Here is a 57,671-nt window from a genome sequence, read left to right on the forward strand (position 1 = left end):
GAGATCCTCGTCGAGGGCGTCCTGGACTGGCTCGCCGAGCGCGGCTACGCCGACGTCGAGACGGTCACCGCCGCCCAGGAGAGCATCACGTTCTCCCTCCCCAAGGAACTCCGCCGCGACCTCCGCGCGGAGGCCGCCGCTGACGGACGACGGCACGGCCAGGCGGCGACTGGTCGGCGCCGAGGCCCGCCGGTACGGCGCCCGTAGTGCCGGCCCGCGAGTACGACGCCTCGGTCCCGGACCGGGCCAAGGACCTGGTGCCCGATGCGGAATCCAGTCCCGGCCCGCTGCCGGCCACGGTGGTGGCCGACGCGGGCGTCGACCTCGACGGCACGCACCACATCCGCCGCAACGCGGCCCGCTCCCTGACGTGCCACGCCCACATCGGCACCGGTGGACCACAAGCAGAGGTATGTGGAACTGCGACGTTCAGGCGAGCAGTTCGAACAGGGGGCCCAGCGCCGGGCATGGCGCCGTGTCGAGCCGGGGCGGCGGCACCGGTGTACGGTGCTCCTCCGGCAGAAGCGGCCGCATCGGATTGGTGCCGCTGGCGTACCGGGTGGTGTAGAGGGCCCAGTCCACGTTGCCACGCAGCATCCAGTCGAGTTCGTCCAGGAGAGTGCGGGTGGCTTCGCCGACCTGAGGCCTGATCTTCTCTCGCAGTCGCAGGAAGAGCTCCATGACGAGATTGACGAGTTCCACCGCCGGGGGCCCGGCCTCGCGCGGTGGAATCCCCAGATCGTGCGCGACGGCGTTGATGAGGTTGTACGCCTCGCCGGGACCGTCATTGGCCCATCCCGCGAAGTCGAGGTGGAGATGGCCCAAAGTGCCGGTGAGGCGATAGAGACCCTGCAGGAGAGGATGTTGTCGTTCGCTCTCCGGAATGGTCAGCCGATTGCAGACCTCCTCCATGGTCGCGAAGGCTCCCGTGTACTTCGCGCCGCTCAGAAGCCGTCGAATGTACTCGTCCGCCCCGCAGTGTTCCGCGCGGACCGCGTAGCCGATCTCAGTCGCCGTCTCGCGCAGCCCACGCTCGAGGCCCTTCATCACTCCACGGACGGCCGCCGGTGGCGCATGCTCCTCACCGTAGCGGCGCAGCGCCCAGATGTAAGCGGTCAGCGGGTGCAGGCGGTCAGGATCGGGGATGTCGAGAGGGGTGAGGAGAGCGTGCCGTTGCTGCGGCGCGACCTCGGCGTACCGCTGCTGCCGGTCCTGTACGGTCCCCCGGTCGTAGAGGTCGTCGGAGAGCAGGGTCCATGATGATACGGCGCTGAACCAGACGCGCAGATGCCGGGGAACGCGTGGGTTGAGGCACGTGTTCGCTGAATAGGCACATGAGTCGAGGATGTCGTGATCCCGTGCGCCGACATACCCGGTGTAGGGCCGAGCCCATTCCCGAGTGCCTTCGACGACGTCCTCGTAATCGTGGGAGTAGTCGAGTGGGGGCAGCGGGAAGTACAGGCGCAGCTCGTCGGAGGGCTGGTGGTCACGCATCCGCAGAGGTTCCGTAGCCGACATGTCGTCTTCCTTTTCGTGCGGGGTGCTGTTGCCGGCCCTTGCCGGTGGTGAGGTGTCCACGGGTCTTTCGCGCGTACACCGAGCCGGCGTGGTCGTTCGGCTCGGACGTACCGGTTTGGCCCGCGGCTCCCCTGTGTCCGCGGTCGTGTGACCCTCGACGCCCACGCCTGGACCGCCTGCACGGGCCGAACCGTGGCCGTCTTCGGTGGAGGCCGGTGCTGGTCAGGGTGTTTTCTCTGCCTAGGTGTCACTGACCGGTGGTGCTGTGGTCGGCCGTGCGGAAGCGCGGGGGCGGGCGAGGGCGCGCAGTGCGTAGATGCTCGGGAGGATGGGGAAGTCGATGAGGATGAAGCGGGGCGAGTAGGTGTCGGGGGGTGCGGTGAAACCGCCGTCGGGGTTTTGGGCGTTGAGCAGGTAGGTAACCGCACGGGCGGCTGCCGGATGGTCCGGGCGGGTCCTGGAGAGGGTGCAGAGTGCGAAGGCGGTGCTGGTGGGATCGCTGGGTTCCCCAGGCTGCCGGCCCCAGCCTCCGTCGGAGTTTTGGCGGCTACCGAGGAAATCGGTGCTGCGGCGGACGGCGTGGCGTGCCGCCTGCTCCGTAGGCGGCTGTAGACGGCCGTAGGTGATGGCGCTCTGCATGCCGAGGCACGCGCGCAGGGTGACGTTGGCGTCGCTGGCACTCCAGTTGAGGGAGAAGCCACCGTCGGCGTGCTGCTGGTCGATGATGAACCGCACAGCGCGCTCTACTTGAGCGGTGTGGATCGGCTGGGTGGACAGGATGGTGGCGGTCTCACCGGTGATGGAGGTTTCCGAAGGGTTGCCGTGCTGATAGTTGGGGACGCCGCCGTCGGAGTTCTGCATGCGGCACAGGTAGGGGTAGCCGCGCCGTAGGTGCTCGGTGTAGCGGGGGTGGGGGGCGGATTGCAGCGCCTCCATGACGAACGACGTGGTCTCGACATCCGTCTGCGTGGTGGCCGCGTTGTAGACCCAGCCTCCGGTGGCGTCCTGGCGGGCGGCCAGCCAGTCGGTCATGCGGTCGAGGAGGGCCGGGTCGGCGCCGGCCTCGGCCAGTGCCGTGGCGGCGAGGGCGGTGATGGTGACGTTCATGTCGGAGCAGAGGCTGAATCCGCCGTCGGGTCGTTGGGCGGCCAGGAGCGCGGCGAGCCCGTTCAGGGTCTGCTGTTGGTAGGCGGGGAACCTCTGGAGCGCGGTCAGGGCCATCAGGTGGACCAGTATGTTGCCTTCCCAGATCCGGTCCGGCCGCAACAGGGAGGCCAGCAGCCCCAGATCGTCGTGCCGGATCCATTCACCCTGTTTTCCAAGAGCGCGGGCGAGGATCACCTTGCACGCCGTCATCTCCACCTGTTTCCAGACCTGAAGGTCACCTGCGTCGAAGATATCCGGCGGCGTCGGAGTCACCTCGTCGATCGCTCCGACCGCGTAGAGCACCGCCTCCAGCAGTACGCGCTTGCGGCCGGCGGTGAAGTGATCGATGTCTTTGGTGATCTCCCGGGCCAGACCGGATCCGTTCGGCACGGGGAGGCCCAGCGCCGCTGTGGCCAAGACGGCGTCAAGCCGGGACGCGGCGGATGCACGTGCCTTCTCCAAGTACGCGCGCAGCGGTTGCCGGACGTCAGGCCCGATCCCGGGTGCGTCGAGGAGGGGCAGGGCGAGCGCCGATTCCAGGACCCGGCTTTCACAGGGCGAGTCGACGCCACCGTCAGGATCGACCCATCCGGTCAGATGCTCGATGAGGCGCTGCCGACAGGCGCGGAGCCGCCGGATTTCCTCCTCGGACCTCACCGCGCCCATGACCGGTCGCCCTCACAGAGAACTCGCTCCGTTCGGCGGGCCGTTCCAGGGTGCCCTGGAGCAGGTGCTCCACGGACGAAGAGATCAGGTTTCACAGAACGCTCCTCTCGTGCTGCCACGTGTGGTGCCGTACTGCTCTCGACTTCCCGGGCAACGCGAAGATTCGGTGCTCTTCGGCTGCCGTGACCGCTTGTACGTCGTCGTGGCGCGTGGTCGGCCACATCGTGGGCAATGGGCCGGAGGTGACGGGCCGATCGTGTGCCGCACACGGCAGCCCCGATACCTGTGAATTCGCTGGACCAGTAAGGTCATGTGCGATCGGCCGACACAGCGACGAGTGCCGGCTCGGTGAGGCGGGCCGCATTGGAGGAGTGCGGGCGACCGATGACAACACCTCGCTGGCCTCGCCCCCGAGTTGCCTGACGGCGATCCCTCCGCTCCAGTAGCCCGCCCGAGGCGCATACCTTCACCACACGAACAGCGGCGCATGTCCAGGCCGGTGCTGAAGGCCCCCCTCCGGCAGGACCCGCGCAGGGCCTTCGGGACCGCCTTGGGTATCAGGGGCCCCGGCGCATGCGTCGCATTGTCCGGTACGGACTCCGCATGAAGGTTCTCTCCGCCGTGATGCATATCGTTGGTCGCCAGTGGGCCCATGGGGCAGGGCGCCGTGAGGGCATGCACCCGGCCGATCCCTCACCGTTGACCAGTTCCCATGCATGCTGCCGGGTCCGCGAGTGGTCCCTACGGGGCGTGGGGGTGTCCACCGTTTCAATATGCCCTGCTCTCAGCGGACGATATGCGGGCAACCGAGCGCACTCACCACTGGTAGGGAGGCGCGGCGGTGCCTCCGTGGACGCCGTTGTGCCCCGCCCGACGACTGGCGCGGCGGCGCGCACCACCCGGACCGAAGTCGACCGTCCGCGCCGGAGCGTCGGCACGTCCGCGAGCGTGGCATCGTCAGGTGCTCGTACGCGTCGGTCAGGAGTCGGAACCCATGCCATGTGCACGGTCTCGAACCGGAAGCCGGTATCGGCACCTATGGCGTCGAAGAGCACACCCGGTACGGCAGGCACGCTCACGGCAGCGGTGAATCGGGGCGTCGCGCGCCAAGGGCGGGGGTAGGTCGCTCTCGGCCATGACGGGGCGTCAACGTGTGCGGAAATCGGCGCCAAAGGGACTCGGCGGCGACGCTCACGGACCGTCCGAGTTCCCGGTCTCGTCGTGCGCGTACGGCGAGGACAAGGGGCTTCTACCCGGCTTCGTCGTAGTGCTTGCTGTACCGGGGAAGGTTCCTCGCCCAGGGTTCGCAGTTGGCCATCCACTCCTGCAGCCGGTCGAGGAACGACTCGAGGTCAGGATGGCACCCGACTCCCAGGTGGGGCAGGCGGGCCCGCAGATCGACGAAGGCGTCGGCGTCGGCCCGGATGATCTCCGCGGCGGTATCGACGGCGTTCTGGAGGGTGCAGCCGAGTTCGGCCCGGATGACCGTGACGATGTTGGACACGGTGCCTTCGTGGAGATCCTTCGACACGGTCACGATGTCCGTGTACCTCGCAATGTAGTCCGCGGCGATTCCCTGGAGGGTCACCTCGCCCTCGGCAACGACCGCATCACCGCACACCACCTTGCAAACGAGACCGGCCGCTCCGCAGAAGACATCGTCGACGACGTCACCTCCGGGCGCCTCGTCGGCCTCATCGGCAAACACGAGACCTTCCTCCCCCTGTGGTAACTCCCCGACGGCCACGTGACAAAGCCCCCTACGACGTGATCACCGCCGTCCTCACGACCTTCCGCACCCGCCTGGGCAAAGACTTCTCACCCGAACTCGTCGTCCTCTGGGCAGCCACTCCACAACCCGAGCTCAACGGCTGGGAGCCACGAGCAGTACTGCGCGAAGGCAAAGACTGGGACGCCATCGAGTAGTCCGCACACGTCACCGCAGCGGCACTAGCACAATGACCAGCCCAACCCCCCACCCCCCCCAACCCCACGACCTCCCGCCCGAGCGTCCCCTCTTCCGCCTCTACCGCCGCACGCTGAACAACGGAAGGGCAGGAAACCCCCTGTGGTTCTGCCCCGGGGAAACCAACCCCGCCGAATCCTGCCGCTTCGACCTTCACCGCGCAGTCCCCGGCCGCGCAGACCCAGGCACCTGCTACACCGCCGAGGAAGCCACCACAGCATTCCTGGAGGCCTTCAAGAACGCCTGCGGCGTCGGCGTCCCCGACCAAGCCGAGATCGGCAAAAACGCCTCGCAAACCTCACCGTGAAGACCTCCCGGCGGCTCGTTGACCTCAACGAGCCGGCCAACAACGGCCGTATGAGCATCACCGGCGCACTGATCGAAGAAACGACCAAGGGGTACCCCCTCAGCCACGAGTTCGCCCGCCAGGCCTACACAGCACACTTCAAAGGCGTGCGCTGGAAATCCCTGCGCGACCCAGGCCAAGGACGCAACTGCGCCCTCTTCTCAGATACCAGCGGACCCGACCCCGAGCGGATCTTCAACCCGCCAAAGACCCAGGACATCCCGGACGGCCTGGTCAAAGCCGTAGAAGCCATAATCCAACGCTCCCAGCTCCGCCCGGCCAATGAGTACCCCCTCTAACCCTGGAAGGAATCTACCGCCGCACACGGGGCAGCGCACGGCAATCGCATCGGGACCATTGAAGATCACGTAGAAGCCGATGGCCACGCCATCGACGTAACGACGGCGCTCGCGCCGCGCCCGGGCTGCGCAGGCCGGACCACAGTAGACCGCGTCCGATCCGGGCGGCCGCCCGGATCGACTCCCGGCAGAATCGGCATCGCCGCACTCGTGGGACCATACCTTGAGCGTGCGCCGCTGCCGCCCGTGGGCAGGCGGCCGCGGCGCACGCTCATCCGCCGGACATCGCCGTCGGCGGCCGCCGGGCTGCACCGCGACGTCCGCCCCGCCCGGGGGAGGTCAGGCGGCGACTCTCATTGTCCGTCCGTCGGGCGCGGTGATGCTGGTGAGTCGCTGCTGCCCGTTGATGATCTTGACGGGCTCGGTTGTGCAGGAATGCCCCCTGTCTTCCTACCCTCTGCGTGGCGCACGAGGCATAGCTCGTCTTCATCTGAATTTCACATGTCCACGCAATTGCTCTGCATGGTGGTAAATGCGGATAGATATCACTTGCGCTGGGTAGCTGAATTGCAGTCAAGTGCTGTTGGAGGGGTGGGCATGAAAGCCTTGCGTATTGCCGTCCTCGCGCTCATTGTGTTTCTGGCTGGAATCAGCCTCGCTACGGCTCAGGATGGCCGAGCGCGCCCAACGTCAGGCAAGTCAGCCGCCGTCCAAGCGCCGGTGTTCCATTACGTGTTCGGCCCGAGCGTCAGGATCGGAGCAGGACAGGAAGCGGGCGAAGACGTTCCTTGCCCCGCTGGAGAGGTACCCACCGGTGGTGGCATGGGCAGCGCCGTCACAGGCAACGTCAACCCCGATTACATGTACGCCACCGGCAGGGACTGGATCGTGCGCGCGAAAAACTGGGGCAGTACGGCGGAGGACATGGCCCCCTTCGTCATCTGCACGGCGGGTACGTCCGTGGGTCCCTTTCCGACGGAAGGTCTGAAGCTGCCAAAGGCGTCCCACTAGGCGAATAGGGCGTCGGCGAAGCGCATCGCGGACACGATTTGCCGTTCAGTGGGGATACCTGCCACCGCGTGCAGGTGAATCGTCCGCTCGCTCGCCCCGGCCGCCGCGGCGGCCGGGTTGGCGGTTTTCGACTCGGCGATCAGGGCCCACTGCGCGGGCGTGAAAACCGGCTCCGGCGTTCCCAGCCCAAAACACCTCGGAGTATCTGGGACCACTTGGCGGGGTCCATGCCGCCGAGGCCGGGCACGCCGCCCGTAGGTCGGCATGCGAGATCAACACCCTGCTCAACCGCGCCACGCGGGTGCGGCACCGGGGTGAGGCGTCCATGAAGCAGCTGGCGCAGGCCCTGACACTGGCGGACCGGTGGATCGCCGATCCCTCGCAGCTCCCACAGACGGGGACCGCCCTTCGTCCTGTGCTGTCCGAGGAGGAGCTCGAGGCGCTGCACGGCAAGGAACTGAACCAGGTGTTCAGCCAGTGGGTTGGGCCGCTCGCCTCGGCCACCGGCGAACGGATCCCGCTGCTGCAGCTCTGGCTCAACGACGTGATGGGCGTGGAGACGCGCAGTGAGGCGGGCGACGAGCAGTTGCGTGAAGGGATCTTGCACGCTCAGGCGTGGGTGCAGGCCCCGGTGTCCTACCGCGAGCATCTGCGCGCCGCCCAGGCGGAGGTGGAGCCGGGAGGCATGCCCGAGCCGATGCGCATCCGGCCGGCCCGGGCGGAGTCGACCTGCAACCTGTGCACCAGGCCGGTGGGAGAAGGCGATATGGTCGGCCGGCTCCACGCGCCGGCCGGGCGCCGGTTCGCCCGGATGGGCTGGCTGTGCACGCACTGCCTGTACGACCGCCGGGCCAAGCCCCGCCGCCTGGACGTGCTCCTGCGCATCTTCCACCAGACCTTCTCCGGTGACGGAGTACGGCTGAACGCTGCCGAGGCGGAAGCATTTCTGCGCTGGCTGCTCGAGGCCCTGCCCCCGGCGGAGGCCGGTCAGGAAGCGGCACAGGAAGCGATCACGGTGCTCGGGCATGGCATCGACACCCAGGAGATCTCACTCCTGCTGCGCTATGAGCCCGTCCAGGCCGTCGTCCGCACCCTGCGCCAGGCCGCCATCCCGGAAGCTGTGGACCCACCGAACGCCGTGCTCAACGCCGTAGCCCAGCACCTGGCGGAATGGCGCGACAACCCCCAGCGCCTGGACCCCGCCCACTACCCCAGCCGCAAAGCGTGGCGGCGCGCGATCCTCGAGCAGACCACCCAGCCCACCGTGCTCTCCCAACGCGGCGGCCCCTTCCCCGTGTAGCCCGCTGCAGACGCGCGGTATCCCCGAGGCGCCCTCATCGTTGTCCCGGCCACGAGCATCCTCCCGCCGTTGACATTCGAAGACCAGCTCAGCGAGTACTCAGGCCACCTGCACGCCACCCTGCCCGCAGCAGCAGCCGCACTGATCGAGATGGAGCTGCGCCACATCCATGAGGACTGTCCTGAGCTGAGCTTCCTCGACGCCGTGGACTACGTGCAGACCGTCGTTCAGAACGCTCGCCGATAACGCGCCAGCGACGACACCATGCGCAACAATGCCTGCTCGTCGGCTTCGGCGACGGTGCAGGACGCCATACCCAGCTCCACGACTGTGAGCACCAGGCTCTGAGTTCAGCGGGGGAAGAGCTCCCTCATCAGGGGGTCCTGCATGTGCGGGATCGTCAAGTCCGACCTGACCGCTTTGCGACTCCAGGTAGGCAACCTCGACCAGAAGGTCGGCGACCTGGACGGGAAGGTCGGCGACCTGGACGGGAAGGTCGGCAAGCTCGATCAGAAGGTCGACGCTTTGTCGGAGAAGATCGACCGTAACCAGGCGAAGATCGTCGAGTTGCTGAGTGCTCTGGTCGGCAAGTCTCCGGACGCCAGCTGATCATTCTGAGATGGGCTCGGACCTCCGTGACGGGGTCCGGGCCCTTTCTCGTACCCATGTGAGATCACGGACGGATCTGGCTGGTGCGGATGCGGCGACTTGCCCGCCCCGGCCCGCACCTGCTTTGGCAGGCCTCTCAGCGAAGGAGCCTGTCGGCCAGTGCGTGAGCTGCAGCAGGAGGGCTGGAACCGCTGACCGCCTGAAGATCGCCGCGGTGTGCGGTGCGTCAGTCCGGCGGGTTGCTGCCCGGGACGGCGTCCGGCATGTTCGTGCTTCCCTCGAAGCGGTCGGCAGAGACCTGCGGGATGCCGGCGACCGGCTGGTCCGGCCGCGCCGGCGGCGCCTCGGCCGAGCTGTGACGGGCCACACGGTCTGGCCTACGGCGATGAGGCAGGCGACGAGGGGGCGCCCAGGACGGCGGTGGCGGTCGCGGCCCACCACATCGACGGATGAACGAACGGGAGAGCAACCGCCGCCCCGGAGGCAAGGAGCAGCGCGGTAAGCAGGCCGGCGGTGGTGATCCGTAGTTCTCCCGAGCGACTCGCCAGTGAGGCCTCCTTCGCGGCCTTATGCGGCACCAGCCCGGTCGAGGCGTCCTCCGGGAAGACACAGCGGCGCCGATTGAACCGCGGGGGCGATCGTCAGGCAAACGCCGCCCTCTACCGCATCGTCCTCAGCCGACTGCGCTGGGACGACCGCACCCGCGACTACCTGCAACGACGTCTGAGCGAGGGCAAGACACGCCGGGAGATCATCCGCTGCCTCAAACGCTACGTCGCACGAGAGATCTACCGACTCATCGTCCCGGCAGACCCTCCAGCTGGCCAGACCGGAGCCGCTGGATCCCTCAGTTGACATCCATAGGGGCATCAAGTTGGCCGTGCGCTTCGAGGTGACAGTGTTGGTCGCAGCCATCAACGAGTGGCTTTGACCAGCACTTTCGCGGCCGGCTCTAGAGGTGAAATGTGGTGGTTGCCTCCAGAGCCGCCCGGCCGGTCGTGACCCGGTTTACCGGCGCGTTCTCGTCGGCGTAGCCGAAAGAGACGCCCACGAGCAGCTTCCCCTCATCCACTCCGAGCTGGTCGCGGACGGTGTCGGCGTAGAAGCTGAGCAGGCCCTGCGGGCAACTGGCCAGGCCGTAGGCGCTCATGGCCAGCAGCAGCGTCTGCAGGTAGGCGCCGGCGTCGGCGGCCAGTCGCGGCCCGCCGTCGCCGGTGACGAACAGGAACGCGGCATGGGGTGCCCCGTAGAAGCCCAGGCTCTCCGTGTCGTAGGCGGCGCGGGCCGTGTGGTCCTCGGGGCCGATGCCCAACGCTCCGTACAGATCGGCACCGAAGGCGGCCCGCCTTTCCCGGTGGACGGGGGCGTACATGTCCTCGGAGTACGGGTAGTCGGCCGTGACGCGTCGCTCGGCGTGAGCCGTTCGCAGGGCGTCGGCCAGACGGCTTCGCCGTGCGCCGCCGACCACCTCGACCCGCCACGGCTGCGCGTTGGAGTTGGACGGCGCGGCGCCTGCCAGGGAGAAGACCCTGCGCAGAGTGTCCTGGGGTACCGGGTCGGGATGGAAGGCGCGGGTCGCGTGGCGCCCGCGGATCAGCTGCTCGGCGTACTCCCGCGTTTGCGTCCCGTCGGTCCGCGTTCCGCCGGTGGGCGCGTCGCTCGTGCGCGTCCGGGTGACGACCGGTCCGCTCATGGAACTCTCCTTAGGTTCAGCGAAGTAAACGGAACCGTTTACCTGGAATCGCACTATAGCCTGCCTCCCCCTCCCAAGTAAACGAGAACGTATACTTACGTCATGACCACGGTGACGACGGCGTCTCGACGGCAGGGCCGCGGAGGACGGGAGCGCATCCTGGCCGCCGCAGCCGGACTGTTCGCAGCTCAGGGGATCAACGCGACCGGCATGGAGCAGATCGCGGAGCGGGCGCCGGTGTCCAAGCGCACCCTCTACGCACACTTCAGGACCAAGGACGAGCTGGTCCTCGCCCACCTCAAGGACCTCGCCGAGACGGGGCGCACGCTGGAGGGCGCGCTAGCACGCAAGGACATCCCCCCCAGGGAGCGAATCCTCATGCTGTTCGACCCGCCCCCGGCCGGCACGGATCCGGTGCGCGGATGCCCGTTCATCGACGCCGCCGTGGAGTTCCCTGACCCGCAGAACGCGGTCCACTCCTACGCCCGCGAACGGAAACTGCTGATGGTGCGGCTGGTGGCCGACCTGGTAGCCGAACTGGGCTGCCGCGAGCCCTCCGTCCTCGCCGAGCAGCTCGTGACCCTCGCGGACGGCGCCGCCAGCCGCGCAATGGTGCTGGGCGACTCGAACTACGGCCGGCACGCGCGAACAGCGGCGGAGATCCTCCTGGACAACGGGCTGCCGACCACGATCTGACCGGCCCCTCCGGCGCTCCATCCCGGTCAGCCGGCGGCGGAAAGGCGCAGCTCGAACGGCGAGCCGCCGGAGCGGGGCGGCCAGCTGCTCGACCGCACGGCCCGGATTCCCGCGGTGACCTTGCGCGGCAGGACGAGCTCGGCTGACGCCGGGTCCGGTTCCATGACGGCCGGTCGACCGGTCTCCACGACGGAACACTGGTTCGGACTCGGAACCGTATGCCGTCGGTCAACTGCCGCCGAGGCCGGACGGGTGGCCGCCGGCCTTCGTGCCCTTCGGCAACAACGGATCCAGCACCGCTCGCTGTTCGTCCGTGAGATCTCCCCGACCCATGAACCGAGATCATTCACAGCTCAAGATCCACTTTCGGTACACGCCTAGTACCCGCACCGACTCGAACAGCGGCAGCCCCACCGTCCGGACCGTCACCGCGCCCCGGACCGGCGGCCTGTCCCCGTGCGCCGATCCTGCGTCGTCCGATCTTCCCCGCGCTCCAGTCGTCCCACACCTCATCCGGTGCGGGGCTCTGGCGCATGCCGGGCCGTCGGCGCAGAGCGGCCTTGAAACATTTGGTGATCCAGTGAGACAGAGGCTTCCCAGGCACGTCACAGGCGATGGGGTACGACAGTCCGGCCACGATCGATCCGCACCCGAGTGGCGACCGATCGCCAGGCAAGCAGCGACACTCGCTGAACGACGATAGACCTGATTGACTAGCCCCATCCCCTCCACACACCAGCAAGGCCCAGCGCTCCCCTGTGAGCGGTGCCGACGCAGGCCGCGGCACGCTCCTGCACTGGACACCCCGGCTTCCCTCACAGCACCGACACCTCTCACGTGGCCCCGAGGCTGGTGACGCGGTGACCTACGACTCGCAGCCGGAAGACGTCTGTCCCGTGCCAGCGAACCCTGAGCGTGTGCCACCGAAGGCTGATCAACGCCTGGCCAGGCGGTCCGCCCACTTCAGAAGCGGCGGACACGACCGGCGAATATCAACCAGTCGTCCGAAGTCCCATCATCGACCTCTTGCCACAGGGGGTGATCAACACGCTGGGCGTCCTCTGCCCCAACGATGTACGCGAATCGAGGAGTGGACGTGGCTGAGCGTCAGGCCGGCACTGTGAAGTGGTTCAGCGATGCGAAGGGGTTCGGCTTCATCACCCCAGAAAGCGGCGGTCCCGACCTCTTCGTGCACCTCAGGGCGATCCAGGGCGTCGGCTTCCAGAGCCTCCGGGAAGGTCAGAAGGTGGCCTTCGTCGCGGTGAATGATGCGAAGGCAGGCGGACGACGTCATCGCGGAGGGGTGAGCCCGTCGGACCGGCGCCGTCGCACGGCATGACCGCGGCCCGGAGCCCATTCGGCTCCGGGCCGCCGCGAGGGTAGGCGTATGGCAGATCCGCTCAAACTGTGCTGGCACACGCTCAAGGTCCGCTGGCACAGGACAACGTCACCGGGATTTCCAACACGCACTGAGCAGCACCAGGACCACGATGAGCGTGCAGGTCAGCGCCAGGGCGCCGCAGCGCAGGGCCAGGTGCAGTCCGTCGATGAAGGAGTCCTGTGCCCAGAGCGTCGCTTGTGACGCCTCGCCACCCGCGTGGTGCCCACCGAATTTCTGTGCCGGGCCGTCGGCGACCACGGCTCGCACCAGGCGATCCGCCGCGTCCTGGGGCAGGCCCGCGTCCGTGGCGCGGTCGAGGAGGGTGACGCGCATCCGGGCGGTCAGCACGGCGCCGAGTACGGCCACGCCGACGACACCGCCCACCTCCCGCAGGGTGTCGACGACCGCCGAGGCCGTACCGGCACGATCGGCCGGTGCGCGCTCGACCAGCGTGATGACGGCCGGGACGAACAGCAGCCCGATCCCGGTCCCCAGCACGGGCAGCAGCCACCCGTAGCTCGCGTAGGCGGCATGCCGGCCGTAGCAGCTGAGACCCAGCAGGGCGAGGGCGTCGAGCCCCAGGCCCAGCACGAGGGGGGTGCGGACACCGCGGCGGATGGTGAGCGCCGCGGCGGCCGGCGAGGTGAGCACGATGAACGCCGAGGCCGACAAGAACACCGCACCGGCACCGGCCGCCGACCAGGCGAGGACGTCCTGCAGGAAGAGGCTCAGGAAGAAGGTTCCGCCGAACAGCCCCACGCTGGAGGAGAAGCAGGACACCGCGACGGCCCGCGACGCCCCGTCGTGGAAGAGCGAGGGGTCCAGCAGGGGCCGGGACACGCGCGCCTCCACGACCGCGAACGCGCACAGCGCCACCGCCGCCACCGCGAGGGCAGCCGTCACACATGGTGCGCTCCAGCCGTCGACGGGCCCCTGTACCAGGCCGTACACGAGGCTGCCGAGCCCGGTGACGGCCAGGACCTGTCCGGCGGGGTCCCACCGCACGGGGGCGGCGGGCGGGCGCGGCAGCACTCGCAGGGCGACCAGCAGCGCCGCCGCTCCGACGGGAAGGTTGATCCACATCACGCTGCGCCAGCCCAGGGCCTCGGTCAGGGGGCCGCCGACCGCGGGGCCGAGAGCGATGCCGAGCCCGCCGGCCGCGCCGCGCACGCCCAGTGCCCGGGCCCGTGCGGTGGCGTCGGGGTGGGCGTGGCGCAGCAGGGCGGCGCCGGCCGGCAGGAGCACGGCGGCGCCCAGCCCCTGGACGGCCCGCCCGGCCACCAGCGGGGCCTGGGCGGTCGCCACGGAGCTGAGGGCGGAGCCTGCCATGAAGCCGAGGAGGCCGGCGAGGAAGGCCCGCCGCTGCCCCAGCAGGTCACCTAGGCTCCCGGCGGACAGCAGGGTCGCGGCGAGGACGAGGGTGTAGGCCGCCATCGCCCACTGCAGTCCGCTGATGCCCAGGCCCAGTTCCTCGCCGAGGGCGGGCAGCGCGTTGGTGACGGCCAGGTTGTCGAGCATGGCCATGAACACGGCGGTGGACACCACCGCCAGGACGAGCCGGGGGTGCCGTGCGGGTCCGGGGTCCGCCGTCACGAATTCCCACCGGTCGGCCGGGGCCGGTCGTCCGGGCACCGGTGGAGGTCCGCCAGGCCGAGGTAGGCCTGGGCGGCCGCGGCGACGAGGTCGAGGTCGGCGCGGGTGGCGGTGCGCACCACGACACCCGTGGGACCGGCCGCCACGGACCGGGCGGGGACGTGCCGGTTCTCCGGGATGACGGTACCGGCCGTCAGGACGCAGCCGGAGCCGATGCGGCTGCCGTTGAGCACGATGGCGCCCATGCCGATCAGGACGTCGTCCTCCACGGTGCAGCCGTGGAGGACGGCGTTGTGGCCGACGGTGACGCGCGCGCCGAGCCGTACCGGGAAACCGGGGTCGGCGTGGAGGACGGCGCCGTCCTGCACGTTGGCCTGCTCGCCGATGTCGATGCGGTCGAAGTCGGCGCGCAGGACCGCGTGGTACCAGACGCTCGCCCGGGGCCCGAGGCGGACCGCTCCGATCAGGACGGCCGCGGGTGCCACGAAAGCAGTGGAGTGGATCTCCGGGGCACTTCCGGCCAGTTCGCGGACGAGCGGTGCATGGTTCGCGGTCGTGCGCTCCTGCATACGGCCCCTCCAGGACATCCCGGCCCCGCCCCGATCGCTTCCGCGCTCCCGCCCATGAGCGGCTGCCCGCCACAGCCGGGAAAGATGCACCCTGTAGCCCGCGTGGGGGGTCGTTCGAACTCCCGCCTCCCTCTTGGGCACTGACGAGAACGCACCTATATTGAGGGGAAATCTCCAGGTGTCCGCCCGGCCTCCGCGGTCCCGCCCGTCCGTGCCGCCGCAGCAGACCGCCGAGGAGAGCTCCATGCCGACGACCTCCCCGAACCCGCCCGCCGCCACCCCTCCGGGCGACGCCATCGCCGTCGTGGGCGCGGCTTGCCGGCTGCCCGCGGGCATCGACACCCTGGACGCCCTGTGGTCGGTCCTCGCGGAGGGGCGCGACGTCACCGGACCGGTGCCGCCCGACCGCTTCGACGTGAGCAGGTGGCTCGATCCCGACCCTCGGCGGCCGGGAAAGACTTATACCGCCACAGGTGGATTCCTCACGGGCATCCAGGAATTCGACGCGGCGTACTTCGGCATGTCGCCGCGCGAGGCCGCACGGCTGGACCCCCTGCAGCGCATGCTCCTGGAGATGGCCGTGGAGACCGTCGACGACGCCGGGTGCCCGGCCGCCCGGCTCGCCGGCTCGGACACCGCCGTGTACGTCGGCGTCTCCAGCCAGGGCTTCTCGTACCTCCAGGGGCTCGACCCCGTCACGGTCGACGCCCACACCATGACCGGCGGCGCCGCCGCCAACACCGCCAACCGGGTCTCGCACGCCCTGGACCTGCGCGGGCCCAGCCTGGCCGTGGACACCGCGTGCTCCTCGGCACTGGTGGCCGTGCACCATGCCTGCGAGGCACTGCGGCAGGGCCGCTGCGGCGCGGCACTGGCGGGAGGCGCCCACCTCCTGCTCAGCCCCATGGAGTTCGTGGGGTTCGCCAAGGCGTCGATGCTCTCCCCGACCGGCCGCTGCCGCCCCTTCTCCGCCGACGCCGACGGATACGTGCGCGCGGAGGGCGGCGGTCTGGTCCTGCTCAAGCCGCTGGCCCGTGCGCTGGAGGACGGCGACCGCATCCGGGCCGTGATCCTGGGCAGTGGCGTCAACACCGACGGGCGCACCCCGGGCCTGACCCAGCCGAGTGCCGCGGCCCAGGAGGCACTGCTGCGCGAGGTGTACGCGGCTGCGGGCGTGCGCCCCGAAGAGGTCGTCTACGTGGAGATGCACGGCACGGGCACGCCCGTGGGCGACCCCGCCGAGTGCCGGGCGGTGGGCCGGGCCCTCGGCGCGGGGCGCCCGCCCGGCAGGCCCCTGCCGGTGGGCTCGGTCAAGGCCCAGCTGGGCCATCTGGAGCCGGCTTCGGGCATGGCGGGCTTGCTCAAGGCACTGATGATGCTGCGGCACCGGCAGGTGCCGGCGAGCCTGTACGCGCGTCCGCTCACCCCGGCCGTCGACTTCGAGGGTCTGCGCCTGGCCCCGGCCGTGGAGCCCGGCCCGCTGCGGGTCCCGGTCGGCGGACGGGCCGTGATCGGCGTCAACTCCTTCGGATTCGGCGGTGCCAACGCCCACGTCGTCCTCGCCGGCCCGCCGCCGCAGGACCCGGGCCCCTCGCCCGCACCGGAGAACGCCGTGCGACGGCCCGTGCTGGTGTCCGCCCGTACCCCCGAGGCGACGGCGGAGGCGGCCCGGCGCATGGCCACGCGCCTCCGGCAGTGCCCACCGGAGGAGTTCTACGACCTGGCCCACACCTCCTTCCTGCGGCGCGGGCGGCACGAGCACCGCGCTGTGGTCCTGGCCGCCGGGCCGGACGAGGCCGCTGCGCGGTTCGACGCGCTCGCCCGGGGGGAGCACGAGGCGAACGGTGCCGTCGCGGAAGGAGCCGACGGCGCGGGCGTCGCCCTGGCCTTCTCCGGGAACGGCGCGCAGTGGGCGGGCATGGGGCGGGACCTGCTGGAAGAGGAGCCGGCCTTCCGCTCAGGGGTCGCGGACGCCGACGAGGCCCTGCGGCCGCTGCTCGGCTGGTCCGTGCTGGAGGAGCTGACCGCGGCCGCCGGCGACCGCCGCCCGGACACCACCGACGCCGCGCAGCCCCTGCTCTTCGCCATGCAGGTGGGCCTGGTGGCCGTACTGCGCGCCCACGGCGTCCGGCCGGCGGGCACGGTGGGACACAGCGCGGGCGAGATGGCCGCAGCCTGGGCGGCCGGGGCCCTCGGCCTGGACGCCGCAGCCCAGGTGGTCGTCGCCCGCTCGCGGGCCCAGGCTGCCACGGCGGGCGAATGGGCCATGGCCGCCGTCGGGGCGGACGCCGAACAGGTCGAGCGGTGGCTGGCGCCGTACGGCGACCGGCTGGAGATCGCCGGCGTCAACAGCGCACGGGACGTGACCGTCAGCGGTGACCGCGCGGCCGTCGCCGACCTGGGGGACCGACTGCGCCGCGAGGACGTCTTCTTCCGCGACCTGGGCCTGGACTACGCCTTCCACAGCCGCGCCATGGACCCCCTGCGCACGGACCTGCTCGCTGCCCTGGCCGGGCTGAAGCCCCGCCGGGCGCGGCTGCGGTACGCCTCCGCCACCACCGGAACGCTGCTGACCGGTAGCGAACTGGACGCCGGATACTGGTGGCGCAACCTGCGGCAGCCGGTGCTGTTCGGTGCCGCGGCGGCCCAACTGCGGGAAGCGGGCTGCCCGGTGTTCGTGGAGGTCGGCCCGCACCCGGTGCTCTCCGGATATCTGCGCCGTGCGGGCGGGCAGGGGTCGCCCGGGGTCACCGTGGTGCCGATGATGCGCCGGGACGTCCCGGGCCCGGCGGGCGTGCGCGCCTGCCTCGCCCACCTGCTGGCCGTGGGAGCCCCCGCCGACCACGGCGCGTTCTTCCCCCGCCGCGGCCGCGTGGTGGACCTGCCCGGCTACCCGTGGCAGCGCGAACGGCACTGGAACGGCGACCCCGCGCTGTGGCAGCGGCGCTGCGGCGACGGGACGATCGACCACCCGCTGCTCGGCGAGCGGGCGGCGGTCGCCGAACCCACCTGGCACGGCCCCTTCGAGCCGGGCCGGGTGCCCTGGCTCGCCGGCCACAACGTCGGCGGCGCCGTCGTGATGCCCGCCGCAGGGCTCGTGGAAATGGCCCTCGCGGCGGGGCGGCGGGTGCACGGGGGGCCCGTGGAGATCACCGGCCTGAGCATCCCCCAGGCCCTCGTCCTGCCCTTCGACGCCGATGACGAACGCCGCCTGGAGCTACAGACGTCACTGTCGCGCGAGGACGGCATCGTGCAGATCGCCTCCCGCACCGGCAGCGACGGGGACTGGCAGCAGCACGCCCGCGGCCGCGTGAGACGGCTGTACGCGCCCTTGCCGGGGATCATCGACGTGGAGAGCGTCGCCGGCACGCTGCCCCGGCGCAAGAGCCCCGAGGAGCAGTACGCGAGCGCCGAACACCGCGGCCTGCACTACGGTCCCGCATTCCGCACGATGGACGACCTCCGCTTCGACGACGCCCGCGTGCTGATGCGCTACACCGGCCGGACCGACACCTCCGGCCACGAAGCGCACCCCACCCTGCTGGACGGCGCGTTGCAGGCGGCCACGCCCGTCGTCGAGGAGCGCGTGCCCGGTTCGGCCCGGTACCTGCCGGTGGCCGCCGAGCGGATCCGCTCCTGGCGGCGCGTTCCCTCCACCGGCCACGTCCTCGTGGAGGTACGTGCCGTCTCCGGGCACGAAGTGCTGCTCGACGCGACGGTGGTGGCCGCCGGCGGGCTGGTCTGCCTCACCGTGGAGGGATGCCGGCTGCGGAGGTTCGACGAGGGCGGCCGCGCGGCCGGCCCGTACGTCACCACGGTGATGCGGGCGGCACCCCGCGCGGGGCAGGCACCGCCGACGGGCGCAAGTATCCCGTCGCCCGGGGATATCGCGAGGCGGTGCGAGGACGAGCTGCGGCGGGCCGCCGCCGCGTGGCACAACAGCGACGGGCCGGCGGCCTGTACGGTGGCCCGCGAACTGACGGCGCACTTCACCGCGGACTCCGTCCGGGAGCTGCTGCACGGCGCCGGGCACGGCCGGCGCCCCTTCACCGTCGGCGACCTCGTCCGAGCGGGAGTGCCGGCGCAGTACACCCGCCTGTTCGGTGTCCTGCTCCCCAACGCGCACGTCCACGGCCTGGCCGAGCCGGTGCCGGACGCACCGGGCAGCGCATGGCGTCTGGTGGGCACGGCACGCCCGGAGGAGTGCTTCCGGCACCTGATCTCCGAACACCCCGGGCTGACCGTGGACCTGGCGCTCATGGGCCGGAGCGGAAAGCGGCTGACGGCCGTCCTGCGCGGCGACCGCGACCCGGTGGAACTGATCTTCTCCGAGGCCAACCGGCATCTGCTGGAGGAGCTGTACACGGACGGGGGCGGGATGACGTTCCCCAACCGCTCGGCACGGGCCGCCGTGCGCGCCCTGGTGCACGGGTGGCCCGAGGACAGGCCCCTGCGTGTCCTCGAAGTCGGTGCCGGGACCGGGGGCACGACCGCTTTCCTGCTGCCGGAACTGCCGCCCGAGCGCACGCGGTACGTGTACACCGACGTATCGGCGGCATTCTTCCCCCGCGTCCAAAAGCGTTTCAGTGCACACGACTTCATCGACCATCGCACGCTCGACCTCGACCGCGACCCGGTGGAGCAGGGATTCGAGGAAGGTGGCCACGACCTGGTGGTGGCGGGCAACGCGCTGCACACCGCCCGCGACCTCCGCACCGCGCTCGGCCACGTCCGCCGACTGCTGGCCGACGACGGCCTGCTGCTGGCCGTGGAAGCACACGGCGCGGCCGACTTGGCGCTGTTCTTCGGCCTCCTGCCCGGCTTCTGGAACCAGCGGGACACGGGGCTGCGACCGAACGGGCCGCTGCTGTCACTCGACGGCTGGCGGAGGCTGCTGGACGAGGAGGGTTTCCGGGAGACCAGCCGGCTGATCCCGCCGGACGGACCGGCCGAGGACGAGATCTCCACCTTGCTGGCCCGGCGAAGCCCTCGCTCCGCCCCCGTGAGGCCGCCCGCCCCGGCACCGGACAATCCGGAGCACGGCTGGATCGTCGTCGCGGAACCGTCGCGCGAGTCACTGGCGACCGCCCTGGCCGAGCGGCTCGCGCCGGGCGGTGGACCGCGCGTCCGTCGCGTACCGCCGACGAGCGACGAGAAGTGCTGGGAGACGTTCCTGGCCGGGCAGCCGCGCTCCACCACCGTCGTCATCCTGCTGGGGGAAGACCCGGAGCCCGGGACCGCGCACGAAGGGCTGCTGGACACGGATCGGGCCCTGGAGCACGCGGCACTCCTGCGCGCCGTGACACTGGCCGCACGGCGCCGAACGGAGCAAGCGGAAGGGACACGGGTGGGGCTTTGGCTCGTCACACCGCCGTCCGGCATCCTCCCCGCCCCCGAGCGTCCGCTGCACCCCACGGCGGCGTGCGCCTGGGGCGTGGCCCGCAGCCTCGGCAACGAGCACCCCGACCTGACGGTCCGGCGGATCTCCCTCGACGCCACCGAAGCCGAGGCCGAGGCCGAAGCCGGACGGCTGGCCGCCGAACTGACGGGCCCCGGGCCGGAGGACGAGATCCTGCTGACCCGATCAGGTCGCTTCGTGCCCCGGGTCCGGCCGGAGACGGACCTCTCCCGGCCGTTGCGGCCCGACGGCGCGACGTCCTACGCACTGCGTCTGCGCGAACCGGGACGCTCCTACCGGCTCGCCTGGTCGCCGGCGCCCGTCCCGGAGGCCGGGCCGGACGAACTGGTGATCGCCGTGCACGCCGCCGCCCTCAACTACAGGGACGTGCTCCAGGCCCTCGGTGCGGTTCCCCTCGACGAGCAGCAGCTCGACGACGGCGGCCGGGAGTTCGCCATGGGCCTGGAGTGCGCGGGCACGGTCGTCGCCACCGGTCCCCGCGTCACGGGCTTCGCGCCCGGCGACCGGGTCATGGCCTTCGGCACCGAGACGCTGCGCTCCCACGCCGCGGTCCCCGCGGCCTTGGCGGCCCGGCTCCCCGACGGCATGGACTTCTGCCGGGCGGCCACGCTCCCGGTGGTGTTCCTCACCGTCCACCACGCCCTGCACCACCTGGCCCGGCCCGTTCCCGGCGGGACCGTCCTGGTGCACGGCGCCGCGGGCGGCGTGGGGCTGGCGGCCCTGCAATACGCGGAACGTGCAGGCATCCAGGTCGTCGCCACGGCCGGCACTCCGACCAAACGCGACCTGCTGCGGCTGCTCGGCGTACGGCATGTGCTCGACTCCCGGTCACCGGCCTTCGCCGAGCGCGTCATGGAGGTGACGGGCGGCCAGGGCGTGGACGTGGTCCTCAATTCGCTGTCCGGCGAGGCGATGGCACGCGGTCTGGAGGTCCTGCGCCCGGGCGGGCGCTTCGTGGAGCTCGGCAAACGGGATCTGTACGCCGACGGAAGGCTGCCGCTGCGGCCGTTCCTGCGCAACGTCACGTTCAGCGCCGTCGATCTCGCGGCTCTGGTGCGGACCGCCCCACGGACGGTGGCGGCACGGTTCGCGGAGGTGGCCGAACGGGTGCGGGACGGCGTCTACGTGCCCCTGCCGCACCACGTGTATCCGGCCGCCCGGGTCGCCGACGCCTTCGAGGCGCTGCAGCACTCCCGGCACGTGGGCAAGGTGGTGATGTCGCTCGCGGAGCCGCCCGTGCTCCGGGACGTACCGCGGCCGTACGCACCGGACCCGCACGGCACGTACCTGATCTCCGGTGGGCTCACCGGCTTCGGCGCGGCCACCGCGCGCCGGCTCGCCGACCGCGGCGCCCGGCACCTGGCCCTGGTCGGCCGTCGCGGCGCCGGTACGCCGGAGGGCCCGGCGCTCCTGGAGGATCTGCGGGCGCGGGGGGTGTCCGTCACCGTGCACGCGGCGGACGTCGCCGACGCGGCGGCCATGGAGGCGGTGCTCGAGGCCATGGACGCGGCGGGGCATCCGCTGCGCGGGGTGCTGCACGCCGCCATGACCCTCGACGACGCGCCGCTCAGGGAGCTGACCACCGGCCGGGTGCGGCAGGTGCTGGTGCCCAAGGCCGGTGGTGCGGACGTCCTGGACCGCCTCACGCGCGGTCGTGACCTGGAATTGTTCGTCCTGTACTCGTCCGTCGCCTCCTTGCTGGGGAGCGTGCACCAGGCCAACTACAACGGCGCCAATGCGTTCCTGGAGGCCCTGGCACGCCGGCGCCGGCAGACCGGCCTGCCGGGCCTCGCGGTGGCGTGGGGGGCCGTGGCCGAGGTCGGCTACGTCGCCCGGCAGGGCATCGGCGACTTCACGCGCAGGCTGGGCCTCGACCCGATGCCGCCCGGTGACGCGCTGGACGCCCTGGAGGCGTTGTCGGCGCGCGGCGACGACGTGACCGTCGTCGCCCGGATCGACTGGGACACCACCCGGCACGCCCTCCCGACGCTCGGCGCAGCCCGCTTCGGCGCCGTGCACCGCACCGTGGAGGACTCCGGCGGGGCGGGGCGGGCCGCGCTGCTGGAGGCGCTGGCGGCGGCGTCGCCGGACGAGGCCCGGGCCCGGGTGACGGAGATCCTCACCGGCCTCCTCTGCCGGGTCCTGCAGACCACCCCCGACCGGGTGCCCGCCGACCGGCGCCTGGACCAGCTGGGACTGGACTCGCTCATGGGAGCCGAACTGCTGACGGCAGTCAACCAGCGGCTGGGCTGTTCCCTGCCGGTCGTCGAGATCCTCGACAGCAGCACGGTCGGCGACCTGGCCGTGCGCTGCCTGCGGCGGCTCCGGCAGCCGGGCCGGTGACGGGCCGGCTGCCGCCGGGCGCCCCGGGCAGCGCTGCCGGTCAGTCCTCGTCCCCGGGCCGCTCGGTCAGCACCACAGGCAGCCGTTCGACCCCCCGCATCAGCACCAGCGACCGGTGGCGGACCGGCTCGCCGGTGAGGACCGGGCGGCACTGGGCGAGGGCCGTCAGCAGGGCCTCGGCCTGGACGCGCACCAGACGGGCGCCGAGGCAGAAGTGCTCGCCCCAACCGAAGGAAAGGTGCTGCGGGGGACGGGTGACGTCGAGCCGGTGCGGGTCGGGGAACACCTCGGGGTCGCGGTTGGCCGCGCCGGGCAGGACGCCCACCACCGTGCCGGCGGGCACCCGCCGCCCCCCGATGTCCGCGTCCTGCAAGGCGATCCGGGTGATGAGATGGATGACGGGGTCGAAGCGCATGACCTCTTCGACCACCGCGGGCCCGCACGAGGGGTCCGCCCGGAGGCGCGCAAGCTCCCTGGGATGGCGCAGCAGGGCGTACAGCCCGTTCGTCACCTGGTGGACCGTGGGTTCGTAACCCGCGACGACCAGTTGGCCGAGCGCGGTCACGATCTGCCGGTCGGTCAGGACCGTGCCGTCGGGACCCGGCGACAGAAGGGCGCTCACCAGGTCGTCCCTGGGTGCCCCGCGACGTTCTGCGACCAGGGCACCCAGGTAGCGGGCGAAGTCCAGTCGCGCGGCGGTCAGTCGGGCGGTGGCCTCCTCGTCACGCAGGCCGTCCGGGACGAACCCGAGGCTCAGCGCGGGCAGGGCCCCGTACCAGCGTGGCCGGTCCTCCAACGGGACCCCGACCAGGGCGCAGATGAGTTCCAGGGCCAGCGGCACGGCGAGGTCGGCCAACACGTCCGTCTCGCCCTTTGCCGCCGCGGCGCGCACCAGGGCGGCCGTGCGGTGCCGCACGGCGGGACGCAGCCGTTCCACCGCGTGGGCGCTGAACGGGCCGGAGACACGGGTGCGGCGACGACGGTGCTCGGGCGGGTCGACCAGGAGGAACGACGCCGACTCCAGCGCGCCGCCGCCCAGCCCGAAGCGCGGGTCGCCGAGGACCGCCAGGCCCTCGTGATATCCGGTGACGACGAGGACGCCGTCGGGCAACCGCGCCACCGGTCCAGCGGCACGCAGGGTCTCGTAGAAGGGATACGGGTCGGTGCGGAACGCCTCGCCGCGCACGTCGAACGGCAGGTGCTCCCAGAAGCCGGCGGTCACGGAGATGCTGCGGGGGCGCGGTTCGCTGGTCATCATCGGGAGCATCCCCGCTGGGCCCGCCGCCAATCCGGCGCACCGCGCGCCCAGTGCGAAGCCCGGCCCCTCGATGCCGAGCACCAGGCCGGACACGAGCGCCAGGAGGCCGAGATGGCACCGGAGGCACGGGCACGGCGGAAGGGCGGCGGAAGGGCGGCGGCCGGCTCTCCCGCTTCCACACCTGACCCGGCAAGCCCCGGCCCAGTGCGGCCTCCTGGCCCGGAGTCGGAGGCGGCCGGGCCTGCAGGCCCGGCCTCCGTCTGACGGTTACGAACCGTCGTTGCTTCAGAGGCTGAGGCTGACGAGGCGCTGGAACCAGCCAGGCAGCCGCCGCTCCAGCAATTGCGTTCGGAAAAGTGCGTCAGGCACTCATGCAGCAGTTGGACGAGGCCTACGACGTGACCTTGGAGGTTTATTACATCGACGGCGCGGAGGTCGGATAGCGCCCTTACGCTGCGGCCATACGCACCAACAGCACACTCCCCACAACCGACCCCGGGCCGTCTGGCTTGGGCCTTCGCCGTGCGGCACTACATCCTGGTGTCCGGGGGGCGACCCGCCGCGGTTGGCCGCCGCCCACCGCAGGTTCCACTTCATGACAGACCCTCCGTGTCCACGCTCAGTCGTTGTGCGGCCCGAGCCGCTCTGACATCGGTTTGATGGTGGGCTCTTCAATTGGGGAGCCCACCACCAGACCCGGGTGAGTCCGGCACCGGCGCCGCGTGTGACGCCGACAGCAACCCAGGTCGGGGCTGCGGTCGGAGCCCCCTGTGCTGCGACCGCAGCCCTCACCATGACCGGTCCAGCCACCCTCAGTGACGCAAGGCGAATGTGGCTCGTTGCACCGGCCGTGATCACGCGTACAACCGCGACGACGTTGAGCGTCCTCACAGCTGCTGTCGGAACCGGCGTCGCCCTGGCCGCTCCCGCCTCCGCCGGCGGTATCGGTGATGTCCTCTCACCTGCCTTCGGGAACAGCTGTACCAACCACAGCACACGGCCCCATGCAGACGGACTCACCCAGCAGGGCACCGGCCTTCTGGGTGGCGATCTCGCCGGCATTCCCGTCGGCGCGCCCCTCAACCAGTGCGGCGGCGCCGACCTCCGCCTCATCCTCCCTGTGGCCGATCCAAAAGATCTCCTAAGGGAAAGGGATTACGCCCAGTCAACGGTACCCCTGCCTATGCCCTGAGCAGTCGGGGTACGAGTACGCGCCGCGCCGCGCCCATCCTGGCAGCCCCGGCGACTTTGTTCCCGGCCGTCCTGGGAGGGCGCTTAGGGAGTTGTGGACGGCTCGCCGGATGCGGTGCGGGCGGCGGCCAGTGCGGCGCGGGCCGTGGCGGTCTCGTACCCGAGCCGCACGGTGGCGTCGTCCGCGTTCGCGGCCGGCTCTTTCTCGAGGAGCGCGGCGCAGGCCGTGCATACTTCGGCGATGACCCACACCCTGCCGAGCAGGTCCGGGATGAGGACCAGGGCCGTCGTTGTCGAGCATGGGGTCGCCCCGCGGAGGTGGCCGGTGTGCCAGGCCTACGGGCCGGCGGCTGACCGGGGCCAGGGAGGGCCAGGCCGCGTTGCGTCCGGCGTCGCAGCCTACCCGCACGTTGCCGGCACTCCAGGCTCTCCAGAACGTCACCTGCTGTCACGCCGTGCGCGCATGACTCACCGCGGGGCCCAGTTGGAAGGGGCTGGCTCGCCTGTTGGGAAGGCTTTGAGGTAGACCCTCGCCTGTGGCTGACGACGTCTTGCCGCACCCAAGGGCTACCGGCGAGCAGATCTGCCGGATCCCGACATCTTGAACCGGCGCGTTATCGGAGGGTAGAGTGCCAGCACTGCTCAGTAAGAAAGACCTAGATGTTCACGTAGAATATGGCTCCTTTGGGATCCAGGAGTTCTACCTTGACGATATTCCCATCCCATATCCAGACGCCCGTGAGCCGGGTGTCTTCCTTCAATCCTTTCCCGGACGGCTCGACTTCGGCAGCGCTGGTCATACCCATACGGCCTCCGTCACTGTAGAGATCTGGGATTCCCGTCCCATCGGCGACCTGCATCAGGAATGGGATGAAGTAGCAGAGTCTACGTTCGAAACGCCCACTGGGGAGCTGGCTTTCTGGGACAGCGGCCCGCAGCAGGGGAACAACATTTCTCTGGGACGGCCCTGCCACTGGGCCGTCCGCGCAGCCGCTGCTGGACGAGCAGAAGCTAAGCGGCAGACCCGGCTGATGGGACCCGTCCACGGCGTAGAGCGGTGGCTCCTGCAGTTCTGGCCAGCGGACGCCTGACAGCGATCCGCTGCATGACGGGCAGGTCTCCGTCCCCCGAAGGCGGGACAAAGACCTGCCCGTCTTCCCGCCGTCGGCGGCAAGTCCCTCCGGCCCGCCCTCGACGCTGGCGCTCAGCGGCCAGGAGACCGGGGCTGCCACCGAACGGAGCGCGGCTGCTCCGCCAGCACGTGCAGGTCCTTTCCGGTGCCTGCTCACCGTTCCTGGCGCACGCCGCCCACCAGGCCCGTCCCGTCGAAAACGCGGTCGCCTGATGGCGCCTCCCTCAAAAGCCTCTACCAACCACCCGCACGCCTCCTCCGGCTCGACCGCAGCTTCGCCGCCCACCACGCCCCCGACCTCACCGGCCTCCTCGACACGCTGTTCCCGCCCACCCGGCACGTCTGGACCCGGACCTGCCTCGTCCACGGCGACCCCTCCCCGCCGAACACCCTCATCCGCCCCGACGGCGTCGCGGTCCTCATCGACTGCGAAAACGCCGCCCTCGCCCACCCCGGCCTCGACCTCGGCCGTGCCCTCTTCCACGCCCACTGGCACAGCGCCACCAGCGCCGACGCCCTCATGGCCGGGTACACCGACCTCTACCCGCTGCCCGACCAGTTCGCCGCGTGGACCGCCGCAGCGGGCATCCACATCGCCGCATGGCGCCACTCCCACCGCCGACGCCAGGCGTACTCCCCTGGAGCCCCGCCCTGGAGCAGGCACGGCACTGGGCCGGCACCTCCACGATCTGACCCATCCCGACCCGGCCCAGCCGCTACTGTCCCCTTCGTGCACGCACCGAGGGGAGAGCAAGCCCCCACCCAGCCGGCCCCCAACCGACGCCGCCCCTGGCCCTCTTCGACCTGGACAGCACCCTGATCGACCGCACCGAGGGCCTGCGGCACTGGGCGGAAGAATTCGCCCGGGACCGAGGGCTCCGCCCGGGCGCAGTCGACTGGCTCGTCGAAGCGGACGCCGACGGCCTCAAACCCAAGGACCAGTTCTTCACCGAGGTCCGCGATCACTTCGCCCTCAGTGAGAGCCCCGACGCCCTGCACGACGAGTACCAGCAGCAGTACCCGCTCTTCCTCCGCTGCCCCCAGCATGTCCTCGACCAGCTCGCGTATCTGCGTGCATCCGGCTGGCGAGTCGGCGTCGTCACCAACGGCCTGACCCGCACGCAAACAGCTGCCCTCAAACACACCGGGCTCGCGCAGCACCTCGACGGCTGGTGCGTCTCGGAAGAAGCCGGCGTCCGAAAGCCGGACCCGCGCATCTTCGCCCTGGCCGTCGACTGGGTCCCCCCGGGCACGCCCGGCTACCCGCCGGGCTTCCCCGGCGAGGTCATATACGTGTTCGACGGCGGCACGCTCACCGAGGACGATCTCGCCCAAGTACGCCTTCCCGAACGTGAGGTCACCGCCGTCCGCCGCGTCGAACCGGCGCTCCTGCCACACCAGATGGACCCCGCGAACGCCCGGCGCGCGCTGGCCGCGCTCCGCGCACGGATCAACGGCGCCGGACCCGCGATCCTCGAAGACGGCCGCCCCCTGGCCCCCACCTGCTTGGACGACCTCCAGGTGCTGCGCACTCCCCGCAAACCGCAGCTGTGGCCATGGCACACGTCGCTTCCGGCACCGGTGGAGCTTCCGGTCAAGCAGGCCTGGGGGTGGCTGTTCACCAAAGACGGGCGAGTGCTCGTCCTCATCGGCCAGGACACCGGCTCCGCCTGCCTGCCCGGCGGCACCGTCGAGCCGGCCGACCACGGCGATCCCGAACGCACGCTCCACCGGGAGGCATGGGAGGAGGCGCGGGTGCGTATCAGCGATCCGCTCCCCCTGGGCTACCTCCATGACGACGCCGACGGCCTGCCGTGCGCCCGGGCCCGGTACGCGGCCCGGATCACGGGATGGGATCCGCCATGCCGCGACGAGGCAACCCGTCAGACCTATACCCGGCTCCTGGCCACGCCCGAGCAAGCAGCACAGCTCTTCGACTGGGGAGACGAGGCGGCCGCCCAGCTCGCCGCCGTTCACACCGCCCGGGAGGAACTCCGCCTACCCACTCCCATCCGGCAACCGATCAGCGAACTCCTGCCGCCGGAGCCCACCGACACCCCCGGAACTCCATAGCGGGGCCTGGCCAGAACGCACTGACTCGGACGTCACCGAGGACACATCAGCTGTATCAAGACGCTCACGCAGAAGATGTTCCGCTGATCCACCGCTTGGCCGCGGACGCAAATGCCCTGATCAGCGCCCGAGGGCGCGCTTGCGGGCTTCCTTCTCCCGGTCGGATACACGACCGCAACAGACCAGAGCGATCAGGGTCGCAGGGATCCAGCCCCATTTGGCAACAAAGTCCGCGATGGTGCCGACCACCGAGTCGTCGTCGGTGAACCACGCCGCGGCGACCGCCGCAACTCCAGCAAACAACCAGACGCCTCAGATGTCCTTGTACGCGTCACGCGCGGCAGCCTTAACATCGTTGTACCCGTCGCTCATGGGTCCCTTTCCGCTGGATTCCCCGGATCTTAACAAGGTCTACGATCAACTGTTTCATTCTCTGGAGGTGGGCGGGCGGGGCGGCCGCGCTGGCTGGATCCTGTTAGCTTCTCGTGACGTTGAACGGCGGCGTGGCCACCGATCGCTACCCCACGCGGCATCCGCTCGGCGCCCACGCGACCGCCACCACCACGAGCACCAGGACCGTCCGTACGGTCTACCGAAGGCTTCACAAGCCCAGCTCCATGAAGGCATCACGGTCCCCAGCACTCGAACAACCCCAACGAGGCACCTGGGCCTCACAGGGATCCTTCAGAAGGAATTAGGTCAGCACGTTCCTCACGGCTCCGGGACCGGGTCGCCCGTCGGCGCAGCTCTGTAAGGCGCAGGTGACCGCCCCAGTGGCTCCGGCCTGCCTGCATGGTGGCCAGTTCGAGAGTTACCGTACTCACCAGCGCTGGGGCGGTCTGGGAGATCTCCCAGATGTGTGTGCGCGAGGCCGGCGAAGGATCACGCGGGCAGCGTGGCCGGTAGCGCAGCACGCCAAAGCGGGCAGCGGTCTGTAGGAAGGCCGATTGCGCCCAGCGGGCCACCACGGTGCGGCTTTGGCAGATGCGGGTCACGATGCCCTTCAGCTCAAGGAACACAACATCCCCAGGACCAGCGGCTTCCTGGCTCAAGAGGGTGAGGATCTGGCGCGTGAGGGCTTCGGTGAGATCACTGACGTGATCGGCACGCAGAGCAGGCTGGGCCTGGAAGTCCTCAGGCAGCAGCACACGAGGCCCGCGGCTCGGAGCAGGGCGACAACCGAGAGGGACGGGAGCGCTGTGAGTGGGATGAACACCGGACACGGCGGGAAGAGAGGCGCGGGCCTGGCGCAGCGCGTGACTGAGGATGGCCTCCCGGACAGGGTTGCTACCCAGGCGCAGGGCGGCGAGCTCGGTGGGATCCAGCACCGGCTCCAAGGTCACGCACCCGGCACAACCCACCGATCCCGTCCTCGCACGCCGTGGAGCTGCAAGGTCGACCTTCCCAGCGCTTCTTCCGACACCGATTCATCTTGTCTTTTAACCAGTTCGGCGAGGTTTCGTGCCCCACCTTGTGGCGGGCTGGCCGGCTAGTGAGCCGCTAGCGTGTCCGGATGCCGTCTGTGAGCCTGCGTCGCTCAGTCCGCGCGATCATCCTCGACGAGGAGAACTGCATCCTCCTCTGCCGGTTTGCCATTCCAAAGCCGGCAGGAACCGTGGTGTGGTCAGCTCCCGGTGGAGGAATCGAGCCGGGCGAGACGCCATTTGCCGCCCTCCGCCGTGAACTGCGTGAAGAGGTTGGTCTTGTCATCGAGGCAGATCCACCGCATGTCTGGCACCAGGAAGTCGTGGCGCCTGATCACGCCGAAGGCTACGCCGGGGTCATCAACGACTACTTCCTCGTAAGCACTTCCCATTTCAGTCCACGCGGGACTCTGACCGACGACCAGCTTGCAGCGGAGAACATCAGCGGTCTGAAGTGGTGGCACCCGAAGGAGATCGATGCTTATACCGGTCCCGACCTGTTCTCCCCACGCGACCTTGCAACTCCCTTGACGGCATTGATCACCTCTGGTGTTCCAGCCGAACCAGTACAGCTCGACCTCTGAACAGACAGCTCTGTCACGGTGCGAGCAGGACTCGCTTTCGCAGGAAGTCGAAGCCGGCGCGGCCGAACATCCGGCGCTTGAGCATCTTGATGCGGTTGACGTGACCTCGACGACGCCGCAGTTCCAGAGCGTGGAGAGGCCAGCGGTGATGGCGGCGAGGTCGCGTTCGAGGTGCTGGGCGAACCGGCTGAGGTTGGGGAGGCCGGTGGCGGCCGTGGCGGATTCGATCCACTTCTTCGGTAGCTGGTCGCTTTGCAGGTGAGTGAGCATGTGGGCGAAGGCTCGCACATGCCTGGCGAGGGTCTCGAGCTCGGGGCAGTTGGCCAGAGCCGGGGGTTGGTGAAGATCTTGGTCCAGCCTGCGCCGTGCGGCGCCCCCCCCCGGCTCTGCGCGGCCATCGTCGACCGCCTCACCTTCAACGGCACCATCATCGAGACCGGCACCGACTCCTACCGCCTTGCCAGTACCCGAGCTCGCGCCGCGGAGACGGCCAAGGCCGGCTGACCGGAGTTGCTGGTCCGCTGCCCCAAGAGCAGCGGACCAGCAAGCCTCATGACCTGGTCATTCCCCGAGTGCGAACGACGCGCGTTCCTGCCACATCGTGCCGTCGTGCACCATGAGCTCAACCGACGAGACGCGAGAAGTGAACGGGAGCCTGTCGACGAGGTCGACCTCGACCTCCTCCACGACGGCATCTTCCTGACCTTGAGCGATGGTCAGGTGCGGCACGATCTCGGCAAACCGGCCCCCCTACGGCGGAGCCTCAGGCCAACGGTCAGTGATCGCCTCCGTGAGCTGCCGCAACTGCGTGTCGGGCTCGGGGACGAGATACAGCACTTCCGGGAGCCGTCCGCATCTCTCGAACCTCAGGTCAAAGGCCTGGCGGCTGCCCAGAACCTCCGCGAGAGCGGAGTAGACGGGCACATCTATTCGGCTCTCGTCGAGAAACGGGAAGAGCACGGTGACGTGGGCTGGGACCCCGGCCTGGGCTGAGGGGTCGAGCTGTTCACGCCACCCGCGGACTGCTGGCTCCGCCTCCGGGATCCGGACGATGAGCCCCGTCTGGCCCGTCTGAAACGCACTGGTGCTGTCATCTGCCATGACATCGCATGGTGTCACCTCTGCCGCACACAGCACGGCTCCATTGCCGCTGAACGATCATGCCGATCTGCGAAGCGGGTCGACGAGCGGAACGCGCGAGACGGTCACGCTGCCGCTATTTCTCGTGAACATCCAGAGTGCCAGTGATCGCTGAACGCTGCCGGAACGCATGAACAAACACTGTCGGTTGAAGTGAACGAAGCCAACCAGCGACCACAACTCATCGTCAGTCAGCCAGGGTTGAGGGTTCCGGTTGCTCACACCCAAGCAACCGACACACCCGTCCCAAGGACACGACTACCCAAGTTACGTTAGAACTTCTTAACCACCCGCCAGCGTGGGGCACCGGGGCAGCCCCGGGGGCGAGCAGCTCGTAAGGCTCCGCATCGAGGGCTTGGGGCGACGTAGTGGGCGCGGTGGAACATGATGACGGGGCCACGATGTCCGGAGTTATGAAGCGCACGAGCGCACTGTTTCCGGTTGGCCAAGGGGAGCGCGGCCGGGACTTCCTCGGATCCCCTTCCCCGATCACGTCGCAGATCCTGCTTGCCGGACACGACCGGTGTCAGCAGCGTGCCCTGCCCGGTGTGCTCAGCTCGAGTCACGAGGTACAACGGGATGGGCAGAGCCCCACTCGTTCGGGGGCCGCACCCAGGGAGCGAAGCGCTGCTCGGGCCCTGCATCCTTGCGCCAGTACCGCAAGACGGTTTCCTGGACGATATCGAGCCGCTCGGCGGCGATGAGACACGAAACAGGTTCCTGCCCGCCCCCGTCGGCTTCGAAAGCAACCACGACAGGCGGCTTCTCGCCGAGCTGACGCGTGACTTTCAGCAGCTCATCCGGCGACGGCGCCCGAAAGACCGGATCGTGAAACGAGGACGGACAGCTGACGAAGGCCGGATCGCCAAAGACCAATTCCAGACCGTGGTGGTAAATCAGGTCGTGGCCGGCAGCAAGCTTGAGCTGTCCGCCATCCCAGGCAATGACGTCCCAGTCCCACCACGACCCTTCAGGGAGCTGGACCGCAGCATGTGCTTCCTCGACACCCACCTTCAGCCCCCTCAACCTACTCGAAACAGATCGACAGGCTACATAGCAGCTCCGAGCATGCCGTGACCGGCTGGACCTGCTCGACCGGTCGAGCAGCCGGGCCACGGCGGCCGGCCATCGACGTGACGGCGCCCGGCACAGCACGCGCGAGACATCCAGAGGGAGAGCACCGGCAGCAAACACACTCTGCTCCTGCGCCACCACCGTCATGACAGCCAACAAGCCACATGGTGGGCAATGGGCCCGGCTGGTCACCTCGCCCAGGCCCTATGTACCGCCGACGCACGAGGTGTGGCAGCCGACGCCGAGACGACCCTGGTGCGCAGAGCCCAATACGGCCGCCTCTCCCCCGCGCTCAAGGCCACCGACCACCAACCGCACGCAGCCTACGACCGCGGACTCCCTCCGGCACGCTGCGCGCGGGGAAGCCACAGCCCACAAGGCTGGGGATGCGCTGAAGCACCGGGTGGACGCGGACCACTACCGTAAGGGCCGCGTCGCCCCCCCGTCCCGCGGGGCATGACAGCACCCCGGCGGAGGACCGCGCTGCGGCGCAGGCTCCCTACGCGTTCAGCCCAGGATGCTCGCGCGCCCACGCCTTCTGCCCGGCGACGAAGGCCGACCGCGGCACAGGCTCGGTGCACTCCTCTGCAACGCCCGGTTCTGCCGGACCACAGCCGAACGTCACCGGGTGAGGACAGTGAAACCCGCTGGTCCATGACGAAGCGCCGCCGGTACGGTCAGCCCGTGTGCACCTACGCCTTCGTCCACTACAAACTGCACTACGCATGTGTGCCGTGCCGGGTCAGCTTCAAACGACATCCCAGCGACGCCGGACACACATGCCCGCGCTGCGCCGGGCCGATGCTCTGTGCCGGCCACGACTTTGCGGCACCCCGCCGCAGTAACCGGAAAGCATGGACGGTCGTTGCGGCAGTACTGGCGGCTGGCTTGCGCTACGAAGGGTTCGAGCTCTGCGGTTGCGGTCGGGATCCGAAATTCCGCCCCCGAACCCGTGCCCAACTCCGCGCCCGCCGCATAGCCGCTGCCCGGACCGGCACCCCGCTCCCGGAACTACTCGGCCGGGCCGACCCGCTGGAAGCCTGCTGATCCCGGAGGGCCGCGCCACCGGCGAGTCCGTCGAGCAGATCCCGCCAGCACTGATCGCTCCCGGCAAACGGAAGAGGCGGAACCGTTCAATCGCCATCATTTACCAGGCGCACGCCGGCGGCTGAACACCCTGGCCCTTTAGACGAATCCCACCGGCAGCCGGCGAGCCGTGGCGCCTGCGGAGGAGAGCGCCGAGCCGTGGCCCCTGACAGCACGAGTACACATCGGCCGCCACCATCACCAACCTCGCCGACACCGGATGGCCTGCCGATGGTGCGGCGAACGGTTGCCTGCATCACGCCGCCGGGGGCGCGGGCTGTCCTGTGGCACTGGTGTGGTGACGGCCCCGCATGACGTGCGAACGGGACACGGGGCCGCCGCGCCCGCGTGTCCTGTCCACCGCGAGCATCGCGACCCTAAACCGGCCAGCCATTCAGGACCTGCAGCTGTCGGCCGACTGGGGGTGTCGCAGCGGGCACCCGTGCCGGAGGCCGCCACGCTCCAGCCCCGATACCTGTTCACCGCTGGTCGTCCCGCAGTGTCAGCGGTCACGGAATTCCCCATCTTCGACCGTTTCCGCGTCACGGGATTCCCCACCCTCGTGGTCACGATTCCCCAGGGGGGTGACGATCGCAGACCGGTGTGCCATACAGGTCGTGGCGGCAGGTACGGATCACCCCGGTTGGTGCGCGGGCGGTGTTCTCACGCATGCTGTGGCGTGGCGCGCAGTCCTTCGAGGAGCGTGGCCAGGTAGCGGTGTGCGGTGTCGATCCGGTCGGCGGGTGTGCCACCGTGGACGTTAACGGCGTAGGCGATGCCGCACATGAGCGGGACGAGGTCGGCGGCGGCCAGGTCACGGCGGACCGCTCCGGCATCGCGAGCCCGGCCGAGAAGTGCGGTGCCGACCGACCGAAGCGTCTCTTTGAGTTCCGTGGTGCGCGGCAGGGTGTCGGTGGCTGCCGCGGTGACCGGGGCGAGCGACGCGTCGGTGACCTGCGCTTCGACGGTGCGGAACAGGAAACCTTCGAGCGCGCGCCAAGGGTCGGTGCCGCTCAGAGCCTGCTGCCCGTGATCGGCCAGGGCTTCCAGGCAGGGAGTGGCAACAGTCTCCAGTAGCGCCTCGGGGGTGGCGAAGTGCCGGTAGACAGTGCCGACTCCGAGTCCGGCGCGGCTGGCGACGTCGTTCAGCTGCAGGGGGGCGCCCTGGTCGACCAGGGCACGGGCGACCGCGACGATTCGGTCCCAGTTGCGGGCCGCGTCCTTGCGCAGGGGCATCGTCATGGGGACATGCTAACCGGATTCTCCATCCGGATGATGCCGCCGACAGCACCCGCGCCACCTGGCGGGGTCAGGTGAGGGTGAGAGGTGCATACCGTTCACTGAGCCGGCGCACGTTCTGGGCGATGCGGGGGTCGGTCGCTGCGCGATGCGGCGTCACGGGGTGCGCCTGGGCCCCGATGACGATGCCGGTCCGGCCCGCGAGGGCTTCGTCAGTGGCGGCGACGATCGAGGGCCGGGCAGCCACGGACGCCGGACCCGAGGTGGAGCGTTCGAACTTGCGGTGCACCAGCGGCCACAGCAGTCGCAGGGCCGGTGAGACGATCTTCGGGTCGGTCATGGTGCCGTTGGTCATGTCGGTCGCGGCGCCTCCCGGGTCGGCGGCGAAGACGGAGGCGGCCGTGCCCTTCAGCCGGTTCGCCAGGTCGAGCGTGTAGGCGAGGTTGGCGAGCTTGGCGCGGCCGTACCAGTGGAAGCCGTAGTAGCCGCCGGGCGGCTCGACGGTGTCGAAGGCCCTCTTCGCGAGCCCGGCCGCGCCCGAGGTCACGTTCACGATCCTGCTCGGCGCCCCGCCTGTCAGCGTGGGCAGCAGCAGTTCCGTCAGCAGGTACGGCGAGAGGTGGTTGACGACGAACGACGCTTCGATGCCATCCAGGGTCTGTCGCTGCGGGAACATCGCCCCGACGTTGTTGACCAGCACGGTCAGCTGGTCGCCGGAGGCGGTGTGCTCAGCGGCAATCCGGTCGGCGAGCGCGCGCACCTGGTCGAGCGAGCCGAGGTCAGCGGGCAGGAACCGCCCGGGATGCGCCGGGTTCGTTGCGTTGATTCGGTCGACCGCCCGGGCACCGCGGTCGGCGTTGCGTCCGACCACGGCGACCGAGAACCCGGCGCCGGCCAGTCCCAGGGCCGTCTCCAGTCCGATGCCGGCCGTCCCCGCTGTGACCAAAGCTGTCTTCACCATGTTCCCCTCCACCCAGATAATCGGATAGTTCATCCGCTTGCTCGGACGGTAGCACACAACCGGATGAGCTATCCGCTTAGAGGTTCGGGCGGCCAGACAGGCAATGCCGCGTGCCACGAAGCCGCGCCGATCCGAGCACGCCCGACGGTCCGAGCGCCCATCGGCCACTGCCTCCCGAACACCTGGGGAATTGCGTGACGTTTGCCCCGGGGAATTACGTGACCGTCGACAATCACACGGGCGACGAGGGCGATCAGCACGAGGATGCTGTACTTCACGGCGGTGAGCAGGCCAAGGCGGACGCCGATGACGGCGAGCACAATCTGGATGACGCCGCGCGCGTTGATGCCGGCGCCGCCCGCGAGGGCTTCCCACCGGCTGAGCCGGCCGGTGATGCTGCTGGCGAAGGCACCGGGTACTTGCCGACGACGGCGACGCCGAGCGCGACCAGGGCCCACAGCCCGGCCGTGGGGTGGGCCAGTTCCCTCAGGTCGATGCGCAGCCCGGCCAGGGCGGAGAAGAGCGGGGACAGGAAGCCGAGAACCGTGGTGCGGGCGGGTCGAGCTGGGGGCCCTGGCCTGCCGCGCAGGTTGCGATGAGGGTCCCGCACAGGAACACCCCCAGGAGCGCCTCAAGCCTGAGGGCTTGCGCGGCGGCGCCGACCAGGAGGATCAGGACGACGGCCGCCGTGACGGGGGCCGCTGCGGGAGCTGGAGCGTCCTGCCCAGCGCATGACGCGCGGCATGATCCAGCAGCCCACAGTGATCACACCGAGGAGAAGGACACCCAGGTGCCACAGAAGCGGGGCGATGTTCTCGGGCCGCGAGGCCGGTGGTGGCAACTGCCGTGACGAGGGAGACCAGGAGCCTGCCCACCGCGTCCTCGACGGCCGTCACGCACAAGATTATCTGGCCGACGTTGCCGTCGATGTCCAGGACAGCTCTTGGGGACCCACCGTGACGGCTTCCTCTGGCCCCGGCTGAGGAACGGTTTTGCAGTGGCCCCATCTTGACTGTGATGACGTCGGGGCCTCGTGGCCACCCTGTCTGACCGCGTTGATACAACCTCGTCATGACGTACCGATTCACTGCTCGCGCCGCCAGTACCGAGATCGATCCTGACGGCTACTTCACCGAGGCCGCCCTTGCGGAGGGCGAGGACGGCAGCGGCTTCATCCTGATGTTCATGGCGGGCGAGGAAGAGCCTGACCACCAGGAGGTCGCGCTGGGAATGGACACGCACTGCCTGGTCACCGCTGATCAGGGAACGGCCTACGGGTGTGTTCGCGAAGCCGTCCTGGAGGGCAACATCCTCCGCATTTCACTGGATCCCGAGGCTCTGGAAAGCCTTCGGTTGAACGAGGGCGAGATCGAGGCCGTCATCGAGGTGCCAGCCGAAGACGCCGCCCGGTTCCGCGAGGTCCTCGCTCAGGTGCTCACCTATGGGCGGGCGGACGCCGTACCCACGCGGCTAGCAGTCTGACAAGAGGGGTCGGGCCAGGCCGAACCGTTCCTCGCCCAACCAATTGAGCGATCACCTACATAGCCCAATGGCCCTCGCACGGCGTCGCGGCAGTCAACGGCGACAGCGGAGGACCTGTCTTCGTCGGGGCAAACAACTGGACCGCCGACGAGGCGCGGGGGACAACCACTGCACTCGACAAGACGATCACGTGCTCGTCCGAGCTGAACGAGAACACTGTCCTCGACGGACACCAGCGCAAGCCATAGTGCCTGGGCGGGGTGTACTACGCGCCCATCTCCCAGACTCTGGCCGTCATGAAGTGGACCCTCGCCACCGGATGACGAACCTGCGGGTCGGCGTCAGCACGACAGCACCGGCCCACTGCCCTTCCCCGGGCCGCTGAACGGTGCAAGGCTCAGGCGCGCAACGTCGTCATCATCGTCAACCATGGAGCACGAGCGTGGAGCGGCAGCAGCTCAAGCGCGTCCATACGCACCCTGTGGATCACCGGCACAGCCGCTGTGGTCATCATCGCCGCAGCGGCCTGGTGGCTGGGCGAGCAGCACCACAACACTCACCGCGACAACGCGGCGGTCCTCGGCGACGCCCTCGTAGGCCGGGGCGGCCGAACGTAGACCACCACGGCCAGATGGGCTCCCTGCCAAGCCAAACGCCCCCAGCTTCAGGCCCGCGAGTCCGAGAACACCGTGACCGTGGCGCTCAGGGAAACCACCGCAGACCTGCGACACCAGTTCGCAAGCACCCGCTGTCCCGCATCGCCACAGCCCGCCCGCGTGTGCGCAAGGCATGGGTGGACGCCGGCTACCACACCACCGCCATCGACCACGGCACCCGCCTGGGCCACCGCGGCGACTCACCTCCGCCTGCGCGGAGAGCACTCAACGCTGCCCTGCCCACAGCCGATCTGATCCGGCTCACCTCCGCCTGCGCGGAGAGCACCCGAGGATCCGGTCCCGGGTCGGCCTGATGATCGGCTCACCTCCGCCTGCGCGGAGAGCACCCTTCGCGACCTGGGCCGTTAGAAGGGCTTTGCCATTTCATGGCCTTCTTTCTCAGGTGCGAAGCCAAACGAGATGAGGGTGAGGCCGTCGAAGTCGACTGGTCGGCGTCGTTGCTGGCCCGCCAGGTAGAGGTTGAACCCCTGTTCGTTGTCTGCCGGGTGAATGAGAACTGCAACGCCGTCTCCGACACAGGCACTGACAACCTCCCAAAGCTCGTCGCGGACCTTCGCTGAGACCGTTCCTACGTACAGTTCGGGTGTGACCTCGAGAAGCCATCGGGTGAGTGCTCCTCTGAGGTGGTCCGGGACCCCTGTCATCGATAGGGCGACCATGGAGGACATGTGGGGGCCTCTCGGTTCGTCATGGAGAACCGTCTTCGGCGTAGTTGACTCCTCCAGGCAGCGGGCCGGAGACGGGGTCCCATAGGTCTACGAGTTCTTCTTCCATGTCAGCGTGGACGGTTGTCTGGTCCGGATCGAGCAGAGCTTGAACGTCGGCGATGATCCGGGGCATAAGGCGGAAGAGCCGGAGTCCGTCGCGGAAGCCTCGTCTGGCGGCTTGCTCCGGATGTGGGGAATCGTGGAGGGAGAAGGCCAGGGGAATGGTGAGCTCAGCTTTGTATAGGTCAGCGATATCGTAGACGAATGCTTGCTGGTTACCGCTGTGTACGAACCCGAGTGCTGGCGAGCATCCCATAGCCAGCAGTGCCGCATGGGTGATGCCATATAGGCAGGTGTTGGCAGCGGAGAGGGCCAGGTTGACAGGGTCTTGTTGATTCCAGCTGGCCGGGTCATACGCGCGCCTGAAGCGACCGATGCGGTATTGCCGAGCCAGGAGCTGATAGAGGCTTTTGAGTCGCTGGCCTTCCATTCCTCGTAGTTGGGCGAGTGAAGGGTTGGCTGGGGCTGTACCTGGCCCGAATCTGCGCTCATACATGCGGACGGCGACGGCGAGGCGTTCGTGGTCGTTTGCCCAGGAGCGGGTTTGGCGTTCGAGCCATTTGGTGCTCAGTGAATCGGGGGTCATGCCGGCGTAGGTGCGGACCCCTCCGGAGCCGGTGATGATCAGGGTGGTGCCGTGTCGGGCGAGTGTGGTCATGGCTCGTGCGGTGATGCTGGTCCCGGGCCCGAGCAGGATGCGGCTGAGGGCCGCGGTGGGGAGGTAGACGAGCTCGGTGCCTCGGCGTTCTGTGGTGATCACGGCGCATACGCCGGTGTCGTCTTGCTGGACTCGGACGATGTCCAGGTAGAGGAACGACAGTGAGTCACCTATGCGGGGCAGCATGGCGACGGTGGGCGCTGCGAGTTTGCGCCGGGCTGCCGGCTGGTGGGTCATGGTGTTCGCCGCGGTGCGGGAGCGAGACTGAGCAGGCCGCAGCCGTAGGCTTTGCCGCGGCCGAGGCCGTTGATGACGGTTTGGGTGAGCGTTTCAGCGTTGGTGATGCAGGCCGTGCCTTCGAAGCGTGTGCGGGCGTGCCTGATGCGGTGTTTGTCCTGGCCGCGCACGCCTCGGGCGGAGTCCAGCGGTGCCGAGTGCATGCTGATGAGTTTCAGTCCGGCCTTTTCTTCGGCTTGTCGCTGCCACCATTCCTCTGCGGCGTGTCCCTGGAGGGGGATGACTGCTTTGGCGCCGGCGGCCCGGCTGGTGGGTCCGGATTTGCGTACGGCGCTGGCGGCGATGCGGTAGCGCACTTCCAGACCGTCGACCAGGGCGTTGAGGAGCGGGGTGATGTCTTTGGCTGCTGCGCTGCCGTATCCGCGGGGGAGGCGGTCGAGAGCCGGGGGTACACGGCTTTGCAGGAGGATATGGGCCGTGCGCTGGGTCGAGCTGGGTGTGTCTTCGATTCGGTAGAGGATGCCCATCTGTGCGCGGGCCCGGTCTCCGGCGCCGTCGGGGAAGAGCATCATCAGCCGGTGGTGCATGCCGACCGCACTGGCCAGGTCGCGGCGTGCGTCACGGTGCCGCAAGTCGGGTTGGATCTTGGTGAGCCACAGTTTCATGCCCCGGTTCCTTCGGTGGTGTGGCGGGTGAGATAGCGGGCCAGTGCTTGGAGGTAGTCCGGCCCGAGACCGCCGCACTGCCCGGCCGGCAGGGCCAGGGACCGCTGGTAGAGGGGGCGGGCGCGGTAGGCGCGTCGCCGGGGTGAGAGGGAGAGCGGGTCATCGGTGACCTCACCTGAGGGGGTGGAGCCGTCCAGCGAGTCGGGGCCGGAGCTGTGCGGGAGGTGATGATTCAGGTGGCCCAGGGGGGCATCGGAGTGGAAGTCCGTCATGGTGTTGTTCTGGTTGGCCTGTCTGGCCAGGGGGAGGTTGACGAGGTGGGTGAAAGGGTCAGACAGGAGGCCGATCAGGAGGGGGCCTTCCGGCGGGCAGGACCGTCGGCCGAGGTAGGGCGGCCATTGCGGCGAGCGCAGGGACTCGGCGCACTGGGTGAGCAGGCGGTGGTCGGGGCTGGTGAGGGCGGCGGTGAAGGCTGCGTCGGCGAGGTAGTAGCGCTGGGAGAGCAAGGTGCCCTGGGAGGGTGGGCGCTTTTTGCCTTCTGCTGTGGTGACGGTGGCTTTCGGGGGCAGGCCGCCTCCGACGGTGTGCAGGTCGCGCAGCAGGACCCCGGGCCGGTCGGTGCGGGTGGTCAGGGACAGGCCAGCGAGGTCCTCGAGGGGCTCGCCGCGGCGTCGGCCTAAGCAGGCGGCGAGCATGCCGATGATGCCTGAGCGGGTGGGGAAGCGTGCGGTGTCGCGTTCGTTGAAGCGGCTGTGAGTACCCCAGGACTGCAGGGGGCCGGCGAGGTGCAGGAGGAGGCCGCGGGAGGGCGGCTCGGAGCTGCTCATGCGTGCGATTCCAGTGCGGTGGTCACGGCGGAGGTGATCAGCTCGTCGAAAGAGTCAGTGCGCTCACCGAGGCCGGTGAGGTCCTTGTCCTCCAGGCTGGCCCACCCGGACGAGAGCAGGCCGCGTCGGCCCAGCAGGGTGGTGACTGCCGTGGCGTAGTGGTCCAGTGCGTGGCGTGAAGGCTGGGCGTAGCCGCCGTTGCGGTCGGCTGCGATGGGCTTTTCGAAGGCCGCGGCGTAGGAGACGGGCCGGTCGGCGCGTACGCAGATGTGTACGAGGTCGGGGACGGTGTGAGGGGCGGTTGCGGTCTTTTTCGCCTCGGGCAGGGAGAGGATGAAAGCTTCGGCGAAGGCCTGGGCCAGGGTGTGGGCTGCGTCCTGGTCGCCACCGATGTTGCGCAGCAGGTCTGCGAGGTCGAGGGTGGCGTAGCGGTAGAAGACGCCGGCGCTGAATTCGGCGCTGCCCATGTGGGCGCTGCCGGTGGTGTCATGCCAGGCAGCGGTGATGTCGTCGACTGCGGCGAAGTAGTCGACTTCGACGTCCGTGGCGTGGGTGGTCAGTGCATGGGCGACCTGGACGGCTCCGTCGACGCCGGCGTCGTCGATTTCTGCGAGCATGCGGCCGAAGAGGTTGATCACCCCGTTGCGGGAACGGAGGACGGTGTCGATGGCGTCCTGGGGCAGGACGCTCTTGCCGCCCTTCTTCATGTCCTTGGCGGCTTCAAGCTTCTCTCGTGCGGCCTCGGCGATGTCCGCGAGCTCGCTGACGGCCGGCGTGGGAACGTAGACCATGGCGTTGGTGCTCCAGGCCGGGGCGTCGTTGGACGGCGGGTCTGCCTTGATGCTGCTGCCGACCGCGATGTGCTGGCCGGCACGCCGTGCCAGCTCCTGGGGCCAGCCGCGCTCGTGGGCGAGGAGCTGCTCGACGGCTTCGCCGATCCGGCGGGTGCGCAGAGCTTCCTGGCCGGTGGAGCGCTGGAAGTAGCGGCGCACGGCTCGCTTCCAGCACTGGCTGCTGACGCGGGTGCGCTCGCATCCGCCGTACTGGACGGTCTTGACGGAGTTGGTGTCATCCCGGTTGAGGTTGGAGTAGGGCACGCTCTGCAGCACGTGCAGGTCAATGAAGCGGCCAGGTACCGCGGCGACGTTGTCGGGCTTGCTCATGGGCGGGTACTCCTTGGAGAGGCCATCGCGGCGTTCACGGCCGACGGGCGGGTGGGTGGGTGACGCGGTCGCGTACGGCTAGGTAGCCGCTTCGGTGACGGGAGTGTTGTCGTCGAACTGGCGGGCGGCGTCGAGGTCGCTGCGGTGACGGGTGCGGTAGAAGTCCTGCAACCACCGGCGGCCGGTCCTTCGCCGGTCGCGGGGCCAGGCCCGCAGGTCAACGAGGAGGCGGGCCCAGTCGGGCGGGGCGTTCCGGCTGCACAGCTGCCGCACCGCGGCCGGCAGGTGACGATGCAGACCTGCTGTGCTCTGACGGGTGAGCTGGTTCAGCCGGGTCTCGGCCCCGCCTTCCCGGATCCCCTCACGCGGGCCCCGGGCCACTGCGAGGGCGAAGGCAATGCCAAGGCTGTCGCCGTAGAGCTCCTGGCGCTGCTTTGCCGTGGCTGCCGGTTCGTGTGCCTCTGCAGTTTCCGGGCCGTCGGCTGTGGCTGCAGCGCTGCTCTGTGATGCAGTGGCTTCTTCGTCCAGGGGTTGCGTCGCGTGCGGGTAGGCGGCGATCAGGGCCGCGATGGTGTAGAAGGCGCGCAGGGCATCGTCGTCGTTCATGACAGACGGTGGCAGCAAAGGGGCCACGACGCGGTGCATGCGCGGCACGTCGTCCAGGCCCTTGCCCAGTCCGCTGCGTAACGCCGCCCGCACTCCCCGATCCTGGGCACTGGCCCGCTGCACCGCCCGGACAAAGCCCCGGGCCTCTGTCAGCCAGGGCGACGGACGCTGCACCGCCGCTCCCGTGGGCTCTTGCCCGACCTCCATGGCCATCAGTGCTCCGTCCCGCCGACGTCGCCCGCCGGCATGCGCTTGGCTCGTGCAGACGCCTTCACACGTCCGCCGTACAACTCAATGCGGGCAGCCTCCACGGCCTTCACGCCCCGCATGCTGCTGCTCGCCCCCGCCGTGACCTCATCGAAGATGCCCTCGGCAAGCATCCGGAACGCCCGCCCGGCGCCATCAAACTCCCGCGCCTGCAGGCGCCTCCAGAACTCGTCCTCAGCAGCCGGCCAGTAACGTGCAGCTGCCTGAGCCGACCAGCCGCAGTCCTCGGCCTTCGCGGCGTTACTGAACGAAGCCCACGCTTGTTTCGTCGCGCGGCCCAGCCTGGTCCCGGCTCGTTCACCGGCCATCCGCAGCTGTCCCACCAGCCGGGCACGCTCCAGGTCCCGTTCCTGGGAGAACACCCCCACCACGGGCGGGGTGGAAGCGGACACCAGCTGCGCGTCCTTGGCCTGCCCCTCCTGGTGGATGCCCAGGGCCTGCACCCTCAGCGGCCGGTGCCCCGCCACCTCGGCGGCCGTGCGGAACACACGAGGCCGGGTGATCCTCATGCCGGGCGGCTCCTCCATGAGTAAGGCATCCAGATCCCGCCACAATGCCCGCTGAGAATCGGCATACCGGGCGTAGGCATTGCCGGCCTGGCTGACCTGCCAGATCAGGAAATCGTCGTCCCGCGGCATGCGCTGCCGAAACGCCCAGGTGATATACGCATCCACCACCGTCTCACCGGCGTCATCGGGGACGAGGAGGACAGCGTGCTGCGTGCGGGCAGTCAGCTTCGACAAGGGCCCGCTCACCACGTCCGTGATCGACAACGGATCCGGCAGCTGAGTGCTCTCCCACGGACATAAATCCCTCGAAAGATCACGGGAGTGCAAGGAGTCCGGCTCAGGCAACCCCGCCAGGAGCGTCTCGAAGAGCGTCTCACCCAGCGGGTGATACGACAGTGCCGTCCGCAGCGGCCCAGCCGTTGAATTCGCCTCCCGCACCCCTTGCACCGTGCGTGCAGAGCAGCGGCCCGAAGGACCGTAGTAGCGCCACACCAGAAGATGAAACAGCGCCTCCGCAGGACCAACCGGATCAGGCCGCGCATCGGCAGCATGCTCAAACCAGGAATGATTCGACCCCGACGGCCTGGTCGTCACCAGCTTGTTCACACCCGCACGGCGATCGCACTCGCCAGCCAGGCGAGGATCTTGCAGGAAAGGCCAGTCCCGGTCGAACAAACGAAAACGGTCCCGATATCTGCCGAAATAGTCATCTACCTGCTGCGCATCGAACCGGCCTTGATCGAGCACCGCAAAACGATCCTCGTGCCAGTCACCGGATGCGCCCCCGCGTGCACCGGAACCGTCAAGGCCGGTGACCCGAGCAGCTAAGGCATAAAGGACCCGGTACAGCGCCGATAACGCAGGAGGAAGAGGCACCGTCAAAGCACTGATCTCATGGGCACGTAAGAATAAATCCCGCAGCCCAACAGCCGCCGGACGGTCGTTGACAGCAGCACTCGAGGACCAGCGCACCGGAAAGACAGGCTTGACCAGCAGGTCAATTGGATCTGCAGCAGACATGCCACCTCACACACGAAGACAGGCTCACGCCCCACAGAAGAGGAGACCTGAGATCTCTGCAAGAACGAGCCGCGAAAGGAGCCCCCACGGGACCGCAGGCCGGCCAGCCGGGCCCGCACACACCGTTCATCAGTAGCCTCTTCGCGCGCGCTGCAGCGAGCGGAACAGGCTTTCCCGCATCCTAAGGAGAAGGACGGGCAGATGTCCTAGGAAATGGCGAAACCCAGATCAGAAAAGCTGATCACCTGGTCCCCGACCCGGCACGACCACAATGACTCCCCCACAGCACCCGCACCCCGCCGCATACGCAGCACCACCAACCCAGCCAGCACCGGCCACTCCCCCCACGCAGACGGCACATCCTGCACCTCCGACCGGCCAGCCAACCAGCGCCCCGGCACAGGCGCACTCTGCAACATCACCGCCCGCACCTCCTCCCTGGACAAAGAGCGGTCCGCCCCCGGCCATGCCACCCTCCCCCCGGCATCCAAACTCTCGCTGCCGTCAGGCTGCACAAAAGCACAGACCACCCGCGCTGAATCTGCGCCCAACCGCGTCGTCACCAACGCCTCGTCCACCAAACGGCCGCCCTCATTACTCAGCCGCGACAAATCGAACAGACCTTCCGGCGACGCAATCGCCGCCAACTGCGCCAGCACCTCCTCGGCCATCACCGCACCCTGCCGCTCGGCATCCAGCATCCGCAGCCGCTCCCGCTCAGCCGCGTCCTCCAAACCCTCCGCGAAACCCTCCGCATACACGCGGTCAACCAGCACCTGCACATCCCCCGGAACCGCCACCCCCTCATGCGCGTACTCATGAAGCAGCTCACTGGTACGCACCAAAAGAGAGCCGTCATACACACTCCCCCACGACACCGGCACCTCCACCCGGCCATCCCCGCCAACCGACTCAAGCACCACCAGCCGCGGCGCCTCCCCCACCCAGCCCGGCCGACCCCCCGCACCCACAGCCAGCCCCGTGCGGTCATGCCGCATACAACGCCCCGCCCGCTGCAACAACTGAGCCAACGGCGCCAGATCACTGACCACCAGGTCAAAATCCAGATCCAGCGACTGCTCCACCACCTGCGTAGCCACCAGCACCGAGCAGACAGGACGCCCGCTCCCACCGGACTCTTCACCACCAGGCTTACCGAAAGCACGCTCACACACCCGAGCAATCTCAGCACGCTGTGCCGCCGGATAACGCGCATGAAGCAACAAAAGACCCCCATCCCGCGCCGCCAGCTCCGGAACCCGCCCCTGCAAAAACCGGTACGTCTGCTGCGCCTCCGCCACCGTGGTGCAGCACACCAGAACACAGCCACCCCCGGCCACCGCAGGGGCGACAGCTTCCGCCAACGCCTCCCCACGACCCTGCACACCCGCCCCCAAACCCCCGGCCCCCGCGCCCTCCCAAGCCGCCGCAACAAGCTCCAGCCGAAGCCTCCGCGAACGATCGCTGCTCACCTGCCGCGGAGACGACACCTCACCCGAGGCCGCACTCACAAACAACCACCCCGGATACGCCGGCTCCACCGACGACGGATCCGGGTACCCACAACCGCGCCGGTATGCCTCCACCAACGCCGACGCCGTCCGCCCCGCCAGTGTCGCCGACAACAACACCACCGGCGCGCCCATGGCTCCCAGCCACTCCAGCAGCCGCACCAGCAGACTCTGCATCCACGGCCCATACGCGTGAGCCTCATCCACCACCAGAACCTTGTTCGACAGCCCCAGCAGCCGCAAAACGTTGTACCGCACCGGCAGCACACCCGTCAGCGCCTGATCGATCGTCCCCACGGACAAGGGAGCAAGCAGGCCCCGTTTCGCACTCCGCAACCAATGCCCGGCCGCCGTACTCGAACCCGTCTCCGACAGCACCCGACTCCCCCGGGCACTACCCGCGCCCGCCGACGTCGCGTACTCCTCACTCAGCCACGCCATGCTGTGCAGCAACGTCAAGGAACGCTCACCCTCCGCATTCCCCTCCACGAACTCACGCACCCGCACATACATCGCATCCGCCGTCGCCATCGTCGGCAACGCGAAATACACTCCCGACGCCCCCGACGCACGCGCCAATAGAGAGGCTGCGTGCAAGCCCGCCTCCGTCTTCCCGTCACCCGTGGGAGCCGTCACCACCAGCAGCCCCGGGCCTCCGGTCAGCAACCTCGGCAGACCCTCAATCAGCGAAGCCTGCAGAGCGTTAGCCGGAAAAGGAAACTGCTCGCTGAACCGGGCATCACGGAAACTACACACCCCAAGGCCAGCCTCCGCCACCACACGCCCGGCCCCCGCTACAGCACTCCGCCAATGTCCGCTCAGGCCGCTCTCATCCGCACGCCAGCCTTCCCTCGGCAAAGCGGCCTTCACCACATGCTCCTGACTCGCAAGCCAGTCAGCCACCACGATGAGGCCCAGCAACGGCACCGCAGCAGCCCCAGGCACCGGCCCCGGCAACACATCGCCCTCTTCCCCCACCAGACGACGAACTGCAGCCGCATGCGCCAACCGCTGCCGCCCCCACCCGTCCCCGCCCAGCCCCGGCGCCCATCCCAGCGGATCCCGCGCATGCCTCGGCTCCAACGGCCGGTAAAAACACCCATGATGACCCGCCAGCAGCTGAGCCACCTGATGCTGTGCAGAGCTGGTCACACGCCGACCCGACGGATACCCCCAGAGATCCAAAACCTCCGGCAAAACCCACTGCGCCGCAGCGTCATGCCGCAGCTTCCCCTCACTAGCGTCAAAACCACCCCGGTAAGCCGCCTCACCAGCAAGCTCTTGACGCGCCCCACTGACTAACCCTTGAAAACACGGCGTGATCTTCCCCAGATGATGCAGCCCGGCCCACGTACACAACAGACGCCGGCAAACCTCGACCGGAACCCCCACCAGCCCAGCCAGCCGCTCACGAGCCTGCGCAGTCAGCACCCCATCCCACAACGCACCCGCAACCGCCCCCGTATCCAACAGATGACAGATCAACGGATAGCGCGCTTGCCCCCCCAAACCCGCCGCTTTACCCCATAACCTCTGGTCAACAGACTCCAAGCCCACCAAACCTCCATGCCCCAGACCGCAGCTTCACACCGGCAGGCAAGGCATACCACCCCCCACTGACAATCGACGGCTGACCGCAGCCTGTACTGCAATCACTCTCACGACCGGGCTTTTCGCTGAAGGACCGGTTCACCTCCGCTCGCACGGAGAGGACTACGATGACACGACTAGGCGCGCCGTCGCGGCCGGCTCACCTCCGCTCGCGCAGAGAGGACTCCTCGAGGCCGCCCGCACCACGGCCGCCGGCCGGCTCGTCGACAGTGCACGGCTCACCTCCGCCTGCGCGGAGAGCACCGACAGGAAAGCGTCGATAATGCCCGCCATGCCGGCTCACCTCCGCATGCGCGGAGAGCACGTCGCCCAGTACGACGAGGATGCCGCGTACGATGGCTCACCTCCGCTCGCACGGAGAGGACTGCCTCCTCGACCGCCCCGCGGCGCTTCCGCACGGCTCACCTCCGCTCGCACGGAGAGGACAGGCCGTTGACGCCGGCGGCGCGGGGCTGAGCGGCTCACCTCCGCTCGCGCGGAGTGGACATGTCCGCGTAATTCACTCCAGCCCTTGAGACCGGCTCACCTCCGCTCGCGCCGAGAGGACAGCATCACCAGCAGTTCCCGGATGACCTCCGCCGGCTCACCTCTGCTCGCGCGGAGAGGACTCCTCGGCGATGGACCAGAGGCTGTCGCCCTCCGGCTCACCTCTGCTCGCGCGGAGAGGACCTGGCCACAAGGAGCAGGGCTGCTTGTCGGAGGCTCACCTCCGCCTGCGCGGAGAGCACGACCCCGCGCGGGCCCCGGAGAAAGCGGAAACCGGCTCACCTCCGCCTGCGCGGAGAGCACCCTTCGCAGTCTGGGTCGTTAGAAGGGCTTTGCCATTTCATGGCCTTCTTTCTCAGGCGCAGAGCCAAACGTGATGAGGGTGAGTCCGTCAAAGTCGACTGGTCGGCGGCCCGCAGCCTGTACTGCGAACACGCTATCCGCGAGGCCACTTGCGCGCGCACGGACCTACTCACAACCCGAGGTTTCGTTGCAGGGTTCACCTCCGCTCGCACGGAGAGGACCTCGCCTGGCTGATCGTGTTCGGCGCGGTCCTCGGCTCACCTCCGCTCGCACGGAGAGGACACCGAGGTCTACAGCAACGTCAGCGCAGGCGGCGGCTCACCTCCGCTTGCACGGAGAGGACCCCGCCATGGCCTTGAGCGCGGCCTTTTCCGCCGGCTCACCTCCACTCGCGCGGAGAGGACTATTTCAGGCCAGTTGGCGCGGAGAGGGTTACCGGCTCACCTCCGCTCGCGCGGAGAGGACCCTTCGCGGCCTGCGGCGTTTCGGGGGCTTTGCTTTTTCTTGAGGCAAGAAGCAATGGCTGTTGGTCATCACCGACAACGATCGACCCTCTTGATGTGGACACTGGTTCACCTTCGCTGGCCCGGAGAATACGCGGCCACGAAGTTAGCCCAATCCCGGCCAGCCAGCTCACCTCCGCCTGCGCCTGCGCCGAGAGCACGAGTACAAGGAGGCCAATGACCCCGTGCGCGCCGGTTCACCTCCGCCTGCGCGGAGAGCACGACGGCATCGACATGGGCCCGGTCGTTGGTCTCGGTTCACCTCCGCCTGCGCGGAGAGCACGCGGCAGCGGGCTCGGGGTCTTTCCCTGCCGCCGGTTCACCTCCGCCTGCGCGGAGAGCACGTTGTTCCCTTTGAGGCATGGTTCCACATGATCGGTTCACCTCCGCCTGCGCGGAGAGCACCATCTTTCTGACGGCCTGTGGGCGCACCCTGGCGGTTCACCTCCGCCTGCGCGGAGAGCACCCTTCGCGACCTGGGCCGTTAGAAGGGCTTTGCCATTTCATGGCCTTCTTTCTCAGGCGCAGAGCCAAACGTGATGAGGGTGAGTCCGTCGAAGTCGACTGGTCGGCGGCCCGCAGCCTGTACTGCGATCACGCTATCCAAGAGGCCACTTGCGCGCGCACGGACCCACTCACAACCCGACGTTTCGTTGCAGGGTTCACCTCCGCTCGCACGGAGAGGACAGGGGAGCCCGGGTCTTGTCGCCGCCCTCGGACGGCTCACCTCCGCTCCCGCGGAGAGGATCTTTGCGACCTGCAACGTTGAGGACACTTTGCTTTTTCTTGAGACAAGGAGCAATAACTGGCGTTCATAAGAGGCCATTTCAGTTGGTGAGCTTGCGGTGGCATAGGAGTGTCGCGGCGATGGCAGTGGAGGCGAGGAAGTGTTCCGGCTTTCGCTCGTAGCGGCGGTGGAGGCGTCGGCAGCCGGACAGCCAGGAGACGGTTCGTTCCACGACCCAGCGGTGCCGGCCCAGTCGTTGGGAGGACTCGATGCCCTTGCGGGCGATGCGGTGTCGGATGCCGCGGGAGGACAGCCACCGTCGTAGGTGCTGGCAGTCGTAGCCCTTGTCTCCGTGCAGCTTTCCGGGCCGGCGGCGTCGGGGGCCGTGACGTGAGCGGATCGGTGGGATGCCTCGGACCAGTGGGACGAGGGCCTGGCTGTCGTGGAGGTTCGCAGCGGAGATGCCGATCGACAGGGGCAGACCGCGGCGGTCAACGATGAGATGGATTTTCGATCCGGCTTTGCCACGGTCGGTCGGGTTCGGTCCCGTCAGCTGCCCCCTTTGAGGGCCCGGACGCTGACGGAGTCGATCGCGCATCGCGACCAGTCCAGCTCGCCGCGGGAACCGAGTTCGTCCAGGACCAGGCGGTGAAGCTTGCCCCATACCCTGACCCCGGTCCATTCGGTGAACCGGCGGAAGGCAGTCACTCCCGACAGCCCGAAGCCTGGTGGCAGCTGGTTCCAGGTACATCCCGAGGTGGCCACGAAGATGATCGCGGCCAGCACCTCACGGTTCCCTCTCCGGCGAGCTCCTCCGCCCTGCGGGCGTTCTGGTGCCGGCGGTACCACCCGCTGGAACAGCTCCCACAGATCTTCCGGCGCCATCCGTTCGACAAGCGCAGCAGTCATCACCCCAGACTGTCGCAAGATCACGCCAACTGAAATGGCGTCTAACTATAAGGTTGTCTTTCCATAGCATGGCGGTAGTTGACGTCCGGAGCCGACCAGAGGCCTGGCAACAGCATGTATGACCACGTCGCGCGACGTGTCGGGAGGGCTGGACAGATACGGCGCGTAGCGACGAACGTGGTCAGCCGCCGCCACGGTGCAGCACAGCCTCCTCGACGCGGTCCGCAGCCTGCTCGCGCAGCTGCTCCACCCAGGCGGTCAGCAGGTGCTCGGCCGTACGGGCCGGCGCGGCCTCGGCGGCGTTCGTCGCGGCGGCAACCGCGTCCGTGCCGGTCGGGTTCGCCGAGAACCAGCGGCGGCCCTGCTCGGTCGCATAGCCCCAGCGCGCCTCGTCCTCGGCTTCCCCGGTGCAGCCCAGCATCGCCAGGGCGCGGCGGCGGGGTGCTACCTGCTGGACGGTCTGCAGGGCTCCAAAGGCGAGCGCGGTCTGGGCCGCCGCCGGGTCGGCGGCCAGGTCGGCCGGGTCCATCATCCGCAGGAACTCCTCGCGGGCGGCGGCGACGTCGGCCGCGCCCTCCAGGCCCACCGAGAAGGCCGTCGCGAGCAGGCAGGCCTGCTCGATCAGGGCCTCGGTCTGGCGCCGGTAGCCGCATGCCTCGCACAGCCCCGCCACCTGCACCTGGCCGGCATCCTCGTAGGGCAGAGCCTGCCGGACCGTCTCCGTGGCCGCCGCACGCTCCCGCTCGGCGGTCACTTACGCTTCGGCCTCGTCCCGCGCGGCCGCCTGGTGGGCCTCCCGCTCAAGGGCCTCAACGCAGCGGCGCACGAAGTCGGTCGCTTCGGCAGCGGCAGTTCGCGAAGGCGATCCTCAATGCCACGGCGACGCGCGTCCTCGCCGAGGCCCGGCAGCTGCTCGTCGACCTCCGCCGCGAGCTTCGCCCGCAACGTACGCCGCATGTGGACCGCTTTGGCGCGGTTGTCGCGGCGCAGGGTCGTTAAGGCGCCCACCGCCGAAAGCTTCAGGCGATCTGGTCCGGGGTTGTTGGGTTGAAGACGAAGGGAGTAATCGCTGCAGCGGTGAGTGGGGAGGACAAGTACCCTCCGAAGGTGTGGAAGTCGATACGGCCGATCGGGGTGTCGGCGTGCTGGTCAACGGGGAATCGGTCGCCGAGCCGACGGGGAATCGCCACTAGGCGCTGTTTCTCGGATCTCCTGACATGAGTGGGGTGTTGGGGTCAGGGTGGTCGTATGGGCCGTGGGGATCTGACGAATGCGGAGTGGGATCGGCTGGAGTCGTTCTTACCTCCTGGTGGTGCGCGTGGGGGCCGGTGGAGCGATCACCGTCGGGTGATCAACGGGGTTCTCTACCGGGTGAGGACTGGTGTGCAGTGGCGGGACCTGCCGGAGCGGTTCGGGCCGTGGGAAACGGTCTATAAACGACATCGCCGCTGGTCGGCAGATGGAACGTGGAAGATGCTGCTCTCCCGGATTCAGGCAGCCGAGGATGCCGCGGGTCGCATTGACTGGGACGTGTCGGTGGATTCGACAGCGGTGCGGGCTCACCAGCACGCCGGCGGCGCGAGGAAGACGCCGGTGGCCGCGGCTCCTCAAAAAGGGGCCGGCCGGGGGACGAACCAGGTCGATCCGGTGCTGCGGAAACTGGCCCTCCGGCTGGAGGAGGTGGTCAGATCGGCGAGTGTCTGGGACGTTCCCGCGGAGGATTCACCACCAAGATCCACCTCGCCGCGGACGGACGATGCCGGCCCCTCACCCTGGCGCTGACACCCGGACACTACGGTGACGGCCCCCAGCTCGAGCGCGTGCTGGAGCAGATCCGCGTGCCGCGAGCAGGAGCCGGACGGCCCCGCACCCGGCCCGACCACGTCCCGGCGGATAAGGCCTACACGTCCCGGAGGAACCGCCGCTACCTGCGACGACGCGGAATCCGGCACACCATCCCCGAACGTCTCGACCAGCGCAGACACCGGCAGAACCGAGGATCCCGAGGCGGCCGGCCCACCGGTTTCGACCGCGAGCGTTACAGGAAACGCAACACCGTCGAACGCGCTATCAACCGCCTCAAAGGCTTCCGCGCCGTCGCTACCCGCTACGAGAAACGCGCCTACATCTACCTCGGCACCGTCACCCTCGCAGCCCTCGCCATCTGGCTCCGGACATGATCCGAGAAACAGTGCCTAGCCGGTCATTGGGGTTGAGGGTGATGCGGCACTGGATGAAGCTGCCGTCGTCTCCGCCGCCACCTCCCCCACCGCCGCCTCCGCCACCGCCTCCGCCCCCATCGCCGCCGTCACCGCCGCCTCCGCCATCGCCCCATAAAGAGACGGTGACCGTCTTCCAGTGCAGATACTTGTTCGACGCCGGGAAGAGGATGGAGTTCTTGAACTTGACCTCCTTAGGAGGCTGGGCTTTGGCCTCGGCCGGCGGAGAGGCCGCGACGCCGCTTGTCAGCAGGCCCCCGGCCAAGAGGGCGGTGGCCATCAGCAACGTGGTGGACCGGTTTCTGCCCAACCCCATCGCGCGAGCGGACTCGCTGTCCAGCTTCTCTCGTCTCCTTCGACGTCTGGAGGACCGTTCAGCGGCGGCTGAACGGCCGTCGGCCCGACGGAGGGCGCGCGGGCTCCCCTTGCCAGTTCCCGCACGCGGCAAGGACCCCCTGGTGAGCACCGAAGGCGGCCATGGAGGAGGCGGGGTAAAGCACCCGGAAACTGGCGCAGCGGCCAAGGTGGCGTCTCAGGAAAGGGTGGTCGCATGCGCCCGTGCAGGGGCACCAACGCCAGCTTCCATCCGGGCTTCAGCGGAAGATGCGGCACAGACGGATCGAACACCGCCGGCAGCGGCGGGACCGGCGGAAACGGGGGCGTGCTTCCGGATGCCCGACCGGCGACAGTGGTCGAGGAGGGAAGAGTGCAGGCCGCTCCAATACCGGTTCGTACCCTGCCCAAAGTAGCTGGAACAGGCTCGACGACTGCGTGATCGTGAACTACACCCGCAACGCCGGCTCCCCCCTGACGCCGGGGAATCGGAGGAGGGCCGCCTGCAGTAGCCCTCCGCGATCTCGCCGCCTACCTGCTCCATCACCAGCCGGTCGGCGAGGTCATGACCGTCAGGCCGCTCCGGGCGCAGCGTCCCGTCGTCGGCCCGGGTGGCAGCGGTCAGGTGGCTGCAGCGTTCCGCGTTGGGTGAAGCGACGCCGGTGGCAAAGTTGTCAGCGACGGCAACGACCTGCGCGCCCTGGCCCCCGGGGCACATAGCGCCTGCTGCAAGCAGCGGCGGCCTGCCCTCCATGGCCCGGCCCCGCTGGACGGCGCCGCTGTCGCCGATCTCAGGCCCGATGGCTCGGTGTGGTGGTGGGGGCCGGCACGCCGGGCTTCAGGTTCTGCCATTTTGCTGACGTCCGCAGCTGGAGGTCCGGGACGAGGGCCGGGCCGCGGTGCGCTCGGTGGTGCGGGCAGCGGATCTGACGTTGGGTGTTGTGCATCGGTCCCTGCCGGGACGAGCCCGCGGGGTGGTGGTCTCGAGCAGGCGAGTGCTGTGCTTCCATCGCCGTCTCTCCGCGCTGCCAACACCGCGAGGTCTTTACCTCGCTTCAACTCCGCACGTCTGCCGGACCATCCGCACGACCATCCCTGCATCCCTATGTGTTTCTCGTGCCGCCGAGGTGCGTGACTGGTTCCGCCCACGCGATGTCGTCCACCGCCGGCCCCGGGTCACCGGCCAGCGTCGCCGGAGTCATTCCGGTGAAGGCCATAACTTCCCGGTGCAGATGGGACTGGTCGACGTAACCGCATTCCGCCGCGACCCGGACGGCGTTGTCGCCTGCGGCCAAGCGGTGGGCGGCATGTCTGAAACGGACCAGCGTCGCAGCGCGCTTGGGAGGAAGTCCGATCTGCGACCGGAAACGGGACCACAGGAGCCTGCGGCTCCACCCGACCTCGTCCGCCAGATCCTCGATCCTGACCCGGCCTCGGCTGATGACGATCCGGTCCCAGACCCGGGCCACCTCCGGGTCCACCAGCGGCCCCGTCTCCCGGTGGCGGGCGAGCAAGGAGTCCGTCAACGCGAAACGGTCCTCCCACGACGCGGCGTCGGCCAGTTGCTCCCGGATCCGTGACAGGTCCCGGCCCCACAGGTCATCGAGGGCGACCACGGTGCGGCCCAGCTCCGCCGGGCAGACGCCCAGCACGGCGTAAGCGACCACTGGGGAAAGGCGCACCTCCACGCACGTGACGTTTTCACCCCGCATGCGAACCGCACCGGGTGCCAGCCCGGCGACGAGACTTCCGCGCTGCTGCCGGCCGGTGGCGTCGCCCACGACGAACAGGCCGTCGCCGAACTCCACAACCAGCGTGACGGCCGGGTGCGGGACCAGCGGCACGTCGACCGGGCCCACGCTGGAGTCGCGGAATCCGGCCAGGCTGACGCCGGCTGTCCGGCTGGGCAATGACGGTCTCGCGACGTCCCACCTGGCCACCGTCTCACGCTCGCGCACGGAGGATCGCATCTCCCCATGTTATGAGGAGATCGGGCGGAACATTTGTCCAAGACACCGGCGCGCACTGGCGGCGACAGTGGGTTCATGAACCGCATCATCATCGATAACGCCTTTCAGGCGCTTGCCAGTTACGACCCGGAACGGATCTCTGCGGTCCTCACCGAGGACGCCGAATGGCTGTCGCCCCCGGGGAACGCCGTCGCCGTCGCGCTCGGGGCAACCCACCACATGGTGGGCAGGAAGGCGATCGTGCACTTCTTCGCCCAGGACTTCCCCCGCTTGTTCGCGCGTGACGTCACCGTCACGTTCCACAGCTTCCATGCCGACGGCGAGGGGGCGGTAGTGGAGTCCACCCTGACGGCGACGCTCGCCGACGGCAAGCACTACAGCAACGACTACTGCTTCGTCTTCGAACTCCGGGACGGGCTGATCCACCGGGTCCGGGAGTACGTGGACACAGCCCGCGGTCTCCGCATGATCCTGGGCGAAGTTCCGCAGCAGTCATCCCCGATCCGGCCGTGAACCGGTCAGCCCGACGGACAACAGACCTGGGCCACTGAACCTGCGTCGGCGCTCCTGGCGCACGTCCAGCACGCCGCTCACCATCGACGACCACAACGCTGAGGGATCACTGACGGCCAGGCATCTCCCCGATCAGGGGCTGATCGTCAGCGGACGGAGCGTCCATGGCAGCGCTGCACCAACTCAGCGGGTACCGGCTTGCCCGTCCCGCACTGCGAGCATGTGCGGCATTCCTCGTGGCGGTGGAACACGGCGATGAGCACAGGGAGCTGTCGCCGCACGTCCTCGTGGGCGCGCCCGGCGCGCTGTCGTGCTTCGGGATATCGAAGTCCACCGCTCACCGCAGGTTCCTGATCTGGTGGCGGGCCGGGGTGTGGGGACGGCTGCTCGAGGCGGTCCTGCACCATCTGGATGACGCCGGCCTGGACGACGACATGCTCCACACCATGCTCTGCCGGAGGGCGAACGGCGAGTCCGTCGAACAGATCCCGCCCGACCTGATCATCCCACCGGTAAGCGCAAGGGACAGAACCCCACGGTGGCCAGCATCGACCGGGCGCTCGCCGGCCACGCCAAACGCGAGGCATACCCCGAAGCCGCCGAACAAGTGCACGCCGACTTCACCGTCCTCCAGGCCGGCGAAGTCCCCGGACCTCGCCTCGCCCTCTCTGAACGGGCGTCACTCTGACTGCACAGAGCTACTTGTTCCCTACCTTCTTTGGTGTAGCTCAGGCCATTCGTAGGGTCTCAGTGCCCAGGGGTGCCGGGTGTGGCTTCTACTTGTCTGCCGAACTGGGGGTGGGCTGTAGGCCGTCGTCACTTGTGGTCGCGCAGGAAGGCGGGGATCTCGCCGCGGGTGGGGCAGTTCGGCAACGGTGCCGGCATGTCTTGAAGGAATGCGCTGATGACGGCGACGGCCTGGGTGTTGTTGTCGTCGAGGCCGTTCCACATGTGGTGTCCGACTCCGGGCATGTACTGCGTGCGCTGGATGGCGGGATCGTTGGCGAGGACGGCGGTCGCCCATTGACGGACCTGAGAGGAGCACTCGGCGACCATCAGCATCGCGGGGGTCCGGGAGTGACTCAGGGGCGGGGCGATGGAGGGTGAGTTCTTGATCGTTTCCTGGACGCGGAGGCTGGCGGCGGCGCTGAAGGAGAAGTTGTCTTCCGTGTCCTCGACAGGGATGCGGTGCGCGTCGCGCGCGCAGTAGGCGGATGCGGTGTCGCTGCCGAGATCGGCGGCGGTGAACGTGTTGACGCCCTCCGCCTGTCCGATCAGCCCGGTGTCGGGGGTGAGGAGCCCGAGTCGCATGAGGCCGAATGCGACTGCGTACCGGGGAGTGTGTGTCGACCGCGCTCCCTTCGTGGCCGGCGCGAGGCCGCGCGCGGATGCTCGGCCCTTGTGCCCGGTGATGTGTGCGGTGGGGCCGTCCATGGGGCCGGGCTCGGCGATGATCGCCCGGTGCAGACGTGCGGCAACGCGCGGGGTGGCGAGGGCTTGCGTGAGCACGACGCCGCCTCCGGAGAACCCGAGGATGTCGACCTTGCCCTTGCCCAGGCGATCGACGAAAGCGGCGAGATCGCCGACCGACCGGGAAATCGTGTACTGGCCCATGGGAAGCAGGTCGCTTCGTCCTCCGCCGGCCTGCTCGTAGGCGTAGACGTCGTAGCCCTGTCGCGCCAGGAGCTGCAGGAACCGGTGGTCCAGGAGCGAGATGCTGCGGATGGGTCCGCCGTGGAGGTACACGAACGGAACGTGGTGTCGGGTGCCGGTGGTCGCGGGCGGGTAGTGGTACACCGCGATCCGGCTGCCTGTGGCCAGTTTCCAGTGCTGTGTGGCCACGAACGGCAGGTCGGGCGGGTACCGCCGGGCCGCGGGCGCGGTCGGGATGCACACCGACGCGGTCAGTGCCGCCGCGACGAGAACCGGCAGCAAAGGCACGAGCCGGGACGGCCAGGTTCGGCTCCGGCCAAGCCACAGTGCGGCGGCGG

At 69.2% G+C, this 57,671-nt stretch carries 48 protein-coding genes, 5 pseudogenes and 1 CRISPR repeat array (1 of these 54 running past the window's edge); of the genes and pseudogenes, 22 read left to right on the top strand and 31 right to left on the bottom strand.

Translation table 11 applies throughout. The features are described from left to right. Positions 1-207: pseudogene (locus ACFZCD_RS31855) on the top strand (4-hydroxy-3-methylbut-2-enyl diphosphate reductase); the annotation flags it as partial. A 222-nt stretch (positions 208-429) separates the two neighbouring features. On the opposite strand, the gene ACFZCD_RS31860 reads toward ACFZCD_RS31855, so the two are convergent. The 3 genes from ACFZCD_RS31860 to ACFZCD_RS31870 all read right to left on the bottom strand — a co-directional run bounded on the left by ACFZCD_RS31860 (position 430) and on the right by ACFZCD_RS31870 (position 5,077). Next, complete coding sequence (locus tag ACFZCD_RS31860; RefSeq protein ID WP_391836540.1) at positions 430-1,494, bottom strand: hypothetical protein; 1,065 nt, start codon at positions 1,492-1,494, stop codon at positions 430-432. A gap of 264 nt (positions 1,495-1,758) precedes the next feature. After that, the gene (locus tag ACFZCD_RS31865; RefSeq protein WP_391836541.1) at positions 1,759-3,330 is read right to left on the bottom strand and encodes a prenyltransferase/squalene oxidase repeat-containing protein; all 1,572 of its coding nucleotides are present in this window, start codon (positions 3,328-3,330) and stop codon (positions 1,759-1,761) included. A 1,249-nt stretch (positions 3,331-4,579) separates the two neighbouring features. Continuing rightward, the gene (locus ACFZCD_RS31870; protein ID WP_391836542.1) at positions 4,580-5,077 is read right to left on the bottom strand and encodes a hypothetical protein; all 498 of its coding nucleotides are present in this window, start codon (positions 5,075-5,077) and stop codon (positions 4,580-4,582) included. 20 nt (positions 5,078-5,097) lie between these two features. Here ACFZCD_RS31870 and ACFZCD_RS31875 point away from each other — a divergent pair, with 20 nt between their 5' ends. The 7 genes from ACFZCD_RS31875 (at position 5,098) to ACFZCD_RS31905 (ending at position 8,861) form a co-directional block, all read left to right on the top strand. Continuing rightward, the gene (locus ACFZCD_RS31875) at positions 5,098-5,256 is read left to right on the top strand and encodes a hypothetical protein (protein ID WP_391836543.1); all 159 of its coding nucleotides are present in this window, start codon (positions 5,098-5,100) and stop codon (positions 5,254-5,256) included. 32 nt (positions 5,257-5,288) lie between these two features. Beyond that, the gene (locus ACFZCD_RS31880) at positions 5,289-5,603 is read left to right on the top strand and encodes a hypothetical protein (protein WP_391836544.1); all 315 of its coding nucleotides are present in this window, start codon (positions 5,289-5,291) and stop codon (positions 5,601-5,603) included. Then, positions 5,600-5,941, top strand: a complete 342-nt coding sequence (locus ACFZCD_RS31885) for an RES family NAD+ phosphorylase (protein WP_391836545.1) — start codon at positions 5,600-5,602, stop codon at positions 5,939-5,941. The genes ACFZCD_RS31880 and ACFZCD_RS31885 overlap by 4 nt, the downstream gene beginning before the upstream one ends. 501 nt (positions 5,942-6,442) lie before the next feature. Continuing rightward, positions 6,443-6,952 carry a hypothetical protein gene (locus ACFZCD_RS31890; protein ID WP_391836546.1) on the top strand — a complete coding sequence of 170 codons (510 nt, stop codon included), beginning with the start codon at positions 6,443-6,445 and terminating at the stop codon, positions 6,950-6,952. A gap of 325 nt (positions 6,953-7,277) precedes the next feature. Continuing rightward, the gene (locus ACFZCD_RS31895) at positions 7,278-8,252 is read left to right on the top strand and encodes a hypothetical protein (RefSeq protein WP_391836547.1); all 975 of its coding nucleotides are present in this window, start codon (positions 7,278-7,280) and stop codon (positions 8,250-8,252) included. 69 nt (positions 8,253-8,321) lie between these two features. After that, a complete protein-coding gene (locus ACFZCD_RS31900) occupies positions 8,322-8,498 on the top strand; it encodes a hypothetical protein (protein ID WP_391836548.1) in 177 nt (58 codons plus the stop codon). 174 nt (positions 8,499-8,672) lie between these two features. Then, complete coding sequence (locus ACFZCD_RS31905) at positions 8,673-8,861, top strand: hypothetical protein (protein ID WP_391836549.1); 189 nt, start codon at positions 8,673-8,675, stop codon at positions 8,859-8,861. A gap of 226 nt (positions 8,862-9,087) precedes the next feature. Here the strand turns inward: ACFZCD_RS31905 and ACFZCD_RS31910 are convergent, their stop codons facing one another. Then, positions 9,088-9,228, bottom strand: a complete 141-nt coding sequence (locus ACFZCD_RS31910; RefSeq protein ID WP_391836550.1) for a hypothetical protein — start codon at positions 9,226-9,228, stop codon at positions 9,088-9,090. A 164-nt stretch (positions 9,229-9,392) separates the two neighbouring features. On the opposite strand from ACFZCD_RS31910, the pseudogene ACFZCD_RS31915 reads away from it, so the two are divergent. Then, a pseudogene (locus ACFZCD_RS31915) lies at positions 9,393-9,716 on the top strand (transposase); the annotation flags it as partial. Positions 9,717-9,813: 97 nt separating this feature from the next. On the opposite strand, the gene ACFZCD_RS31920 reads toward ACFZCD_RS31915, so the two are convergent. Continuing rightward, entirely contained in the window at positions 9,814-10,554 is a 741-nt protein-coding gene (locus ACFZCD_RS31920) for a nitroreductase (RefSeq protein ID WP_391836551.1), read from the bottom strand. A gap of 102 nt (positions 10,555-10,656) precedes the next feature. Here ACFZCD_RS31920 and ACFZCD_RS31925 point away from each other — a divergent pair, with 102 nt between their 5' ends. Continuing rightward, positions 10,657-11,250: a TetR/AcrR family transcriptional regulator gene (locus ACFZCD_RS31925; protein WP_391836552.1), complete on the top strand. Its 594-nt coding sequence runs from the start codon at positions 10,657-10,659 to the stop codon at positions 11,248-11,250. 26 nt (positions 11,251-11,276) lie between these two features. Here ACFZCD_RS31925 and ACFZCD_RS31930 read toward each other — a convergent pair whose 3' ends face one another. Then, a complete protein-coding gene (locus ACFZCD_RS31930; RefSeq protein WP_391836553.1) occupies positions 11,277-11,438 on the bottom strand; it encodes a hypothetical protein in 162 nt (53 codons plus the stop codon). Between the two features lie 908 nt (positions 11,439-12,346). Here ACFZCD_RS31930 and ACFZCD_RS31935 point away from each other — a divergent pair. After that, positions 12,347-12,589: a cold-shock protein gene (locus ACFZCD_RS31935; RefSeq protein WP_391836554.1), complete on the top strand. Its 243-nt coding sequence runs from the start codon at positions 12,347-12,349 to the stop codon at positions 12,587-12,589. Positions 12,590-12,697: 108 nt separating this feature from the next. Here the strand turns inward: ACFZCD_RS31935 and ACFZCD_RS31940 are convergent, their stop codons facing one another. Continuing rightward, entirely contained in the window at positions 12,698-14,263 is a 1,566-nt protein-coding gene (locus ACFZCD_RS31940; protein ID WP_391836555.1) for a DHA2 family efflux MFS transporter permease subunit, read from the bottom strand. Continuing rightward, the gene (locus tag ACFZCD_RS31945) at positions 14,221-14,793 is read right to left on the bottom strand and encodes a gamma carbonic anhydrase family protein (protein ID WP_391836556.1); all 573 of its coding nucleotides are present in this window, start codon (positions 14,791-14,793) and stop codon (positions 14,221-14,223) included. The genes ACFZCD_RS31940 and ACFZCD_RS31945 overlap by 43 nt, the downstream gene beginning before the upstream one ends. Before the next feature lie 244 nt (positions 14,794-15,037). Here ACFZCD_RS31945 and ACFZCD_RS31950 point away from each other — a divergent pair, with 244 nt between their 5' ends. After that, on the top strand, positions 15,038-22,555 hold the full coding sequence (locus ACFZCD_RS31950) for an SDR family NAD(P)-dependent oxidoreductase (protein ID WP_391836557.1): 7,518 nt from the start codon (positions 15,038-15,040) through the stop codon (positions 22,553-22,555). Positions 22,556-22,595: 40 nt separating this feature from the next. Here the strand turns inward: ACFZCD_RS31950 and ACFZCD_RS31955 are convergent, their stop codons facing one another. The 3 genes from ACFZCD_RS31955 to ACFZCD_RS31965 all read right to left on the bottom strand — a co-directional run bounded on the left by ACFZCD_RS31955 (position 22,596) and on the right by ACFZCD_RS31965 (position 25,810). Next, positions 22,596-23,810 (bottom strand): cytochrome P450, encoded by a 1,215-nt coding sequence (locus ACFZCD_RS31955; protein WP_391836558.1) that lies wholly within the window; start codon positions 23,808-23,810, stop codon positions 22,596-22,598. 1,278 nt (positions 23,811-25,088) lie between these two features. Then, the gene (locus ACFZCD_RS31960; protein WP_391836559.1) at positions 25,089-25,256 is read right to left on the bottom strand and encodes a hypothetical protein; all 168 of its coding nucleotides are present in this window, start codon (positions 25,254-25,256) and stop codon (positions 25,089-25,091) included. A gap of 404 nt (positions 25,257-25,660) precedes the next feature. After that, positions 25,661-25,810, bottom strand: a complete 150-nt coding sequence (locus tag ACFZCD_RS31965) for a hypothetical protein (protein ID WP_391836560.1) — start codon at positions 25,808-25,810, stop codon at positions 25,661-25,663. 471 nt (positions 25,811-26,281) lie between these two features. On the opposite strand from ACFZCD_RS31965, the gene ACFZCD_RS31970 reads away from it, so the two are divergent. The 3 genes and pseudogenes from ACFZCD_RS31970 to ACFZCD_RS31980 all read left to right on the top strand — a co-directional run bounded on the left by ACFZCD_RS31970 (position 26,282) and on the right by ACFZCD_RS31980 (position 28,209). Next, on the top strand, positions 26,282-26,956 hold the full coding sequence (locus ACFZCD_RS31970; RefSeq protein WP_391836561.1) for a phosphotransferase family protein: 675 nt from the start codon (positions 26,282-26,284) through the stop codon (positions 26,954-26,956). Positions 26,957-26,973: 17 nt separating this feature from the next. After that, positions 26,974-27,309 (top strand): annotated as a pseudogene (locus ACFZCD_RS31975) (HAD family hydrolase); the annotation flags it as partial. Positions 27,310-27,429: 120 nt separating this feature from the next. Next, a complete protein-coding gene (locus ACFZCD_RS31980; RefSeq protein ID WP_391836562.1) occupies positions 27,430-28,209 on the top strand; it encodes an NUDIX hydrolase in 780 nt (259 codons plus the stop codon). 120 nt (positions 28,210-28,329) lie between these two features. Here ACFZCD_RS31980 and ACFZCD_RS31985 read toward each other — a convergent pair whose 3' ends face one another. Next, positions 28,330-28,512 carry a hypothetical protein gene (locus ACFZCD_RS31985; protein WP_391836563.1) on the bottom strand — a complete coding sequence of 61 codons (183 nt, stop codon included), beginning with the start codon at positions 28,510-28,512 and terminating at the stop codon, positions 28,330-28,332. A gap of 368 nt (positions 28,513-28,880) precedes the next feature. After that, the gene (locus ACFZCD_RS31990; RefSeq protein WP_391836564.1) at positions 28,881-29,357 is read right to left on the bottom strand and encodes a hypothetical protein; all 477 of its coding nucleotides are present in this window, start codon (positions 29,355-29,357) and stop codon (positions 28,881-28,883) included. Between the two features lie 365 nt (positions 29,358-29,722). Between ACFZCD_RS31990 and ACFZCD_RS31995 the strand changes: the two genes are divergently transcribed. Continuing rightward, entirely contained in the window at positions 29,723-30,217 is a 495-nt protein-coding gene (locus tag ACFZCD_RS31995; RefSeq protein WP_391836565.1) for an NUDIX hydrolase, read from the top strand. 378 nt (positions 30,218-30,595) lie between these two features. Further along, positions 30,596-30,721: pseudogene (locus ACFZCD_RS32000) on the top strand (AAA family ATPase); the annotation flags it as partial. Between the two features lie 57 nt (positions 30,722-30,778). Here the strand turns inward: ACFZCD_RS32000 and ACFZCD_RS32005 are convergent. From ACFZCD_RS32005 to ACFZCD_RS32030, 6 genes are all read right to left on the bottom strand, one after another. Then, positions 30,779-30,946 carry a hypothetical protein gene (locus ACFZCD_RS32005; RefSeq protein WP_391836566.1) on the bottom strand — a complete coding sequence of 56 codons (168 nt, stop codon included), beginning with the start codon at positions 30,944-30,946 and terminating at the stop codon, positions 30,779-30,781. Positions 30,947-30,967: 21 nt separating this feature from the next. After that, positions 30,968-31,318, bottom strand: a complete 351-nt coding sequence (locus ACFZCD_RS32010; RefSeq protein ID WP_391836567.1) for a 2'-5' RNA ligase family protein — start codon at positions 31,316-31,318, stop codon at positions 30,968-30,970. Between the two features lie 591 nt (positions 31,319-31,909). Beyond that, entirely contained in the window at positions 31,910-32,368 is a 459-nt protein-coding gene (locus ACFZCD_RS32015) for a hypothetical protein (protein ID WP_391836568.1), read from the bottom strand. Positions 32,369-34,180: 1,812 nt separating this feature from the next. Then, complete coding sequence (locus tag ACFZCD_RS32020) at positions 34,181-34,759, bottom strand: TetR/AcrR family transcriptional regulator (RefSeq protein WP_391836569.1); 579 nt, start codon at positions 34,757-34,759, stop codon at positions 34,181-34,183. Between the two features lie 67 nt (positions 34,760-34,826). Further along, positions 34,827-35,717, bottom strand: coding sequence for an SDR family NAD(P)-dependent oxidoreductase (locus ACFZCD_RS32025; RefSeq protein WP_391836570.1), 891 nt, complete (start codon positions 35,715-35,717; stop codon positions 34,827-34,829). Between the two features lie 68 nt (positions 35,718-35,785). Continuing rightward, the gene (locus ACFZCD_RS32030; RefSeq protein WP_391836571.1) at positions 35,786-36,175 is read right to left on the bottom strand and encodes a hypothetical protein; all 390 of its coding nucleotides are present in this window, start codon (positions 36,173-36,175) and stop codon (positions 35,786-35,788) included. 613 nt (positions 36,176-36,788) lie between these two features. Here ACFZCD_RS32030 and ACFZCD_RS32035 point away from each other — a divergent pair. Next, on the top strand, positions 36,789-37,199 hold the full coding sequence (locus ACFZCD_RS32035; RefSeq protein WP_391836572.1) for a hypothetical protein: 411 nt from the start codon (positions 36,789-36,791) through the stop codon (positions 37,197-37,199). Positions 37,200-38,220: 1,021 nt separating this feature from the next. Here the strand turns inward: ACFZCD_RS32035 and cas2e are convergent. The 10 genes from cas2e to ACFZCD_RS32085 form a co-directional block, all read right to left on the bottom strand. Continuing rightward, positions 38,221-38,544, bottom strand: coding sequence for a type I-E CRISPR-associated endoribonuclease Cas2e (gene cas2e / locus ACFZCD_RS32040; protein ID WP_391836573.1), 324 nt, complete (start codon positions 38,542-38,544; stop codon positions 38,221-38,223). 19 nt (positions 38,545-38,563) lie between these two features. Beyond that, positions 38,564-39,538: a type I-E CRISPR-associated endonuclease Cas1e gene (cas1e, locus tag ACFZCD_RS32045; protein WP_391836574.1), complete on the bottom strand. Its 975-nt coding sequence runs from the start codon at positions 39,536-39,538 to the stop codon at positions 38,564-38,566. Then, on the bottom strand, positions 39,535-40,203 hold the full coding sequence (gene cas6e, locus ACFZCD_RS32050; protein WP_391836575.1) for a type I-E CRISPR-associated protein Cas6/Cse3/CasE: 669 nt from the start codon (positions 40,201-40,203) through the stop codon (positions 39,535-39,537). The genes cas1e and cas6e overlap by 4 nt, the downstream gene beginning before the upstream one ends. Continuing rightward, positions 40,200-41,030 (bottom strand): type I-E CRISPR-associated protein Cas5/CasD, encoded by an 831-nt coding sequence (gene cas5e, locus ACFZCD_RS32055; protein ID WP_391836576.1) that lies wholly within the window; start codon positions 41,028-41,030, stop codon positions 40,200-40,202. The genes cas6e and cas5e overlap by 4 nt, the downstream gene beginning before the upstream one ends. Continuing rightward, positions 41,027-42,193: a type I-E CRISPR-associated protein Cas7/Cse4/CasC gene (gene cas7e / locus ACFZCD_RS32060; protein WP_391836577.1), complete on the bottom strand. Its 1,167-nt coding sequence runs from the start codon at positions 42,191-42,193 to the stop codon at positions 41,027-41,029. The genes cas5e and cas7e overlap by 4 nt, the downstream gene beginning before the upstream one ends. Positions 42,194-42,271: 78 nt before the next feature. Continuing rightward, positions 42,272-43,012 (bottom strand): type I-E CRISPR-associated protein Cse2/CasB, encoded by a 741-nt coding sequence (gene casB, locus ACFZCD_RS32065; RefSeq protein ID WP_391836578.1) that lies wholly within the window; start codon positions 43,010-43,012, stop codon positions 42,272-42,274. Continuing rightward, a complete protein-coding gene (casA, locus tag ACFZCD_RS32070) occupies positions 43,012-44,595 on the bottom strand; it encodes a type I-E CRISPR-associated protein Cse1/CasA (protein WP_391836579.1) in 1,584 nt (527 codons plus the stop codon). Before casA ends, casB begins: the two co-directional genes overlap by 1 nt. A 206-nt stretch (positions 44,596-44,801) precedes the next feature. Further along, a complete protein-coding gene (gene cas3 / locus ACFZCD_RS32075) occupies positions 44,802-47,663 on the bottom strand; it encodes a CRISPR-associated helicase Cas3' (RefSeq protein ID WP_391836580.1) in 2,862 nt (953 codons plus the stop codon). Between the two features lie 1,472 nt (positions 47,664-49,135). Next, positions 49,136-49,475: direct repeats of the CRISPR family, unit length 29 nt; unit sequence CGGTTCACCTCCGCCTGCGCGGAGAGCAC. A gap of 361 nt (positions 49,476-49,836) precedes the next feature. Then, a protein-coding gene (locus ACFZCD_RS32080; protein ID WP_391836581.1) for an IS5 family transposase occupies positions 49,837-50,645 on the bottom strand; the annotation gives its coding sequence in 2 pieces (ribosomal slippage) (positions 49,837-50,295 and positions 50,298-50,645; 807 coding nt in all). Positions 50,646-50,826: 181 nt separating this feature from the next. Next, a complete protein-coding gene (locus tag ACFZCD_RS32085) occupies positions 50,827-51,399 on the bottom strand; it encodes a hypothetical protein (RefSeq protein ID WP_391836582.1) in 573 nt (190 codons plus the stop codon). Positions 51,400-51,893: 494 nt separating this feature from the next. Between ACFZCD_RS32085 and ACFZCD_RS32090 the strand changes: the two genes are divergently transcribed. Continuing rightward, positions 51,894-52,825, top strand: a protein-coding gene (locus ACFZCD_RS32090; RefSeq protein ID WP_391836583.1) for an IS5 family transposase whose coding sequence is annotated in 2 segments (ribosomal slippage) — positions 51,894-52,283 and positions 52,286-52,825 — 930 coding nt in all. Because the reading frame shifts where the segments join, the coding sequence is not laid out codon by codon here. A gap of 1,475 nt (positions 52,826-54,300) precedes the next feature. Here ACFZCD_RS32090 and ACFZCD_RS32095 read toward each other — a convergent pair. Then, on the bottom strand, positions 54,301-55,167 hold the full coding sequence (locus ACFZCD_RS32095; RefSeq protein ID WP_391836584.1) for a helix-turn-helix domain-containing protein: 867 nt from the start codon (positions 55,165-55,167) through the stop codon (positions 54,301-54,303). Between the two features lie 75 nt (positions 55,168-55,242). On the opposite strand from ACFZCD_RS32095, the gene ACFZCD_RS32100 reads away from it, so the two are divergent. The 3 genes and pseudogenes from ACFZCD_RS32100 to ACFZCD_RS32110 all read left to right on the top strand — a co-directional run bounded on the left by ACFZCD_RS32100 (position 55,243) and on the right by ACFZCD_RS32110 (position 56,368). After that, a complete protein-coding gene (locus ACFZCD_RS32100; protein WP_391836585.1) occupies positions 55,243-55,680 on the top strand; it encodes a nuclear transport factor 2 family protein in 438 nt (145 codons plus the stop codon). Between the two features lie 311 nt (positions 55,681-55,991). Then, positions 55,992-56,105: pseudogene (locus tag ACFZCD_RS32105) on the top strand (IS5/IS1182 family transposase); the annotation flags it as partial. Between the two features lie 113 nt (positions 56,106-56,218). Next, positions 56,219-56,368 (top strand): hypothetical protein, encoded by a 150-nt coding sequence (locus ACFZCD_RS32110; RefSeq protein WP_391836594.1) that lies wholly within the window; start codon positions 56,219-56,221, stop codon positions 56,366-56,368. A 128-nt stretch (positions 56,369-56,496) separates the two neighbouring features. Here ACFZCD_RS32110 and ACFZCD_RS32115 read toward each other — a convergent pair whose 3' ends face one another. Continuing rightward, a protein-coding gene (locus tag ACFZCD_RS32115) for an alpha/beta hydrolase (RefSeq protein ID WP_391836586.1) crosses the window boundary here: on the bottom strand, positions 56,497-57,671 show its 3' portion. The gene runs 130 nt beyond the window's last position; the window shows 1,175 of its 1,305 coding nt (coding positions 131-1,305); its start codon lies off the right edge, out of view — the gene reads right to left on this strand; its stop codon occupies positions 56,497-56,499.

This window comes from Streptomyces sp. NPDC008001, assembly GCF_042958085.1.
GTDB lineage: Bacteria > Actinomycetota > Actinomycetes > Streptomycetales > Streptomycetaceae > Streptomyces.

Excerpts from the sequence above, each read along its gene's own strand:
- ACFZCD_RS31860 (WP_391836540.1), bottom strand. The coding sequence starts at position 1,494 with ATGCGTGACCACCAGCCCTCCGACGAGCTGCGCCTGTACTTCCCGCTG.
- ACFZCD_RS31865 (WP_391836541.1), bottom strand. The coding sequence starts at position 3,330 with ATGGGCGCGGTGAGGTCCGAGGAGGAAATCCGGCGGCTCCGCGCCTGT.
- ACFZCD_RS31880 (WP_391836544.1), top strand. The coding sequence starts at position 5,289 with ATGACCAGCCCAACCCCCCACCCCCCCCAACCCCACGACCTCCCGCCC.
- ACFZCD_RS31890 (WP_391836546.1), top strand. The coding sequence starts at position 6,443 with ATGTCCACGCAATTGCTCTGCATGGTGGTAAATGCGGATAGATATCAC.
- ACFZCD_RS31895 (WP_391836547.1), top strand. The coding sequence starts at position 7,278 with ATGAAGCAGCTGGCGCAGGCCCTGACACTGGCGGACCGGTGGATCGCC.
- ACFZCD_RS31920 (WP_391836551.1), bottom strand. The coding sequence starts at position 10,554 with ATGAGCGGACCGGTCGTCACCCGGACGCGCACGAGCGACGCGCCCACC.
- ACFZCD_RS31925 (WP_391836552.1), top strand. The coding sequence starts at position 10,657 with ATGACCACGGTGACGACGGCGTCTCGACGGCAGGGCCGCGGAGGACGG.
- ACFZCD_RS31945 (WP_391836556.1), bottom strand. The coding sequence starts at position 14,793 with ATGCAGGAGCGCACGACCGCGAACCATGCACCGCTCGTCCGCGAACTG.
- ACFZCD_RS31950 (WP_391836557.1), top strand. The coding sequence starts at position 15,038 with ATGCCGACGACCTCCCCGAACCCGCCCGCCGCCACCCCTCCGGGCGAC.
- ACFZCD_RS31955 (WP_391836558.1), bottom strand. The coding sequence starts at position 23,810 with ATGACCAGCGAACCGCGCCCCCGCAGCATCTCCGTGACCGCCGGCTTC.
- ACFZCD_RS31965 (WP_391836560.1), bottom strand. The coding sequence starts at position 25,810 with ATGGGTATGACCAGCGCTGCCGAAGTCGAGCCGTCCGGGAAAGGATTG.
- ACFZCD_RS31995 (WP_391836565.1), top strand. The coding sequence starts at position 29,723 with ATGCCGTCTGTGAGCCTGCGTCGCTCAGTCCGCGCGATCATCCTCGAC.
- ACFZCD_RS32010 (WP_391836567.1), bottom strand. The coding sequence starts at position 31,318 with ATGGCAGATGACAGCACCAGTGCGTTTCAGACGGGCCAGACGGGGCTC.
- ACFZCD_RS32020 (WP_391836569.1), bottom strand. The coding sequence starts at position 34,759 with ATGACGATGCCCCTGCGCAAGGACGCGGCCCGCAACTGGGACCGAATC.
- ACFZCD_RS32025 (WP_391836570.1), bottom strand. The coding sequence starts at position 35,717 with ATGGTGAAGACAGCTTTGGTCACAGCGGGGACGGCCGGCATCGGACTG.
- ACFZCD_RS32035 (WP_391836572.1), top strand. The coding sequence starts at position 36,789 with ATGACGTACCGATTCACTGCTCGCGCCGCCAGTACCGAGATCGATCCT.
- cas2e (WP_391836573.1), bottom strand. The coding sequence starts at position 38,544 with ATGTCCTCCATGGTCGCCCTATCGATGACAGGGGTCCCGGACCACCTC.
- cas1e (WP_391836574.1), bottom strand. The coding sequence starts at position 39,538 with ATGACCCACCAGCCGGCAGCCCGGCGCAAACTCGCAGCGCCCACCGTC.
- cas6e (WP_391836575.1), bottom strand. The coding sequence starts at position 40,203 with ATGAAACTGTGGCTCACCAAGATCCAACCCGACTTGCGGCACCGTGAC.
- cas5e (WP_391836576.1), bottom strand. The coding sequence starts at position 41,030 with ATGAGCAGCTCCGAGCCGCCCTCCCGCGGCCTCCTCCTGCACCTCGCC.
- cas7e (WP_391836577.1), bottom strand. The coding sequence starts at position 42,193 with ATGAGCAAGCCCGACAACGTCGCCGCGGTACCTGGCCGCTTCATTGAC.
- casB (WP_391836578.1), bottom strand. The coding sequence starts at position 43,012 with ATGGCCATGGAGGTCGGGCAAGAGCCCACGGGAGCGGCGGTGCAGCGT.
- casA (WP_391836579.1), bottom strand. The coding sequence starts at position 44,595 with ATGTCTGCTGCAGATCCAATTGACCTGCTGGTCAAGCCTGTCTTTCCG.
- ACFZCD_RS32095 (WP_391836584.1), bottom strand. The coding sequence starts at position 55,167 with ATGCGATCCTCCGTGCGCGAGCGTGAGACGGTGGCCAGGTGGGACGTC.
- ACFZCD_RS32100 (WP_391836585.1), top strand. The coding sequence starts at position 55,243 with ATGAACCGCATCATCATCGATAACGCCTTTCAGGCGCTTGCCAGTTAC.